Origin of the sequence: Burkholderia sp. RF4-BP95, assembly GCF_001521985.1 — a bacterium.
GTDB classification, from domain to species: Bacteria; Pseudomonadota; Gammaproteobacteria; order Burkholderiales; family Burkholderiaceae; genus Burkholderia; species Burkholderia diffusa.
The window spans coordinates 1-49,341 of the sequence record NZ_LOSX01000096.1 but is presented as its reverse complement, the minus strand read 5'-3'; the positions used below and the strand labels follow the sequence as shown (position 1 = coordinate 49,341).

General features: G+C 66.0%; 49 protein-coding genes and 1 pseudogene. 34 read left to right on the top strand and 16 right to left on the bottom strand.

Annotated elements, in window-relative coordinates; genetic code table 11:
* Nucleotides 1-73 precede the first annotated feature (73 nt).
* The 7 genes from WS46_RS33020 (at nucleotide 74) to WS46_RS32990 (ending at nucleotide 8,270) form a co-directional block, all read left to right on the top strand.
* Complete coding sequence (locus tag WS46_RS33020; RefSeq protein WP_059693689.1) at nucleotides 74-997, top strand: ABC transporter permease subunit; 924 nt, start codon at nucleotides 74-76, stop codon at nucleotides 995-997.
* Nucleotides 994-1,926, top strand: coding sequence for an ABC transporter permease subunit (locus WS46_RS33015; RefSeq protein ID WP_059693686.1), 933 nt, complete (start codon nucleotides 994-996; stop codon nucleotides 1,924-1,926). Before WS46_RS33020 ends, WS46_RS33015 begins: the two co-directional genes overlap by 4 nt.
* Before the next feature lie 21 nt (nucleotides 1,927-1,947).
* Nucleotides 1,948-3,513: a DUF3138 family protein gene (locus WS46_RS33010; RefSeq protein ID WP_059693684.1), complete on the top strand. Its 1,566-nt coding sequence runs from the start codon at nucleotides 1,948-1,950 to the stop codon at nucleotides 3,511-3,513.
* Between the two features lie 26 nt (nucleotides 3,514-3,539).
* The gene (locus WS46_RS33005) at nucleotides 3,540-4,832 is read left to right on the top strand and encodes an FAD-binding oxidoreductase (protein WP_059693682.1); all 1,293 of its coding nucleotides are present in this window, start codon (nucleotides 3,540-3,542) and stop codon (nucleotides 4,830-4,832) included.
* 75 nt (nucleotides 4,833-4,907) lie between these two features.
* A complete protein-coding gene (locus WS46_RS33000) occupies nucleotides 4,908-5,288 on the top strand; it encodes a cupin domain-containing protein (RefSeq protein ID WP_059693698.1) in 381 nt (126 codons plus the stop codon).
* A gap of 46 nt (nucleotides 5,289-5,334) precedes the next feature.
* Nucleotides 5,335-6,750, top strand: a complete 1,416-nt coding sequence (locus WS46_RS32995) for an amidase family protein (protein ID WP_059693680.1) — start codon at nucleotides 5,335-5,337, stop codon at nucleotides 6,748-6,750.
* A gap of 29 nt (nucleotides 6,751-6,779) precedes the next feature.
* A complete protein-coding gene (locus tag WS46_RS32990) occupies nucleotides 6,780-8,270 on the top strand; it encodes an aldehyde dehydrogenase (protein WP_059693678.1) in 1,491 nt (496 codons plus the stop codon).
* A gap of 62 nt (nucleotides 8,271-8,332) precedes the next feature.
* Here the strand turns inward: WS46_RS32990 and WS46_RS32985 are convergent, their stop codons facing one another.
* Complete coding sequence (locus tag WS46_RS32985) at nucleotides 8,333-10,186, bottom strand: ABC transporter ATP-binding protein (protein ID WP_059693676.1); 1,854 nt, start codon at nucleotides 10,184-10,186, stop codon at nucleotides 8,333-8,335.
* 307 nt (nucleotides 10,187-10,493) lie between these two features.
* Between WS46_RS32985 and WS46_RS32980 the strand changes: the two genes are divergently transcribed.
* The 3 genes from WS46_RS32980 (at nucleotide 10,494) to WS46_RS32970 (ending at nucleotide 12,154) form a co-directional block, all read left to right on the top strand.
* On the top strand, nucleotides 10,494-10,865 hold the full coding sequence (locus WS46_RS32980) for a CidA/LrgA family protein (protein ID WP_059693696.1): 372 nt from the start codon (nucleotides 10,494-10,496) through the stop codon (nucleotides 10,863-10,865).
* Complete coding sequence (locus WS46_RS32975) at nucleotides 10,862-11,596, top strand: LrgB family protein (protein ID WP_059693674.1); 735 nt, start codon at nucleotides 10,862-10,864, stop codon at nucleotides 11,594-11,596. Before WS46_RS32980 ends, WS46_RS32975 begins: the two co-directional genes overlap by 4 nt.
* Nucleotides 11,597-11,839: 243 nt before the next feature.
* Nucleotides 11,840-12,154, top strand: a complete 315-nt coding sequence (locus WS46_RS32970) for a hypothetical protein (RefSeq protein WP_059693672.1) — start codon at nucleotides 11,840-11,842, stop codon at nucleotides 12,152-12,154.
* A gap of 120 nt (nucleotides 12,155-12,274) precedes the next feature.
* Here the strand turns inward: WS46_RS32970 and wrbA are convergent, their stop codons facing one another.
* Together wrbA and WS46_RS32960 are read right to left on the bottom strand one after the other, a co-directional pair.
* A complete protein-coding gene (wrbA, locus tag WS46_RS32965; protein WP_059526008.1) occupies nucleotides 12,275-12,877 on the bottom strand; it encodes an NAD(P)H:quinone oxidoreductase in 603 nt (200 codons plus the stop codon).
* Between the two features lie 61 nt (nucleotides 12,878-12,938).
* Nucleotides 12,939-13,664 (bottom strand): pirin family protein, encoded by a 726-nt coding sequence (locus tag WS46_RS32960; RefSeq protein WP_059526006.1) that lies wholly within the window; start codon nucleotides 13,662-13,664, stop codon nucleotides 12,939-12,941.
* A gap of 127 nt (nucleotides 13,665-13,791) precedes the next feature.
* On the opposite strand from WS46_RS32960, the gene WS46_RS32955 reads away from it, so the two are divergent.
* The 8 genes from WS46_RS32955 to WS46_RS32930 all read left to right on the top strand — a co-directional run bounded on the left by WS46_RS32955 (nucleotide 13,792) and on the right by WS46_RS32930 (nucleotide 21,110).
* Nucleotides 13,792-14,676, top strand: a complete 885-nt coding sequence (locus tag WS46_RS32955; protein ID WP_059693670.1) for a LysR family transcriptional regulator — start codon at nucleotides 13,792-13,794, stop codon at nucleotides 14,674-14,676.
* Between the two features lie 624 nt (nucleotides 14,677-15,300).
* The gene (locus tag WS46_RS32950) at nucleotides 15,301-16,086 is read left to right on the top strand and encodes a hypothetical protein (protein WP_059693668.1); all 786 of its coding nucleotides are present in this window, start codon (nucleotides 15,301-15,303) and stop codon (nucleotides 16,084-16,086) included.
* Between the two features lie 345 nt (nucleotides 16,087-16,431).
* Complete coding sequence (locus tag WS46_RS32945; protein WP_155836489.1) at nucleotides 16,432-16,773, top strand: hypothetical protein; 342 nt, start codon at nucleotides 16,432-16,434, stop codon at nucleotides 16,771-16,773.
* 93 nt (nucleotides 16,774-16,866) lie between these two features.
* On the top strand, nucleotides 16,867-17,229 hold the full coding sequence (locus WS46_RS35875) for a hypothetical protein (RefSeq protein ID WP_156443230.1): 363 nt from the start codon (nucleotides 16,867-16,869) through the stop codon (nucleotides 17,227-17,229).
* 136 nt (nucleotides 17,230-17,365) lie between these two features.
* Nucleotides 17,366-17,758 (top strand): DUF4304 domain-containing protein, encoded by a 393-nt coding sequence (locus WS46_RS34925; RefSeq protein ID WP_082725446.1) that lies wholly within the window; start codon nucleotides 17,366-17,368, stop codon nucleotides 17,756-17,758.
* Nucleotides 17,759-18,289: 531 nt separating this feature from the next.
* Entirely contained in the window at nucleotides 18,290-19,270 is a 981-nt protein-coding gene (locus tag WS46_RS32940; RefSeq protein WP_373558374.1) for a lysozyme inhibitor LprI family protein, read from the top strand.
* 318 nt (nucleotides 19,271-19,588) lie between these two features.
* A complete protein-coding gene (locus WS46_RS32935; RefSeq protein WP_059693664.1) occupies nucleotides 19,589-20,002 on the top strand; it encodes a DoxX family protein in 414 nt (137 codons plus the stop codon).
* A 163-nt stretch (nucleotides 20,003-20,165) separates the two neighbouring features.
* A complete protein-coding gene (locus tag WS46_RS32930) occupies nucleotides 20,166-21,110 on the top strand; it encodes an SDR family oxidoreductase (RefSeq protein WP_059693693.1) in 945 nt (314 codons plus the stop codon).
* A 151-nt stretch (nucleotides 21,111-21,261) separates the two neighbouring features.
* Here the strand turns inward: WS46_RS32930 and WS46_RS35870 are convergent, their stop codons facing one another.
* Nucleotides 21,262-21,498 carry a hypothetical protein gene (locus WS46_RS35870; protein WP_156443229.1) on the bottom strand — a complete coding sequence of 79 codons (237 nt, stop codon included), beginning with the start codon at nucleotides 21,496-21,498 and terminating at the stop codon, nucleotides 21,262-21,264.
* Nucleotides 21,499-21,858: 360 nt separating this feature from the next.
* Between WS46_RS35870 and WS46_RS32925 the strand changes: the two genes are divergently transcribed.
* From WS46_RS32925 to WS46_RS32915, 3 genes are all read left to right on the top strand, one after another.
* The gene (locus WS46_RS32925; protein WP_059525998.1) at nucleotides 21,859-22,188 is read left to right on the top strand and encodes an H-NS family nucleoid-associated regulatory protein; all 330 of its coding nucleotides are present in this window, start codon (nucleotides 21,859-21,861) and stop codon (nucleotides 22,186-22,188) included.
* Between the two features lie 267 nt (nucleotides 22,189-22,455).
* Nucleotides 22,456-23,703 carry an MFS transporter gene (locus tag WS46_RS32920; RefSeq protein ID WP_059693662.1) on the top strand — a complete coding sequence of 416 codons (1,248 nt, stop codon included), beginning with the start codon at nucleotides 22,456-22,458 and terminating at the stop codon, nucleotides 23,701-23,703.
* Nucleotides 23,704-23,779: 76 nt separating this feature from the next.
* Nucleotides 23,780-24,346, top strand: a complete 567-nt coding sequence (locus WS46_RS32915; RefSeq protein WP_059693660.1) for a hypothetical protein — start codon at nucleotides 23,780-23,782, stop codon at nucleotides 24,344-24,346.
* Nucleotides 24,347-24,375: 29 nt separating this feature from the next.
* Here WS46_RS32915 and WS46_RS32910 read toward each other — a convergent pair whose 3' ends face one another.
* From WS46_RS32910 to WS46_RS32895, 4 genes are all read right to left on the bottom strand, one after another.
* Nucleotides 24,376-25,494, bottom strand: a complete 1,119-nt coding sequence (locus tag WS46_RS32910) for a polyamine ABC transporter substrate-binding protein (protein ID WP_059693658.1) — start codon at nucleotides 25,492-25,494, stop codon at nucleotides 24,376-24,378.
* A gap of 193 nt (nucleotides 25,495-25,687) precedes the next feature.
* Nucleotides 25,688-25,975, bottom strand: coding sequence for a hypothetical protein (locus WS46_RS34920; protein WP_218921330.1), 288 nt, complete (start codon nucleotides 25,973-25,975; stop codon nucleotides 25,688-25,690).
* A gap of 331 nt (nucleotides 25,976-26,306) precedes the next feature.
* Entirely contained in the window at nucleotides 26,307-26,999 is a 693-nt protein-coding gene (locus WS46_RS32900; RefSeq protein WP_059525988.1) for a pentapeptide repeat-containing protein, read from the bottom strand.
* Between the two features lie 84 nt (nucleotides 27,000-27,083).
* Complete coding sequence (locus WS46_RS32895) at nucleotides 27,084-27,722, bottom strand: TetR/AcrR family transcriptional regulator (protein WP_059525986.1); 639 nt, start codon at nucleotides 27,720-27,722, stop codon at nucleotides 27,084-27,086.
* Between the two features lie 273 nt (nucleotides 27,723-27,995).
* On the opposite strand from WS46_RS32895, the gene WS46_RS32890 reads away from it, so the two are divergent.
* The gene (locus WS46_RS32890; RefSeq protein ID WP_059693654.1) at nucleotides 27,996-29,183 is read left to right on the top strand and encodes a beta-propeller fold lactonase family protein; all 1,188 of its coding nucleotides are present in this window, start codon (nucleotides 27,996-27,998) and stop codon (nucleotides 29,181-29,183) included.
* A 50-nt stretch (nucleotides 29,184-29,233) separates the two neighbouring features.
* On the opposite strand, the gene WS46_RS36695 is transcribed toward WS46_RS32890, so the two are convergent.
* Nucleotides 29,234-29,368, bottom strand: a complete 135-nt coding sequence (locus WS46_RS36695; RefSeq protein ID WP_006750603.1) for a hypothetical protein — start codon at nucleotides 29,366-29,368, stop codon at nucleotides 29,234-29,236.
* A 399-nt stretch (nucleotides 29,369-29,767) separates the two neighbouring features.
* Between WS46_RS36695 and WS46_RS32885 the strand changes: the two genes are divergently transcribed.
* From WS46_RS32885 to ampC, 3 genes are all read left to right on the top strand, one after another.
* Nucleotides 29,768-30,184 (top strand): hypothetical protein, encoded by a 417-nt coding sequence (locus tag WS46_RS32885; RefSeq protein ID WP_059693652.1) that lies wholly within the window; start codon nucleotides 29,768-29,770, stop codon nucleotides 30,182-30,184.
* 102 nt (nucleotides 30,185-30,286) lie between these two features.
* Complete coding sequence (locus WS46_RS32880) at nucleotides 30,287-31,099, top strand: alpha/beta fold hydrolase (RefSeq protein WP_059693650.1); 813 nt, start codon at nucleotides 30,287-30,289, stop codon at nucleotides 31,097-31,099.
* A 185-nt stretch (nucleotides 31,100-31,284) separates the two neighbouring features.
* A complete protein-coding gene (gene ampC, locus WS46_RS32875) occupies nucleotides 31,285-32,454 on the top strand; it encodes a class C beta-lactamase (protein ID WP_059693648.1) in 1,170 nt (389 codons plus the stop codon).
* 174 nt (nucleotides 32,455-32,628) lie between these two features.
* Here the strand turns inward: ampC and shc are convergent, their stop codons facing one another.
* A complete protein-coding gene (shc, locus tag WS46_RS32870; protein WP_059693647.1) occupies nucleotides 32,629-34,674 on the bottom strand; it encodes a squalene--hopene cyclase in 2,046 nt (681 codons plus the stop codon).
* A gap of 52 nt (nucleotides 34,675-34,726) precedes the next feature.
* On the opposite strand from shc, the gene WS46_RS32865 reads away from it, so the two are divergent.
* Nucleotides 34,727-35,431 carry a TetR/AcrR family transcriptional regulator gene (locus WS46_RS32865; RefSeq protein ID WP_059693645.1) on the top strand — a complete coding sequence of 235 codons (705 nt, stop codon included), beginning with the start codon at nucleotides 34,727-34,729 and terminating at the stop codon, nucleotides 35,429-35,431.
* A 15-nt stretch (nucleotides 35,432-35,446) separates the two neighbouring features.
* Here the strand turns inward: WS46_RS32865 and WS46_RS35860 are convergent, their stop codons facing one another.
* Together WS46_RS35860 and WS46_RS32855 are read right to left on the bottom strand one after the other, a co-directional pair.
* Entirely contained in the window at nucleotides 35,447-36,049 is a 603-nt protein-coding gene (locus WS46_RS35860) for a hypothetical protein (RefSeq protein WP_156443228.1), read from the bottom strand.
* A gap of 77 nt (nucleotides 36,050-36,126) precedes the next feature.
* Nucleotides 36,127-37,068 carry a dihydrodipicolinate synthase family protein gene (locus WS46_RS32855; RefSeq protein WP_059693641.1) on the bottom strand — a complete coding sequence of 314 codons (942 nt, stop codon included), beginning with the start codon at nucleotides 37,066-37,068 and terminating at the stop codon, nucleotides 36,127-36,129.
* A 591-nt stretch (nucleotides 37,069-37,659) separates the two neighbouring features.
* On the opposite strand from WS46_RS32855, the gene abaF reads away from it, so the two are divergent.
* Nucleotides 37,660-39,039, top strand: coding sequence for a fosfomycin efflux MFS transporter AbaF (gene abaF / locus WS46_RS32850; protein ID WP_059693639.1), 1,380 nt, complete (start codon nucleotides 37,660-37,662; stop codon nucleotides 39,037-39,039).
* A 289-nt stretch (nucleotides 39,040-39,328) separates the two neighbouring features.
* Here the strand turns inward: abaF and WS46_RS32845 are convergent, their stop codons facing one another.
* A complete protein-coding gene (locus tag WS46_RS32845) occupies nucleotides 39,329-40,252 on the bottom strand; it encodes a recombination-associated protein RdgC (RefSeq protein WP_059693637.1) in 924 nt (307 codons plus the stop codon).
* 270 nt (nucleotides 40,253-40,522) lie between these two features.
* Here WS46_RS32845 and WS46_RS32840 point away from each other — a divergent pair, with 270 nt between their 5' ends.
* The 3 genes from WS46_RS32840 to WS46_RS32830 all read left to right on the top strand — a co-directional run bounded on the left by WS46_RS32840 (nucleotide 40,523) and on the right by WS46_RS32830 (nucleotide 42,698).
* Nucleotides 40,523-41,125 (top strand): J domain-containing protein, encoded by a 603-nt coding sequence (locus WS46_RS32840; protein ID WP_059693635.1) that lies wholly within the window; start codon nucleotides 40,523-40,525, stop codon nucleotides 41,123-41,125.
* Nucleotides 41,126-41,428: 303 nt separating this feature from the next.
* Nucleotides 41,429-41,812, top strand: coding sequence for a hypothetical protein (locus WS46_RS32835; protein ID WP_059693633.1), 384 nt, complete (start codon nucleotides 41,429-41,431; stop codon nucleotides 41,810-41,812).
* A 205-nt stretch (nucleotides 41,813-42,017) separates the two neighbouring features.
* Nucleotides 42,018-42,698, top strand: a complete 681-nt coding sequence (locus WS46_RS32830; RefSeq protein WP_059693632.1) for a GntR family transcriptional regulator — start codon at nucleotides 42,018-42,020, stop codon at nucleotides 42,696-42,698.
* 84 nt (nucleotides 42,699-42,782) lie between these two features.
* Here WS46_RS32830 and WS46_RS32825 read toward each other — a convergent pair whose 3' ends face one another.
* Entirely contained in the window at nucleotides 42,783-42,977 is a 195-nt protein-coding gene (locus WS46_RS32825) for a hypothetical protein (RefSeq protein ID WP_059693630.1), read from the bottom strand.
* 555 nt (nucleotides 42,978-43,532) lie between these two features.
* On the opposite strand from WS46_RS32825, the gene WS46_RS32820 reads away from it, so the two are divergent.
* The 4 genes from WS46_RS32820 to WS46_RS32805 all read left to right on the top strand — a co-directional run bounded on the left by WS46_RS32820 (nucleotide 43,533) and on the right by WS46_RS32805 (nucleotide 47,636).
* Nucleotides 43,533-44,519: a TRAP transporter substrate-binding protein gene (locus WS46_RS32820; RefSeq protein WP_059693628.1), complete on the top strand. Its 987-nt coding sequence runs from the start codon at nucleotides 43,533-43,535 to the stop codon at nucleotides 44,517-44,519.
* Nucleotides 44,516-45,094, top strand: a complete 579-nt coding sequence (locus WS46_RS32815) for a TRAP transporter small permease (RefSeq protein ID WP_059693626.1) — start codon at nucleotides 44,516-44,518, stop codon at nucleotides 45,092-45,094. Before WS46_RS32820 ends, WS46_RS32815 begins: the two co-directional genes overlap by 4 nt.
* Before the next feature lie 4 nt (nucleotides 45,095-45,098).
* Nucleotides 45,099-46,451, top strand: coding sequence for a TRAP transporter large permease (locus tag WS46_RS32810; protein WP_059449222.1), 1,353 nt, complete (start codon nucleotides 45,099-45,101; stop codon nucleotides 46,449-46,451).
* A 360-nt stretch (nucleotides 46,452-46,811) separates the two neighbouring features.
* On the top strand, nucleotides 46,812-47,636 hold the full coding sequence (locus WS46_RS32805; protein ID WP_059693691.1) for an alpha/beta fold hydrolase: 825 nt from the start codon (nucleotides 46,812-46,814) through the stop codon (nucleotides 47,634-47,636).
* Between the two features lie 44 nt (nucleotides 47,637-47,680).
* Here the strand turns inward: WS46_RS32805 and WS46_RS32800 are convergent.
* Nucleotides 47,681-47,857 (bottom strand): annotated as a pseudogene (locus WS46_RS32800) (MFS transporter); the annotation flags it as partial.
* Nucleotides 47,858-47,901: 44 nt separating this feature from the next.
* Entirely contained in the window at nucleotides 47,902-48,969 is a 1,068-nt protein-coding gene (locus tag WS46_RS32795) for a porin (protein WP_059525934.1), read from the bottom strand.
* Nucleotides 48,970-49,341 lie beyond the last annotated feature (372 nt).

The following is a 49,341-nucleotide window of genomic DNA, read 5'->3' as shown; positions in this document are numbered from 1 at the left end:
CCGGCGTGGAACGACGACGTGTTCGTGTCGTGGTCGCCGGCCAGCGGCGTCGTGCTGACGCAGTGAGGGCGACATGACGAAACCCACCGTTGATGCTGCGTCCGCGCTGTCGCGCTTCGTGCCGTCGGGTCGCAACCTGGCGATCGGCGTGCCGTTCCTGTGGCTCGCGATCTTCTTCGCGTTGCCGTTCGCGCTGGTGCTGAAGATCAGCTTCGCGGATCAGATGCTCGGCATTCCGCCGTACACCGCGCTCGCGCGACTGGAAGCGGGCACGGTACAGGTCGCGTTGTCGCTGAAGCATTACGCGCTGCTGCTGCAGGACGACCTGTACCTGAACACCTACGTCAGTTCGCTGAAGATGGCCGCCGCGTCGACGCTGATGTGTCTGCTCGCCGGTTATCCGATCGCGTACTGCATTGCCCGCGCGGCGCCGGCACGCCGCAACCTGCTGATGATGGCCGTGATGCTGCCGTTCTGGACGTCGTTCCTGATTCGCGTCTATGCGTGGGTTGGGATCATGAAGGACGACGGCTTGCTGAATCGTGCGCTGACGGCGCTCGGCGTGATCGCGGCGCCGCTGCGGCTCTATCACACCGACGCGGGCGTCTACATCGGGATGGTCTATTCGTACCTGCCGTTCATGGTGATGCCGCTGTATGCGCATCTCGTGAAGCTGGACCTCACGTTGCTCGAGGCCGCGCACGATCTCGGCGCGACGCCGTGGTCCGCGTTCTGGCGCATCACGCTGCCGCTGTCGAGAAACGGGATCGTCGCGGGCAGTCTGCTGGTGTTCATTCCTGCCGTCGGCGAATACGTGATTCCCGAACTGCTCGGCGGCGCGAACACGCTGATGCTCGGCCGCGTGATGTGGGACGAGTTCTTCAACAACATGGACTGGCCGATGGCGTCCGCGGTGACGGTGACGATGGTGGCGCTGCTGCTCGTGCCGATGGCGTTGCTCCATTACAGCCAGACCGAAGCGGAGGGGCGCTCATGACCCGCGCGAATCGCCTGTTCTCTGCCTGTGTGCTGGGCGCGGGCTTCCTGTTCCTGTACGTGCCGATCGCGAGCGTCGTCGTCTATTCGTTCAACGCGTCGAAGCTGGTGACGGTGTGGTCCGGTTTCTCGTTGCGCTGGTACGGTGCGCTGCTGCACGACGACGAATTGCTGACGGCCGCGTGGCTGTCGCTGAAGATCGCGTTGCTGACGGCGACCGCGTCGGTCGCGATCGGCACCTGGGCCGGCTTCGTGCTGGCCCGCGTGGGGCGCTTTCGCGGCTTCACGCTCTATGCGGCGATGATCAACGCGCCGCTGGTGATTCCCGAGGTGATCCAGGGCATCTCGCTCCTGCTGCTGTTCGTCGCGATGCAGCAGACCTTCGGCTGGCCCGCCGGACGCGGCTGGCTGACGATCTGGATCGGCCACGTGATGCTGTGTCTGTCGTTCGTCGCGGTGATCGTGCAGTCGCGCGTGAAGGAACTCGACCGCTCGATCGAGGAAGCCGCGCTCGATCTCGGCGCCCGGCCGCTGAAAGTGTTCTTCGTGATCACGCTGCCGCTGATCGCGCAGGCGCTGGTATCGGGATGGCTGCTCGCGTTCACCGTGTCGATCGACGACGTCATTCTTTCCGCCTTCCTGTCGGGCCCCGGTTCGACGACGCTGCCGCTCGTCGTGTTCTCGCGCGTGCGGCTCGGACTCAATCCGGAGATGAATGCGCTCGCAACGGTGTTCATCACGATGGTGACGATCGGCGTCGTCGTCGTGAACCGCTCGATGCTGGCCCGCGAGCGACGACAGGCTCGCGAGGCCCGTGCATGGCACGCGGCCGCCGCGCCGGACGCGCTCGCCCCACCGCCCGCGTTGCCGCCCGATCGCCCGTCGGCCGCGCACGCGCGGCACGACCCCGCACCGCATCCCGTGAAGTGAAGAACGACAAGGAGACGTCGAATGAAAAAGAAGGTGCTTTGCGCGTTGATCGCCGGTGCGTTGCCGGGGTTGGCCGCCGCGAGTTCGAGTGCCGACCAGATCAGGGCGCTGCAACAGCAGATCGCCGTGCTGCAGCGGCAGATGAGCGCGCTGCAATCGCGACTGGCTGCGAAACCGGCGGCTGCCCCGGTGTCGTCGACAGCGGTGGCGAGCGTGCCCGCCGTCGATCCGTCGGTGCCCGGCTACGGGCAGGCGCCGGCGGTGCTGACCAACGACGACGTGACCGAAATCCGGCAGCAGGTCGCGAACCAGCAACTGAAGGTCGACTCGCTGACCGACGCCGCGCGCACCGGCCCGATCGCCGGGCTGTCGGTGACCGGATATCTCGATCCGACTTACGTGTACAACCGCGGCGCCGGCACCTCGTCGTTCCAGTTCGCGAACCATGAGAACGCGTACACGTATTACAACAGCACGTTCGGCGACGTGTTCCTCGACATCAAGAAGACGTTCGGCGTCGGGCCGACCGCACCGTCCGCCGAGATCACGCTGATGCCGAACCGCGGCGCCGGCCTGTCGATGATGACGGGCAGCGGCGCGAGCGGTCTCGACATCGTGAACACGGCCGTCGTCACGGTGCCGCTGTCGGGCACGACCGCGTTCGTCGGCGGGCTGGTGCTCGGCTTCGGCGGCTACGAGTACCAGCAGTCGAACCAGATGCTCACGCTCACGCACAACCTGCTGTACGACTTCTCCGATCCGGGCTCGTCGATCGGCGCGGGCATCAACTACCTGAGCCCGAGCGGCCAGTGGGCGTGGAAGTTCTTCGTCGGCAACGAGCAGTTCCGCAGCGCCGGCGCCGTCACGCAGACCGGCGTGAATGCGCTCGGCGACCCGATCACGACGAGCAACAAGGTACCGACCTTCACCGCGCGCGTGGACTACATGCGCGGCAGCGCGCTCGACATCGGCGGCTCGATCAACATCGGTCGCCAGACGCTGCCGAGTGCGATCGACCCGGCCACCGGCACGGTGCACTACGGCGTGGGCGGCAATGCGCCGAGCGCATACGGCGCGTTCTTCTTTGCGGAAGCCGATGCGACCTACACGCTCGCCGATGCGCAGTACAACGCCGAGCTCGATTACGGCCAGCAACAACACGGCGCGTTCAACGGCGGGCTCGCGCAGTGGTTCGGGTTGTCGCTGCTCGCGCACCGCAAGTTCAACGTGCCGGTGGTCGGCCGCATGGGTGCGACGTTGCGCTATGACCTGCTCGTCAACCGCAGGAACGGCGGCGGCGGATCGTCGATCGGCCTGAACGGCAACGGGATGGATCCGTACAACGGCTTCGGCATCGACGCGGACTGCCTCGCGATGTCGAAGGCGAACGGCGGCGTCGGCTTCGAATGCAAGGGCGCGACGCGGCAGGCGGCCGCATTCGACCTGCTGTTCTATCCGACTCAGCAAGTGACGGTCAAGGTCGAGTATCGGCACGACTGGGCGAGCAACAAGGTATTCCTGCGTCACGACGGGTCGTACGCGAAGTCGAACGACCTGCTCGCGACTCAACTCATCTACGCGTTCTGACGCGACGCTGTTCGCGAATGTCACTCATGCTCAAGTTCGAAAATCAGCAACATATTCAGTCGTACTACGCAGACACGGCCAACGACCGGACCCGCCATCCGTCGCTCGACGGTGCCGTATCCGCCGACGTATGCGTGATCGGCGGCGGACTCACCGGCCTGTCCGCGGCGCTCGATCTCGCCGAGCGCGGTCATTCGGTCGTGCTCGTCGAGGCGTCGCGAATCGGCTGGGGCGCCAGCGGCCGCAACGGCGGCCAGCTGATCGCCGGCTACTCGTGCGACATCGATACGTTCTCGGCCCATCTGCCGGAAGACGACGTGCGGAAGATCTGGGCGATGGGGCTCGAATCGGTCGATATCGTCCGGCGGCGTGTCGAGCGGCACGGCATCGATTGCGACCTGACCTTCGGCTATCTGACGGCCGCGAACAAGCAGCGCCACGTCGACGCGCTGCGCAAATGGCGCGACGCCGCGGCGAGCCGCTTCGGCTACCGCGGCTACGACATCGTCGAGCGCGCCGACATGCCGCGCTTCGTCGCATCAGATCGTTACGCCGGCGGCCTGCGTCACGAAGGCAGCGGCCACCTGCATCCGCTGAACTACACGCTCGGCCTCGCGCGCGCGGCGCGCGCGGCCGGCGTGACGATCCACGAGGACACGCCCGCGCTCGCGCTCGAGCGCGCCGCGCCGCACCACCGTGTCAGGTGCGCGCGCGGCCATGTGGATGCCCGCTACGTCGTGCTGGCCGGCAATGCGTACCTGGGGCGGCTCGCGCCGAGCCTGGCGCGCAAGATCATCCCGGTGGCGACCTACCTGATCGCGACGGAGCCGCTCGGCGAAGCGCGCGCGGCCGAGACGATGCCGGCCGACGCGGCGATCAGCGACTGCAATTCGGCACTCGACTATTTCCGGCTGACGCGCGATCGGCGTCTGCTGTGGGGCGGCAAGGCGAGCAGCTCGACGCGCGCGCCGCGCGATCTCGCGACGGCGATGCGGCGCGACATGCTGAAGACGTTCCCGCAGCTCGCCGACGTGCGGATCGACTACGCATGGGGCGGCCTGATCGACGCGACGATGAACCGCGCGCCGCATTTCGGGCGGCTCGAGCCCACCGTGTATTTCGCGCAGGGCTTCTCCGGGCACGGCGTGAACGTGACCGGCCTCGCCGGGCGGCTGATCGCCGAAGCGATCGACGCGCAGGCTGCGCGCTTCGACCTGTTCGGCCGAATTCGCCATCGCGACTTTCCGGGCGGCCGCGTGCTGCGCACGCCGATGCTGGCGCTCGCGATGGCGTGGCATCGGACGATGGACCTGCTTTGATCCGTGGAGCGCGGCTCGCGCGGCCGCGCGGCCACGAATCGTTTCGAACCATTCACTCATGCGATGGAGGCATTCATGACCCACGTTACCCGTCTCGTCGACCTGATGCAGGCGTCGGCCCGGCTCACGCAAAGCCGCGTGCCGGCCGGGCTGCTGCTCGACGGCAATCCGATGCAGACGCTGTCGCATCACTACATCAGCCCGTGCGGGCAGTTCAGTTGCGGGATCTGGGAATGCACGCCCGGACGCTGGACGATCGACTACGACGAGTCGGAGTACTGCGAGATGCTGAGCGGCGTCGCGATCGTGCGCGATGCCGACGGCGGCGAACGCGTGCTGCGTGCCGGCGACCGCTTCGTGATCCCACCGGGCTTTCGCGGCACCTGGGAGGTCGTCGAGACGTGCCGGAAGATCTACGCGTCGCATGCGCCGCAGGCGGAGCCCTCGTGTGCGTAACGCGAGGCCGAATCCATTCGATCCAGTCATCAACGAGGAGCATCCCATGACCCAGGAATTGTGGCGTCTGAGCGCGGCCGAGATGGCCGCGCACGTCGCGCGGCGCGACGTGTCGTCGACGGAACTCGTGCACAGCTGCCTGCGACGGCTCGAGCAGGTGAACCCCGTCATCAACGCGATCGTCGACGTGCTGGCCGACAGCGCGTTGCAGGCGGCGTCCGATGCCGATGCCGCGATCGCGCGCGGTACGCCCGTCGGTCCGCTGCACGGCGTGCCGGTGACGGTAAAGATCAACGTCGACACGGCCGGCCGCGCGACGACGAACGGCGTGCGCGCGTTTGCCGGCCTGGTCGCGCACGACGACAGCCCGGTGACCGCGAACCTGCGCAACGCAGGCGCGATCGTGATCGGGCGCAGCAACGCGCCGGCGTTTTCGTACCGGTGGTTCACGGACAACGACCTGCACGGCCGCACGTCGAATCCGTGGAATCCGGCACTGACGCCCGGCGGCTCCAGCGGCGGCGCGGCCGCGGCGGTCGCTGCCGGCATCGGCGCGATCGCACACGGCAACGATCTTGGCGGTTCGATCCGCTACCCCGCCTATGCGTGCGGCGTCGCGGGGCTGCGGCCGAGCACCGGCCGCGTGCCCGCCTACAACCCGACGCAATCGAAGGACCGCACGCTCGCCGTGCAACTCGCGTCCGTGCAGGGGCCGCTGGCGCGCACGGTCGGCGACCTGCGCCTCGCGCTCGATGCGATGGCGGCGGGCGACGCGCGAGACGCATGGTGGATGCCGGTCGCGCCGGCCGGCCACGACGCGGTGTTTCCCGCACGCGTCGCCGTGTGTCCCACGCTGCCGGGCGTACCGTCCGACCCGATCGTCGTCGATGCGGTTCGGCAAGCCGCGCGGTGGCTGGAGGAGGCCGGCTGCATCGTCGAGGAAGCGGAGCCGCCGCGGTTCGCCGAGGCGTGCGCGCTGTGGCTGGACCTCGTGACCAACGAAGCACGCAGCGGGCTCGGCGACGTGATCATGCAGCACGGCGACGCGGCGATCCGGACCGCGTTCGCGAGCCAGCGCAACCTCGCATCGCCGCTCGACCTCGCCGGCTACATGAATGGTCTGGCGCGGCGGACCGCGCTGCTGCGCGACTGGCAGCAGTTCTTCGCACGTTACCCGCTGCTGCTGATGCCGGTGTCGTGCGCGCAGCCGTTCGCGATCGATGCGGACCAGCACGGTGACGAGGCGATGCGCCACATCGTCGACATGCAGGGGCCACTGCTGGCAACCGCGCTGCTCGGGCTGCCCGGGCTGTCGGTGCCGACCGGCGTGCGTGGCGGCGTGCCGACGGGCGTGCAACTCGTCGCGGGCCGCTTCCAGGAGGCACTGTGCCTCGCCGCCGGCGAAGCGATCGAGGCGCGCGCCGGTACGTTCACGCCGATCGATCCGGTGACCGGATCGTGATGGTCGACTTCTGACGGTAAGGAATACCCATGAATCCATCCACATTCGAAGACTGGCGGGCACGCGCGGCCGTTCTGCGCATCGAAGCGCGCGCGTTCATCGACGGCGAGGCGCGCCACGCGCGCACCGGGGCAACGTTCGCGTGCGTGAGCCCGATCGACGGCCGTGTGCTCGCGCACGTGGCCGACTGCGGCGCCGAGGAAGTCGATGCGGCCGTGGCAGCTGCGCGCCGCGCGTTCGACGCGCAGGCGTGGGCCGGCATGAATCCGCGTGCACGCAAGGCTGTGCTGCAGCGCTGGGCGGCGCTGATGCGCGAGCATTGCGACGAACTCGCGCTGCTCGAGACGCTCGATACAGGCAAGCCGATCGCCGACACCACGGCCATCGACGTGCCGGCCGCCGCGCACAGCGTCGACTGGTATGCCGAGGCCATCGACAAGGTCGGCGGCGAGGTCGTCCCCGCCGATCGCCATCTCGTCGGACTCGTCACGCGCGAACCGATCGGCGTCGTCGCAGCGGTCGTGCCGTGGAATTTCCCGCTGCTGATGGCCGCGTGGAAATTCGCGCCGGCGCTCGCGGCAGGCAATAGCGTGGTGCTCAAGCCGTCGGAAAAATCGCCGCTGACCGCGATCCGCGTCGCGCAGCTCGCGTGCGAGGCCGGCGTGCCGCCCGGCGTGTTCAGCGTCGTGCCCGGCGGTGCCGAGCCGGGACGGCTGCTGGCGCTGCATCGTGACGTCGATTGCATCGCGTTCACCGGTTCGGCGCGCACCGGGCGGCAGATCATGGCGTGTGCCGCGCAATCGAACCTGAAGCGCGTGTGGCTCGAACTGGGCGGCAAGTCGCCGAACATCGTGCTGCCCGATTGCCCCGATCTCGATCGCGCCGCGCAGGCGGCCGCCGATGCGATCTTCTTCAACATGGGGGAAGTGTGCACGGCGGGCTCGCGCCTGCTCGTGCATCGCGATATCAAGGACGCGTTCGTCGACAAGGTGGTCGCCGCATCGCGGCGCTTCGCGCCCGGGCATCCGCTCGATCCCGCGGTGGCGATGGGCGCGATCGTCGATCACGCGCAGCTCGAACGCGTGATGCGCTACATCGGCATCGGACGGGAGGAAGGGCGCCTGGTGACGGGCGGTGCGCGCGTGCGCGAGGAGACGGGCGGGTTCTATGTCGAGCCGACCGTGTTCGACGTCGACGCGCATGCGACGATCGCGCGCGAGGAAATCTTCGGGCCGGTGCTGTCGGTGATCGCGTTCGACGACGTCGATGCGGCCGTGCGCATCGCCAACGACACCGAGTACGGGCTCGCGGCAGCCGTGTGGTCGGCGGACCACGCGACGGCGCATACGGTCGCGCGGCGCTTGCGTGCCGGCACCGTGTGGGTCAACTGCTACGGCGACGGCAGCGACGACATGAACTTCCCGTTCGGCGGATACAAGCAGTCGGGCAACGGTCGCGACAAGTCATTGCACGCGCTCGACAAATACACCGAGCTGAAATCGACCATCGTGCGGTTGTGACGCATCACGCATCACGCACGCGCGGCAGGCCGGCATGCGTCTGCCGCGCGCGTGCATGAACGTCACTGCTCGGCCCCCTCCGCATCCGCCGTCTCGCCGAGGAACCCGCCGCTCTGGTGCGCCCAGAGCGCCGCATAGATGCCGCCCGCCTGAAGCAGCTGCAGGTGCGTGCCTTCCTCGACGATGCGCCCTTCGTCGAGCACGATCAACCGGTCCATCGCCGCGATCGTCGACAGCCGGTGCGCGATCGCGATCACCGTCTTGCCGCGCATCAGGCCGTCGAGGCTGCGCTGGATCGCGACTTCGACTTCGGAGTCGAGTGCGCTCGTCGCTTCGTCGAGTACGAGGATCGGCGCGTCCTTGAGCATCACGCGCGCGATCGCGACACGCTGCCGCTGGCCGCCCGACAGCTTCACGCCGCGCTCGCCGACTTCGACGTCGTAGCCGCTGCGCCCGTGCCGGTCGCGCAGCCGGTCGATGAAGTCGGACGCTTCCGCGCGCACGGCCGCGTCGTGCATCTCGCGCTCGGTCGCGTCGGGGCGGCCGTACAGGATGTTCTCGCGCATCGTCCGGTGCAGCAGCGACGTATCTTGCGTGACCATCCCGATCGCTGCGCGCAGGCTGTCCTGCGTCACGTGCGCGATGTTCTGCCCGTCGATCCGGATCGCGCCGCCATCCACGTCGTAGAAGCGCAGCAGCAGGTTCACGAGCGTCGACTTGCCGGCGCCCGAGCGGCCGATCAGGCCGATCCGCTCGCCCGGCAGGATCGTCAGGTTCAGCCCGTCGAACACCGCGCGCTCGTTGTCCTCGTGCGCGAAGCTCACGTTGTCGAACACGATGCCGCCGCGTTGCACGGCGAGCGCCTTCGCGTCCGGTGCGTCGACCACGCTGCGCACCTTCGTCAGCGTGTTGATGCCGTCCTGGACCGTGCCGACGTTCTCGAACAGTTCGGTCATCTCCCACATGATCCAGTGCGAATAGCTCGACAGGCGCAGCGCCATCGCGATCACGGCCGCGACAACGCCCGCGCTCGCCTCGCCGTGCAGCCACAGATAGAGCGCGAGGCCGGTCGAGCCGACCAGCAGCAGCGTCGACAGCAGGTGGTTGACGACCTCGAACGCGCTGACGAGCCGCATCTGCGCATCGCCGGTGACCTTGAACGCCTCCATCGCGCGCCGCGCGTGGTCGGCTTCCCGGCGCGTGTGCGAGAACAGCTTCACGGTCGTGATGTTCGAATAGGCGTCGGTGATGCGGCCCGTCATCAGCGCGCGCGCGTCGGCCTGCCGGCTGCCGACCGCACCCAGGCGCGGCACGAAATACGCGCACGCCACGCCGTAGCCGAGCGCCCACAGCGCGAGCGGAATCATCAGGCGCCAGTCGAAGCTCGCCGCGAGCGCGAGGATGCCGATCAGGTACGCGCCGACGCCGATCACGACGTCGACCGACATGAACAGCGCGTCGCGCACGGCGAGCGCGGTCTGCATGATCTTGGTCGTCACGCGGCCCGCGAACTCGTTCGCGTAGAACGACAGGCTCTGGTCGAGCATCAGCCGGTGAAACAGCCAGCGCAGCCGCATCGGGAAGTTGATCGCGAGCACCTGGTGCTTGATCATCGTATGCAGCGCGATCAGCAATGCGCTGCCGGCAAGGATCGCCGCGAAACCGGCAAGCGTGCCGAAATGCCGGCCGCCGAATTCGGCCGGCGTCGTCGACGACAGCCAGTCGACCACGCGCCCCATCATCGCGAACAGCACGGCTTCGTACGCGGCGGTTGCGGCCGACGTCAGCGCGATCAGCAGGATCCAGCCGCGCGCGCCTTTCGTGCACGCCCAGACGAACGAGAAGAACCCCTTCGGCGGCGTGACGGGATCCTCGAGCGGGAACGTCGGCAGGCGCCGTTCAAACCACGAAAACATTGAACCTTCTCCTTGATGCGGCGCGGGCAGGTGGCCGGCCGCTCATGCGTGTCTCATGTGCGCCGAGCGTAAGCGACGCATCCGCGTGCGCGCGGATTGCGTCGTTTTCGCATCGTCCGGCGGCAAGTGTCGCATCGATTCGATCCGGCTGCAGGGCGGTTGCCCGCAGTCGCGCACCGCGCCGGCAGCCCGCCCGGCGGCCTTTGTTGATACGATCGCGCGTATCGTCCACGCCGGCGCGACACGCCGCCGGCCCATCGGTCGCGCGTCTGCACGATCGCGCGGCCACGTTCGGGAGAAGCGCTTCATGCTGCAGGCGTTCGCGGTCTTGCTGACCTTCCAGTGTCTTGGGGAAGGGGTGTCCCATTTGTTCGGCCTGCCGGTGCCGGGCCCCGTGATCGGCATGCTGCTGCTGTTCGGCTTCGTGATGCTGCGCCCACAGATGGCCGACGCGATCGAGCCGACCGCGCTCGAACTGCTGCGTCACTTGTCGCTGCTGTTCGTGCCGGCCGGCGTCGGCATCATGGTGTCGGCCGACCGCGTGCGCGGCGATGCGCTCGCGGTCGTCGTCGCGCTTGCCGTGAGCACGTCGCTCGCGATTGCCGTGACCGCGCTCGTCACGCGTGCATTGCTGCGCCGCCAGCGGCGCGCGGACGGCACGGCGGAGGGCACGCAATGACGGCCTTTCCGAAACTCGGCGCGATCTGGGTCTACCTCGCCGCGACCCCGCTGCTCGGCCTGACGATCACATTGATCGCGTACCTGATTGCACAGGCCGTCTATGCACGCGCGCGCTTCAACCCGCTCGCGAACCCGGTGCTGATCGCGGTCGCGCTGATCGTCGTGCTGCTGACGATCACGCACACGCCGTATCCGACGTATTTCGAGGGCGCGCAGTTCGTCCACTTCCTGCTCGGCCCGGCGACGGTCGCGCTGGCGCTGCCGCTGTACCGCCAGTGGTCGAAGCTGCGGCGCGCCGCGGTGCCGCTGCTCGTCGGGCTGCTGGCCGGTTCGCTGACCGCGATCGTGTCGGCGGTCGGCATCGCCGCGCTGTTCGGCGCGTCGCACCAGACGATCGCGTCGCTCGCGCCGAAATCCGCGACCACGCCGATCGCGATGGCCGTCGCGCAGGAAATCGGCGGGATTCCGTCGCTGACCGCCGTGCTGGTGATCTCGACCGGGATCTTCGGCGCCGTGTGCGCCCGCGTGATCCTGAACGCGCTGCGCATCGAGGAGCCGGCGGTGCGCGGTTTCGCGCTCGGCGTCGCGTCGCACGGGATCGGCACCGCGCGTGCGTTCCAGGTCAGCGAGGAGGCCGGCGCGTTCGCCGGCCTCGGGATGGGGCTGAACGGCGTGCTGACTGCATTCGTCGTGCCGATCCTGCTGCCGGTGCTGTCGCGCTGGATCTGAGCGGCGCCGGGTGCCGGCGGCGCGCGATGCTATCGGTTTCCCTGATGGCACGTGCGTCACGCCGTCTGGCCGGGCACCTGCCGCGCATGTATCGTTGCCGTTATCAGGAGAATTCAGGAACGGGCACGGACAATTGCGCAGCGATCGGCTAACGTTGCATCGGCGCCGTGGTCGCACGCCGACGTCCGTCGCGTGCGTGCCGGCGTTCGACCCACAACCAACAATCGACAAGGAGATCCGGCCATGACGAAGTCTCGCGTGGTTTCGGTGGCAGTGGCAGTAACGGCGTCGTTCGGTCTGCTGTTGACCGCCGCGCCGGCGGCATACGCGCAGGATCCGGCGTCCGCGCCGACGCAGAAGCAACTCGACAAGGCGCAAAAGAAGGCCGCCCGCAAGGCGGCCCGCGCGCGCCACGCGACGGACCTGAAGGCGATCGGCACGGGCACCGGCTACCGGCTGACCAACGATCAGAGCAATTATCCGCAGAACGCGGTCGAGAAGGCGCCCGCGACGAAGGCGGCGCCCGCTGCTCCGGCCGCGCCGGCATCGGGCCAGTAACGGCCGGCGTTCGCGCGACGGAAAACGGCGCCGGGTCGACCGGCGCCGTGCTTGCTCGTGCGTGTCGCGCAGGCGGCACGCGCCGCGGTCCCGGGCTTTCCGGGATGGACGGCGCCCGCGTTACGACGCGAGCTTCGCGGCGAGTTCCGCGACGTGCTTGCCCTGGTAGCGCGCGATGTCGAGTTCGTTCGCGCTCGGCTGACGGCTGCCGTCCGCGCCCGCGAGCGTGGTCGCACCGTACGGCGTGCCGCCCGTGATTTCGTTCATGTTGACGAGCCCGCTGCACGCGTAGGGCACGCCCACGATCACCATTCCGTGGTGCAGCAGCGTCGAGTGGAACGACGTGATGGTCGTTTCCTGGCCGCCGTGCTGCGTGCCGGTCGACGCGAACACGCTGCCGATCTTGCCGACGAGCGCACCCTTCATCCACAGGCCGCCGGTCTGGTCGAGGAACGTGCGCATCTGGCCGGCCATGTTGCCGAAGCGGGTCGGCGTGCCGAAGATGATCGCGTCGTAGCCCGCGAGTTCGTCCACGGTGGCGACGGGTGCGGCCTGGTCGACCTTGATGCCGATCGCCTTCGCCTGGTCGACGGGAATGGTTTCAGGCACGCGCTTGAGCGTGACCTCGACGCCGGGCACCGATTTCGCGCCTTCCGCGACGTGCTGCGCCATCGTTTCGATGTGCCCGTAGGACGAGTAGTAGAGAACGAGTACCTTGGCCATGTTGCGAATCTCCGAATAAGAAGGCCCCGCGTTCAGCGGGGCACGATGTTCCGAACGGGCGTCACGCCCACTCGGCCGTCACTTCGACCGGACGCAAATCGAATACCAGCACTTCGGCATCCTTGCCATCCGTGAACGTCAGCGCCTGCTCGTCGCGGATACGTGCGCCGTCGCCTTCGCCGAGCGTCACGCCGTTGACCGTCACGCTGCCGCGTGCGACATGCACGTAGGCGAAGCGGTCCGGTGCGAGTTCGAGCGTGGCGCGCTCGTCGCCGTCGAACAGGCCCGCGTAGATCCGCGTGTCCTGGCGGATCTTCAGCGAACCGCCGCTACCGTCGGGCGACACGATCGGCGTGAGCTTGCCGCGCTTGTCGTCCGCCGCGATGTTCGTCTGCTGATAGCGCGGCTCGGCACCCTTCTCGGAAGGCCCGACCCAGATCTGCAGGAAGTGGACGGGCGTCTCGTGCGAGTGGTTGAACTCGCTGTGACGCACGCCGGTACCCGCGCTCATCAACTGGACGTCGCCCGGCACGATCACCGACCCGGTGCCCATCGAATCCTTGTGCTCCAGCGCACCGTCGAGCACGTACGACAGGATTTCCATGTCGCGGTGCGGGTGCGTGCCGAAGCCGCGGCCCGGGGCGACGCGGTCGTCGTTGATGACCAGCAGGTCGGAGAAGCCGACTTGCTTCGGATCGTAGTAATTCGCGAAAGAAAACGTGTGACGGGAGCTGAGCCAGCCATGCTCGGCACGGCCACGTTGGTTTGCTGCACGAGTCTCGATCATGATTTTTTCCTGGATCTCGCCGGACCTCGGAAGTGGGTCCGGCTGTTCGTTGAGATGAATCTTAGGTCAATCGATTTGACAAATAAATGGCTGTAGAGATAATGACTGTCACTCTGAGGTGGACAATATGGAACTCAACGACCTGAGGATCTTCGTCGCGACCGTCGATGCGGGCAGCTTCACGGCGGCGGCCGACCAACTGATGCTGTCCAAGCAGTTCGTGAGCCGGCGCACCATGGCGCTCGAGGCAGCGCTCGGCGTGCGTTTGCTGCATCGCAATACGCGCAATCTCGCGGTCACGGAATCGGGGCACGAGTTCTATGCGCGTGCGCAGCGGATCCTGGCCGAGGTCGCCGACGCCGAGCAGGCGATGTCGGTGCGCAGCACCGAGCTGCACGGCTCGCTGAAGATCAGCGCGCCGCTGTCGTTCGGCATCACGCACGTGTCGCCGCTGATCGCCGAATTCCTGTCCGCGCATCCGGCCGTGCGGCTCAACGTCGACCTGACCGACCGGCGTGTCGACCTGATCGGCGAGGGCTTCGATCTCGTGCTGCGGATCGGCACGCTCGAGGATTCAACGCTGATCGCGCGGCAGCTCGGCGCGTGGGAGATGATCGCGTGCGCGAGCCCCGCTTACCTGAAGCGCCACGGCACGCCGGCGACGCCGGCCGACCTCGCCGGCCACACGTGCCTGATGTATGGGCGCGAGCGGCGCGTCGGCTGGGAGTTCCGGGTCGACGGCGCGGCGCGCACGTTCGACGTGCAGGGGCCGCTCGTCGCGAACAACGGCGAAGTCGTGCGCGACGCGGCGATCGCGGGGCTCGGCATCGCGCTGCTGCCGCATTTCATCGTCGGCGCGGCGCTCGACAGCGGCGCGCTCGTGCCGGTGCTCGACGCGTATGCGCCGTCGCCGATCACGCTGAATGCGGTGTTTCCGCAGCACCGGGAAGGGTTCGTCACGCTGCGCACGTTCATCGGGTTTCTGGCGGAGCGGTTGGGCGCGCGGGGGTAGCGGGCGCGGTGAGCGTGGGGTGCTTTTTTTGGTTCTTCGTGGATTTCTGGGGGAACGCCGGCGACGAACGTCGGCGTTCGGCCAGAAGCGGACCCTCGGCCGATGCGTTGCGCGGTCATCCAAAGGGCAGTTGCACTCAGCAAGCGGGCGTTCAATCGACACGCGTAGGCGTCGCGTGATATTGAGCTTTGTTCGAAGCCTGCGCCTGTCCGCCTAGGTGATCGTAATCGCTCTTCTTTTCAGATGCGTTCGTCATGGCTGGTTTATTGCATGTTCGGGGCATATGCATACAGCCGCAAACATGAGACTCGGCCGGGGGTGGCAGCCCACACGGCGCATCAGACTCTTCGGCTAGGCGTGTTGGTTCCCTCATAGTTCAGGCACCAGCCGTGTGGCCGGATATCATCAAATCAAGTTGAAGCACACCGTACAGTAGATCCTGAAAGGCGTACTCGTCCGTTATCTCAAGCGTTTACCTCGATCCACAAAATCGAGAGTTTTATAGGCCGTTGATTTTCTATCAACTTTTAGCGAAACTTCTATATGAAAATCGCCTACCCGTAGTTGAAATGGGATAGATCGATATATATTGGCCCAATATTATACCCTCCGGTCGGAGCATCTATGTCGCATCATGCGCAGGTGAAGGTTCGAGCAGTTGCCATCTTCACGGTTGCTGTTGTTGCGCTGTCGGGCTGCGCTGCCACGCCGCCAGCCCCACCTGATCCGCAGCAGCAGCTCGTCATCACCACGCGGGACGACAACGTGCGCTACACCAAGGCGTTAAATGCGTATCAAGCCATGGTTCGCGAATCCAAGGCCCACAGCCGTGCCCAGATACTGGAAGCCTATCAAGACCTGCTGTTTCAATACTCCGTCGCTACGACAGGTTGGGTCCGGGTCGTCTACCCGACAGGGCCGCAAACCTTGCCGCCAGCGTTACGACCATTTCCCACACCTACTGGAACTCCCACGCTGGCGGATGTGAATCGGAACTATGAGCACGCGCTCGAAATCAACGTCGCCGTGTGGGAAATCGGTAAGGCGGCAAATTGGGGCAAACCATCGAAACAAGGCATACCGAAATACACCGGCCCGCTGGTGTTCATGCCCGTTGCGCCGCCGCTGCCGCCCCTGCAGGAAGCGAGCGATCCGAAGTTTGCGCGGCTGGTTGCCATGACCAAAAAGGTTGAGGATGCCCAGAAAAAGGATCTCATCACGCAGCAAGTCGAGGTCGGCCAGGCACTAAGTGCGTCTCGAGCAATGGGGTCCGCACGTTCCTCAGAGGGTGACGCCTTTAACCCGATGACTGGCCGACCGTATGCGACGCAGCAGCAGCCACAGCCACAAGAGGTTCAGCGCTGGTGCACGTGGTCCACCCCAGGAGTGAACGCCCGCGTGCCCTGCTGAACGCAAACGCATGATCGGACTGTGTCGGCTCCCCAGGCCGGAGGTTTGCATCAGCGGGGGTATTTGCTGATTTCCGATCCCACCTGCGGATGCCGAGTGAACGATGCCGATGCGCGGCAGAAAGCGGCCCTCGGCAACCGGCACCGCAAATGACGACTCAGGGGCGATCTGCGCCGGTCGCGCGTTGCAGGGCGACGGCCGGCCGCGATCGGCCACGAACGGACACTCGACAGGCGGAGCTAGATTGCTGACAATTCCGTCCATCGCCGCACATCTAGGGCGACACCTTTCATACCCAGTGCAAACAACGCCTTGCTGAAAGGCATCTATAGTGCCGACCCGCCTATGAAACTCGATATGGAAACGTGGTTGATTGACGAAGGCGACCGAGTCATTCAGAAAAGATCACTCGAGGGTTTCGACAGCCTGACGTTGATCGAACGCGTCGTCTACAGCATGTGGGTCATTGACTACGCCGTTCGGAACTCCGGCACTCTCGAACCAATGAGGGAGTTGTACCCTGATGCCCCGCATGAACTCGAAGCCTTTGCTGCCTCGAACAATGCGGCGAATCTCCTCGCGTTATTGAACTTATCGTCGAACGAGAAACGATTCTGTGCCGAATACCACGAGCGATTTGATCGCGCCTGCGGCGACATAAGACACAACTTTGACCAATGCGCCTGAGTCGGTCGTTTATTGGGCTCAGATCGGCCACGAACGGACGCTCGACATACGAGGCTAGATTGCCGACAATCCGGCGATGTCCGAACTGAAAGAGTGACTCAACTGATGCAGTTGCTATGTTTGCCGCCCGAGATCGCGCGGCAATCGATTTCACCAAGGGAAATCGTCCTCCCGCTAAATGCGGCTATCGCAGCGATCGACTACTGTGCGAGCAACAAGATTCGCATCCTGGGGTGGGAAGGATGGATTCAGTCGCCAGATGGACGGGGCGGACACGGTAACGCGCCGCAGGGAACGACGAGTCTTGAGCATCTTTCGATACCGGAAGCCGCGGATTTCTGTCGTCGGACAATCGCGGCGGCGGCATGGGAGTGGACGAAAAATAATCTCGGAACGAGGGACCGACTGCACTTCTGTATTACCGTTGAAATCAATGATGCGGCGACAAGTCCATAGGCATCTGACGGCCAGAAGCGATCGGTTGACGTTAGTGCCGGAGTCGCCGACGACCCATGCTTCTAGCGTCGTGCAGATACGACCCGCATATACGTTACCATCGCAAATCTCATCGATCTTCTGAGGTGCTGGAGCAATGAGCCGCGAAGAAATGAACAGCGCTCTAAATGCGCACTTCGTTCCTGCGCTTCGTCAGCAAGGTTTCAAAGGTTCCTTGCCTCACTTTAGAAGACAGCGGGAAAACAGGGTTGATCTCGTCACGATCCAGTTTGACCGTCACGGCGGAGGCTTCGTCGTTGAAATATCCAGATGTGCTATCGAGGGTGTTACGACCCACTGGGGTAAGCACATTCCAGCGAGCAAGGTTACCGCGCATGATCTCCACCCGAATCTGCGTCACCGGCTTGGAACATCCGGAAAAAACACAGACCACTGGTTTAGGTTCGACCAAGGCGTATCGCCGACGGTCGTCGCAGAGTCACTGCGCGCCTGCCTCGACGAGGCGGAACGTTGGTGGGCGGCCAGCTAAGCCTTCGACTGTCCGTTAACGGAGGCGCCAATTGTCCGCTTAGGGTCGGCAAGCGACGACCACAGAAATCCACGAAGAACCTCTTTTTCCACCCGAGGAAGGAAACGTTGCGCGCGCGGTGGAAGTCGCGATGACTTTCGTCGAGCGGCATGGCGAGTGACGTGAGCGCGTTGGCGTCCCGAATGCGGGCCAGTGCGTCGCGCGCGGCGATGGTTCGTTTCGGCGCTCGCGCGCCGGTATCGGATGGCTTTCCATTCGCACGCACGCGATGCCGCGCGCCGATTGATCGGCGGCGCGCATTCGCGTTAGGCTTCGCCGGGGCGCGGGCCGACAGCGCATGCCGGGCCGGGTATTTTTTACCTCGAACCGAATCGGGCGCGTACATCGGGCACGTAGCTTCTACTCACCGCCATCCACGACGAGTCCAGTCCAATGACAATGAAGAATCGATCGAATGCTCGCGCGGGCGAGCGAGGGCAGGCCGCACTTCACGGCCGGCATGCGTGGAGCGCGAACCTGCGATCCGTCATGATGTTGGCAATGCTTACGATCTCGCCGATTGCCGCGCACGCGGCCGGCTTCGATTGCGCGAAAGCCGTTTCGCCGACCGAAAAGGCGATCTGCGCGGACGCCGGGCTGTCGTCGCTCGATGGCGAACTGGCCGCGGCATGGAAGAAGGCGCTCGCGAAAGGCGGCGATACGGCCGCGCTGAAGGCCGCGCAGTTGAAATGGCTCAAGCAGCGGGATCGCTGCGGCACCGAAGCGTCGTGCCTCGGCGACCGCTATCGCGAGCGGCTCGCGATCCTGAGCGGCACGTCGCTTGCGGCCGACCGCTGGCAGCAGACGTGGTATCGCGACAGCGCGAACCCGTCGGTCGGCGGCGTGCTGACGTTCACCGGCACGGCACCGCGTCTTCACTTCGAATTGAGCGGCAACAACGGCGCGAATACCGGCGGACTCAGCGGCGATATCGAATTGCACGGCGACAGCGCCACGTTTCGCCAGGACCGATGCCGGCTCGATTTCAGCCGCAAGGGCGGACGCGTGCGGGTCGCGCAGCAGGGCGGCGATGCCGATTGCGGCGCCGGTGCGGGCGTCGTGTATTCGGGCGACTACGTGACGGCGTCGAAGGCGCAGGCGGGTCAGGCGGCGGATCTCGTGACCCTAAAGGTGCTGGCGGACGCGCGGCAGAACGCGATCGCACACAAGCTGCTGGGCGCCGATTATCAAACGCTCGTCGACACGGTCAACTCCAGCGCGGACGAACAGGATCTCGACGGGCTGAATGCCGGCGTGAAGTCGTACTGGGTACGCGGCATCGCGACGACGAACGCCGCGATCGTGATGCGCCGGGGCACCGATTTGTGGATCGGTCTGTTGGTGTTCGATGCGCAAGACAAGGTGCGGATGCGCTATTACACGAGCGCGCCGGCGTGGAAAAAGACCGTGCCGAAGACCATTCGCGCATGGCACGACAATCTCGACAAGACGCTGCCGGTCGATTTGATGTGATCCGGCGGGCGGGCGCGCCGGCCGATGTACCCGGCCGCGTATGACACGTTTGTTACGTGACAATTGTCCACTCAATCGCGACAGCCAATCTTGTTTCGACGGATTGATGATTTCCGGTGAGACAGTAGACTGCAGCCGTGCTTCGCCAGAACCGCTCCGCAGCGCGCCACGACGGCGCGACGGGACGGATTCCTCGGCAGCGGGCCGGCCGGCCCGCCGTTCGATCGTGCGAGGAGGGTTCGTTGCCGATCCGTGGGTTCGCCATTGCGGCGGCCATCGGCACCGAATGCGTCAAACCGTCAATTCAAGGTGATTGCTATGCGTTACGTTTCGCTGGAGTCGAAGAAGGACGAGCTGCTGCTGGCGGCTCGCGTGCTGATGATGATCCTGTTCGTGCTGTTCGGCTGGCAGAAGCTGAACGGCTTCTCGGGCACGGTCGCGTACATGGCGTCGACGGGCGCACCGTCGCCCGAGCTGTCGGCGGTGATCGCGGTGGCGGTCGAACTGGTCGGCGGCGCGCTGATCGCGGTCGGGTTCTACACGCGTCCGCTTGCGCTGGTGTTCGCGGTCTACACGCTCGCGACCGCGTTGATCGGGCATCGCTACTGGGCGTTGCAAGGCATGGACCAGTACCTCGCGATGATCAACTTCTACAAGAACATCAGCATCATCGGCGGGCTGCTGTTGCTCGCGGTGAGCGGGCCGGGGCACTATTCGTTCGACCGGAAGTAAGCGGACGCGAGGCTTCGTGCCGCACGACAGGCCCGGTGCGCGCAATCGCGCATCGGGCCTTGTTTTCATCACGCGCACGTCGTCGACGTGCGATCGAAATCGACATCGGTTGCGTGTTCTCGTATAGATTGGGGGCCCTCATTCCCTTTCATCGTTGGCCACCGTGTCGCATCCGACCATCCTTCTCATCGGCGCGTCCGGCCTGCTCGGCCGTGCGGTTGCCGCATCGCTGTCCCGCGAATCGTCGCTGACGCCGATCGGAACGATCCGTAACCCGGACACCGCGGGCGCCCGGCGCCTCGCGTTGCTGCCGGAAAACGTCGCCCGACTCGACGCGCTCGATCAGCCGGCGCTCGAACACCTCTTCGCAACTCGCCGACCGGCCGCCGTGATCATCTGCGCCGCCGAACGCCGCCCGGACGTTTGCGAACGCGACCCCGCCGCCGCGCGCGCGATCAACGTCGACGCGCCGGCCCGCATCGGCGCGCTCGCGGCGCGCTACGGCGCATGGACGCTCGGCATCTCCACCGACTACGTGTTCGACGGCAAGGCCGCGCCGTACCGCGAAGATGCCGCGCCGAACCCGCTGAACATCTACGGCCGCACCAAGCTGGAAGGCGAGGCCGCGTTGCTCGCCGCATCGCCGCTTGCCTGCGTGCTGCGGCTGCCGTTGCTCTACGGGCCGATCGTCGACTGGCGCGAGTCGGCCGTCACGAGCCTCGTGCCGGCGATCGTCGCGTCCGCGCGACCGGGTGCGGATGCGGTCGGGATGGACGCATGGGCGATCCGCTATCCGACCTACACGCCCGACGTCGCGGCGGTCATTCGCGACCTGACGCTGCGCCATCTCGCGGGCTCGACCGTCACGGGCATCCGTCACTGGTCAGGCGAGGAGCCGATGACGAAGTACGACATCGCGCAACGGATCGCGGTCGCGCTCGGCGTCGATGCGGCGCTTGCACGGATCGACACGCCGGCCGACGCGACGCCGCGTCCGTACGATTGCCACCTGGATGCGTCGCGCGTGCGCGCACTCGGGATCGATCATGCGACGCCGTTCGCGACCGGGCTGCAAGCCGTGCTGGGCGACGCGCCGCCGCTGCCGTAAGCGCGTCGAACCGTGATGCCGCGACGCGTGGCAGCGGTCATCGCAGGTGCACGGCAAGACGCCACGCCGCGCAACCTTCCCGTTCGGCGGGAACGTCGAGGCTGAGGGGGCGGTGCGTCGGGTTCGCCGATGGCTTGACGCATTCGAACAATCACGAGAGCAGAGAGCGCCCATCGCGCTGCGTCTGCGTATCGAATTCAATCGCGTGCACGACCTCGCGCGTGCCCGTTCCCGGCCAGGCTGCCTTCTGGCCGCGTTGCCGGGAGACGTGAAACGTTACGTCATCCATATCGATGCTGGAACGTTGCACGCGCCACGCATCGGCATGCGCGTCGCGCGCGGCCAGCGCGGTCGTCAGATCGGGGCCGCGCGCGGCACGAAGCTGCATGCGCTGTTCGCGCGAGTTGCGTGGGCCGGGTGCCGCTTCGGCACGTAAACCGCCGCACCGGCGCCGACGCGCGCCGGCTGGCGAAGGCAAGTGTGCGCCGGACCGCAAAAGTCCTCGAACATGACGGATGCGCACTGCTATCATTCGCGCCATGCCGCGCCTGTGCATGGGTGCGGCGCCATGTGTTGCGTGCCGATGCCGTGCGGTTTTCGACGATGGCGTGGCGTTCGGTACACTTCGAAAGCGTTACAGGTCCAGGCAAACGATTCACATATCGCAACACCGATTGGCGGAACTTCGTGATAGGTTCGGCCATCGGAGGTTTTTTTGAATAAAAACATGCCCAAAGAGGATGAATACATGACCCAGGCCCTGCAGGATCTCGAAGCACAACTTCGGGACCTGAATATCAAGCTGTCTGAAGCCAAGCAGAAGGAGAAGCAAGCCGCACTCGCGGCATTCAAGGAGCAGGTCGAGTTGTTGGGCATCTCGCAGCAGGAAGTGCTGAGCGCCCTCGGCTACATCGTCCAGCGCAAACGCAAGGCGCCTGCCAAGTATTACGATCCAACGACCGGCCGCTCGTGGTCGGGCCGTGGCCCGCGTCCCAAGTGGCTCGAAGGCAAGGATCTCGATACGCTGCTCGTCGACCGCGAAGCCAAAACCTGGTGGCCCGGCGACGATCGGGGCTGAGGCTGCACCGCACCGGCACCGCTCCGGTGTCGTTCGACCCGCGCCGGCGGCGACGCCGGCCTCGCAACACCCGCTTCATCGCGTTCATTCGGTGTCCCGCCTGACTGCGGACCGCCGGCTTCAATGTCTTTCAAATTCATTACCGACGCTGCCTGCTTCCGTTCCCGGAAGCGGGCGGCGCGGCGCTTTCCGCGTGCGCGCGTCCGGCGCCCGTCATGCGCGGGAACAGGCTTTAGAATGTCGCCCGGACATTTCCGGCAGGACACCATGGCAGCAAACATGAAATCTTCGGCGCTCGGCGATCCGGCGGCGCCGCGCGGCGAGCAGGTCGGCGCGTACGCGTGGAAGGCGCTGGCCGGCTCGGCGATCGGCTACGCGATGGACGGCTTCGACCTGCTGATCCTCGGCTTCATGCTGCCGGCGATCACGGCGGCGTTGCAGCTGACGCCCGGGCAGGGCGGCGCGCTCGTCACGTGGACGCTGATCGGCGCCGTCGCGGGCGGCATTCTGTTCGGTGCCCTGAGCGATCGTTACGGCCGCGTGCGCGTCCTGACCTGGACGATCATGCTGTTCGCGGTCTTCACCGGCCTGTGCGCGTTCGCCCAGGGTTTCCGCGATCTGCTCGTGTATCGGACCATCGCGGGCATCGGCCTCGGCGGCGAGTTCGGAATCGGCATGGCGCTCGCGGCGGAAGCGTGGCCGGCGAGCAAGCGGGCACGCGTGTCGTGCTACGTCGCGCTCGGCTGGCAGGCCGGCGTACTGCTGGCCGCGCTGCTGACGCCGCTGTTGCTGCTCCATATCGGCTGGCGCGGGATGTTCGTGGTCGGCGTCCTGCCCGCGCTGCTCGCGTGGCTGCTGCGCAACCGGCTGCACGAGCCGGAAGTCTTCGTGCAACGCGCGGCGCGGCCGCGGGCCAACGCGTTCCGGATGCTCGTCGCCGACGCCCGCACCGCGCGCACGAGTCTCGGCATCGTGATCCTGTGCTCGGTCCAGAACTTCGGCTATTACGGGATCATGATCTGGCTGCCGACCTTCCTGTCGAAGCAGATGGGTTTCTCGCTGACGAAGTCGGGGCTGTGGACGGCGGCGACTGTCGTCGGGATGATGATCGGCGTCTGGACGTTCGGGCAGCTCGCCGATCGCATCGGCCGCAAGCCGACCTTCCTGCTGTACCAGCTCGGTTCGATCGTGACGGTCCTCGCATATGCGCGCCTGACGGACCCGACGGCGATGCTGTGGGCCGGCGCGCTGATGGGGATGTTCGTCAACGGGATGGTCGGCGGCTACGGCACGCTGATGTCCGAAGGCTATCCGACCGCCGCGCGCGCGACCGCGCAGAACGTGCTGTGGAACATCGGCCGCGCGGTCGGCGGCTTCGGACCGGTGGCGGTCGGCGCGCTCGCCGCACACTACTCGTTCCAGACGGCGATCGCGCTGCTCGCCGGCCTCTACGTGCTCGACATGGTCGCGACGCTGTTCCTGATTCCCGAGCTCAAGGGCGTCGAACTCGAATGACGACGCGCGGCGTGCGCCGGGATTCGCGACCCGGCGCACGCCGCGGTTCAATTCAACTTCATCACCGGAATTCACGATGCAACGCAACAACCGAACGATCGGCGTGATGGGCTCGGGCAAGGAACCGTGGCTCGCGTTTTCCGAGCCGCTCGGCGCATGGCTCGCGCAGGCCGGCTTCAACCTGCTGACGGGCGGCGGCCAGGGCGTGATGCTGGCGGTCGCGCGTGCGTTCGCCGGCGTGCCGGGACGGGCCGGCCGGTCGATCGGCATCGTGCCGACGCAGGCCGATCCGCACGCGGGCTTCGTGCCGCTCGAAGGCTATCCGCATCCGTTCGTCGAGATCCCGATTCTCACGCCGCTGCCGCGCCGCGAACCGGGCGCCGAACCGCATACCATCAACCGGAACTACGTGAACGTGCTGAGCAGCGACCTGATCGTCGCGCTGCCCGGTGGGCACGGGACGGCCGAGGAGATCGCGCTCGCGCGGCGCTGGCGCAAGCCGCTCATCTGCCTCGGGCCGGACGGCGCGTTCCGGGAGCTTGCCGCGGGCGCGACGTGCACGTCGTCGCTCGACGATGTGATCCGGTTCATCGACGCCACGTTCGCGGCCGCGTTGCCGCATGCGGCGCGGGCGCAGCGATAGGGCGGCCGTGGCCGTCGCGAGCTGCCCCGTCAGCGCCCGGTCTTCAGTTGCGCCCACAACCGGTTCTGGAGCCGACGAATTTCGGGCGGCATCGGTTTGAGCAACGTCATCTTGCTCAGTACCTCGTCGGCCGGATAGACCGACGGATCGCGCGCGACCGCGGGCTTCACGAACTGGCGCGCGGCCTTGTTCGCGGTCGGGTAGAACACCGCGTTGGTGATCCCCGCGTTGACCTTCGGGTCCTGCAGGTAGTTGATCCACTTCAGCGCGGCGTCGCGGTTCGGCGCGTCCTTCGGGATCACCATCATGTCGAACCACAGCAGCCCGCCTTCCTTCGGATTCGCGAAGCGGATCTCGTACGGACGCTTCGCTTCCGCTGCCCGGCGATGCGCGATGCCGACGTCGCCGGAATAGCCGAACGACACGCACAGGTCGTTGTTCGCGAGATCGTTGATGTAACCCGACGAGTTGAACTGCGTGATGTACGGGCGCACCTTCTTGAGCACCTCGTACGCGGCGCGGTAATCGGCCGGATTCGTGCTGTTCGGATCCTTGCCCATGTACTGCAGCGTCGCGGCGAACACGTCGACGGCCTGGTCGAGGAACGATACGCCGCAGCTCTTCAGCTTCGCCATGTTGGCCGGGTCGAACACCAGCGCCCAGCTGTCGACCGGCGCCTTGTCGCCGAGCGCTTTCTTCACCGCCTGCACGTTGTAGCCGATGCCGTCGGTGCCATACGCCCACGGCACGCCGTACTGGTTGCCCGGATCGGCGTCGGCGACCATCTTCATCAGCAGCGGATCGAGGTGCGACAGATTCGGCAGCTTCGTCTTGTCCAGCGGCTGGTAGACGTTCGCCTGGATCTGCTTGGCCATGTAGTTCGATGTCGGCACGACGATGTCGTAGCCGGAGTTCCCCGACAGCAGCTTCGCCTGCAGCGTGTCGTCGCTGTCGTAGTTGTCGTAGCGCACGTGCAGGCCGGTCTGCTTCTGGAAATTCGGGATCGTGTCCGGTGCGATGTAGTCGGACCAGTTGTAGATATTCAGCTCGCCGGCCGCCTGGGCGTTCGTGTTGCCGAAGGCGGCGATGCCCGCGACGGACATCATGGCGGCGGTAGCAGTGGCGCGGCGAAGGGTGCGGAGTTGCATGGCATGTCTTCCGTTTTGGAGCGCGCGGTGCTCGGCGGTTGGCGAGTCGCCGCGCCGCGGTTCAAGGGTGGACGTGTGTAACCGGCCGGCATTCGAAACGAGCGCCGGCGATGCATGATGATCGGGAGTCCATTCGGTCTACGAAGCGAATCGCACGGACACGATGCGCAGGTCGAACGGAAGGCAGGGGGCGCTAAGGCAGGAGCGATGCCACGTCGTCGGTGTGGATCGCAACGAACGCGCGTGCGGCGACGGCGTTGTGACGGCGGACGGAACGGCGGGACAGGATGGTATAGATCGACAGATGCAGGCGAGGACTCTGCCGGCGGTCACTGTCGTCGGCGGACGAGATCGCGACGCGCACGTTGCGCGCATCGCCTCGTCTCCACCGCACCAGCGGGCCACGGATTCTCACGTTACTCTCGACCGGGTTGTTGAAAGTATTGAACACCTGGCGACTCGCGGACGCTTGCCGTTTCATGCTTCGATCGTCGCGCTTGCCGCGCGGCGATATCGAAGCGTTGAAGCAAAACGAAAGCATGTTGCAAAGTGGAATCGCCGAAACATGACGTTCCTGTGAATCATCAGGTAAATCGCTGTAAGGATGTCTCCGGATTTTCCCTAGTGATTTGAATGCCGTTGGGTTCGGTCGGCGAATGTGAGCGCGCGGGACATGCGTGGTGCGCGCCGCTTGGAATGCCGCCGAAGTGACGAAAATATTCGACAGATCGCCGGTGGCATTTGCACCATGCGCGGTTCGCGCGCGAAGTCGCGGATATCGGCCGCGATGCGAAGCAATGCGCGTGCAGTCGTCAGGCGACCCGGATCCCCAGATTCTCGATCAGCATCGCGGCCTGGTCATACGAGATGGTCGCGCCGCGCAGCACGCCCGACGCGAGCAACTTCGGCGTGCCGCCGAGTTCCACGTCGCGCAGATCGGCTCCATCGAACCGGACGTCGTTCAGATGCGCGTTGCGCAGGCTGCCGCCTTCGAACACGGCGTCGCGAAAGTCGGTGCCGGCGAGATCGGCATCCGAGAAGTCGAGCGCCACGAGCCGCGTCTTTCGGAACGAGAAACGGCGCAGACTCGCGCCGACCAGCAGCGTGTTCGAGAACTCGATGCCGAGTGACTTGCATTCCTCGAAGTCCGCGCCGGTGAGCCTGCATTCGTCGAAGCGTGCGGAGCTCAGCTTGCTGCGGCGCCAGCTCGTGTTGTTGAGATCGCAGGACTGAAACTGCGCGTCCTCCAGGTCGGCCGACGCGAAGCTCGTCTGGCGCGCGCGGCAGCGAATCCACGTGGTCTGCGCGAGGGTCGCGCCGACGAACGATGCTTCCGCGAGCGCGCAGCGCTCGAATCGCACGCCGCGCAAATCGAGCCGCGACAGGTCCGCGCCTTCGAGGTCGCAGTCTTCGAGACGAATCGGCGCGGGCGAGCCTTCGACGAGAAGCAGCAGGTCGGCGCGATCGAGCGTTCGGCCGGAGACGGAAACTCCGCAGGTCGTCATGAGGGAATCCAGTGTGAGTTGAAAGGTTCGTGGCCGGTATCGGATGGCATCGGCCGGGTTGCGCGACATCGCGCGCGTTGTCGTTCAGCGCGCCGCCTTCATCCTGGCGGCGACCGGCTTGCCGGCCGGCTCGGGCCGGAACGTCCACAGGATGCGCATCTGCGCGCGCATCGCCTGCTCGTCCACCGGAATCAGGCAGTACGCGAGCCCGATGCGGCTGATCAGCGCGATGATGTCGTCAAGTGCGGGCACCTGCGCGCCATGCAGGGCGACGTATTCGCGGTACGGCCGTTCCAGCACGCGTTGCCACATCGGCGCGACGTTTTCGACGATGTAGCCGAACACCTCCGTGGAGACGCTCGTCGCGAGATAGTTATGGTGAAAACCGCCGTGATGACGATCGCGGTAGCGCACCGCGAAGCACATGCTTTCCTCGCAATAGGCCTCGAAGTCGTGCTCGAAGCCGGTGAGCGCACGCTGCATCTCGTCGAAGAACGCGGCATTCTCGACGCCGATCACACCCTGGATCAGCTCCTTCTTCGTGCCGAAATAGCGGTACAGCGTGCGTCGAGAAATGTTCGCGCGACGCGCGACGTCGTCGATCGACAGACGGTCGATCCCGTGCTCGATCATCGTATCGAGCGTCGCACGCAGGATGGCATTTCGCCCGTCGTTGACGCTGTCCCTCCTGCTGGCGTCGCCCCAGCGCAGTTGCCGATCCATGCTTTTCCTCGATGCCGTGAGTGTCGTGAGTCGCGCGGCGTGTGCCGGTGTGCCGACCGAATACGCCGGTTCGGAATTCTCGCACACGTTGTCACAAATTGATTGATCTGTGACATAGCGTGGGACGCATCAACCCGCCCTGCATGTTCTCGAGCCGCGGGCACGAGACGCCGGATTCGCGGGCTTTCATGCATCATGCGGTTGCATCGACCCGTCGAGCAGCGGGGTCGTGCGAGTCATTGCGTCCGCAACCAATCCGGAGAACCGACCGCCATGCATTCGAATCCCTTTCGCCTTCATCGCGCCCGCCTGCTCGCCGCGCTGACGCTCGTCACCACTGCCGTCGCCGCGCACGCAGCCGACTGGATCGTGTCCGGCAACGACGGCAAGTACCAGCGCGTCGAAGGGCGCGATACTTATCTCGCGTCGCCGCCCGCCGACACGCTGACGCTGCTCGACGCGAGCGTGGTTCCGCCGAAGGTCGTGCTGCAGGTCGATGTCGAGAATGGCATCCAGGGGCCACCGCAGGCCGTCGCGATCGCGCCCGGCGCGAAGCTCGCGCTGGTCGGCGCGCCGACGCGCTATGACCAGAACGCGAAGCAGCTCGTGTACGACACGTTCCTGCAGGTCGTGAATCTCGATGCGTCGCCGCCGGCGATCACGCGTATCGAACTCGGCACGCACCCGCAGGGGATCGCGATCGACCGGTCGGGCCGGCTTGCGCTGGTGGCGAACGTCGACGGCAGCGTGTCGATCCTGCGAATCGACGGGACGCAGGTGACGCTCGACGGCAACCTGAGGATCGGCAAGAAGCGGCTCGCGGGGATCAGCTTCACGCACGACGGCAAGCATGCGCTCGTGTCGCTGCGCGACGAGCAGGGCGTCGCGGTGCTGAACGTCGACGACGGCAAGGTGACCGACAGCGGCACGCGGCTGAGCACGGGCGTCGCGCCTTATACGATCGACGTGTCGAGCGACAATCGCTGGGCCGTCGTCAGCAACGTCGGGCTCGCGGGGCTGCCGGGTTACACGGGCACGCTCGCGGGCGATGCCGATTCGGTCGCGCTGATCGACGTGTCGCGCGCGCCGTTCCGTACGGTCCAGTACCTGACGGTGCCGTCGCTGCCGGAAGGCGTCGCGATCTCGCCGAACGGGAAGTGGATCGCCGTGCAGGCGATGGACGGCTCGAACCTGACCGCCGACAACCCGGGTCGCCACAAGCTCGGCAGGGTGGTGCTGTTCGAGATCCGCGACGGCCGTGCGGTGCAGACGAGCGACGTGCCGGGCGGCGAAGCCGCGCAGGGTATCGTGTTTACCGCCGATAGCCGGCACGTGATCGTGCAGTTCAACGTCGAGCGCCAGCTCGCGCTGTATGCGGTCGAAGGCGGCAAGCTGCGCGATACGGGCAAGCGCATTGCGCTGTCGGGCGGGCCGTCGTCGTTGAGGACGTTGCCGCGGTGATGTGTTGAAGCGTTGACGGGCTGGTCGTGTTCGCGCTGCGCCGACCGCCGTTACGGGCGCAGCAGGTCGAATCCGCCGAACACGACCACGCCGCTGAGCGCAATCATCGCGACCGAATGCTGGCCGAAATAGAGAATCGCGGCGGCGAGCCACGTGGTCAGGCAGAAGGCGCCGATGCGGGCCATCGTGAGTTCCTCGAAATGCGTGATGAAGGGTGTGCGTGCCGGAGTCGGCGCGTCGTGATGTCGATGCGGGCGCGGGGCTCGCGCACCGACGCGCCGGACGGCATCGCGTATCGGGCCCGATCGGGCGGGCGCCGACGCGGGGTAGCCCGCGCGGCCTTGCCGGAAGCAGCCGGTGTGCTGCGGCAGCGGCCAGCGGGCGATTTTACCAGCGTCGACGGTTGGCTAATCTGGCCCCTTCGCGACAATCGACGGTGCGCGTACGGCAGCCACGGCGCAGGTGCCGTTTCAAAGCACTTCGGAGGGTGGAGCTAAAGTTTTGTCCGACGAATGCCGTAAACGAGTTGCAAGGTATCCCTTGTTCAACCGACCCGAGTCGCACACTCATTACGGACCGACACGATGCAGATCGATCTTTCTTCCGCCGCGCAGACTTCGCTCACCGCCGGTCAGACGGCCACCGGCGCCGCGTCGACGGCGACGTCCACCGCGTCGTCGCCGACGGGCAGTGCGGCGCCGGCCGACAGCGCGGGGCAGACGCCGGGCGCGTCGGGATCCTCGTTCGAGGATCCCGCGGTCAAACAGCTGAAGCAACTCATCGAGCGCTTGCAGAAACAGCTCGCGCAAGTGCAGCAGCAAATGGCGGCCGCCGCGCAGCGCGCGAAGAACGATCCGGCCGCGGCGATCGAGCAGCAGACGCTGAGCGCGGAAGCCAGCACGATCTCCGCCGCGCTGTCGACGGCGATCGCGCAGCTAGCGCAGGCGATCCAGAAGTCTGGCGGTTCGACCTCAGGCGGGCTGGTGTCGACGCAGGCCTGACGGCACGGCGCCGCACCGTCGCGCAGAGCGCGGACGCATCGCGGCACGCCACCCCGCGCATTACAATCGCAAGCTCGTCTCCCTCGTAAGGATGGCAGAACGATGAATGCGGAATTCACCGACGATGATCTCATCCGTTTCGACGCGCAAGGCGGCACGCCGCTGCCGTCGGCCGACGCCGAAGGATGGCTGGACCACGACGGCGCGCGCATCTGGCACGCGTCGTTCGGTGATGGGCCGCCGGTCGTGCTGCTGCACGGCGGTCTCGGCCACGCCGGCAACTGGGGCGACCAGGTGCCGGCGCTGCTCGCTGCCGGCTACCGCGCGATCGTGATCGACAGCCGCGGCCACGGCCGCAGCACGCGCGACGATCGCCCGTATTCCTACGAACGCATGGCCTCCGACGTGCTCGCGGTGCTCGATGCGCTGCACATCGGGCGCGCGCGCTTCGTCGGCTGGAGCGACGGTGCGTGCGTGTCGCTCGTGCTGGCTGCCCGCGCGCCGGAGCGAGTGGTGGGCGTGTTCTTCTTCGCGTGCAACATGGATCCGGGCGGCACGAAGGAGATGGTGCCGAGCCTGCTGATCGACCGCTGCTTCGCGCGGCACCGCAAGGACTACGCGCGGTTGTCCGCGACGCCGGGCGAGTTCGATGCGTTCGTCGCGGCCGTCAGCGAAATGATGCGCACGCAACCGGATTACAGCGCGGCCGACCTCGCGGCGATCGCCGTGCCGGTCGCGATCGTGCAGGGCGAGCACGACGAATTCATCCGCCCCGACCATGCAGCGTATCTCGCACACACGATTCCGGGCGCGACGCTCACGATCCTGCCAGGCGTGAGCCACTTTGCGCCGCTGCAACGGCCGGCGCGCTTCAACGCCGCGATGCTGGCGTTTCTCGACCGGTTGGCGGACTGACGTCCGCATGGCCGGTTCGCGCGCCGCATAAGTTTTTCTTTAGGCTCGCGCAAAATTTCATCGATTGTTGGCAAGCGGCCGGCGGTGGATAGTCCTGCTCGACAGGCCGGCTGCCGCAGTCCTCGCGCGGCGCGGCCGGACCTGTTGTTCACGCAACCATCACAAAAATAGAAGGAACCGCAATCATGCGATTCAACGCGATCCGCATCGCCGCGACCCTGTTCGTCGCCGCGTGCGCCGCCGCCATGGCCGGCCGCTCGGCCGCCGCCACGCAGGACGAAATTCACGACACCGTGACGCGCCACGTCGCGCCGCTGATGAAGCAGTTCGCCATTCCCGGCATGGCGATCGGCGTCGTCGCCGACGGCAAGCCTTATGTGTTCGACTACGGCGTGATGTCGACGCAAACCGGCAAGCCGGTGACCGGCGATACGCTGTTCGAGATCGGTTCCGTCAGCAAGGCGCTGACCGCGACGCTCGCGGCCGACGCACAGGAAGGCGGCGAACTGTCGCTCACGGACCCGGCCGGCAAGTACCTTCCCGCGCTGCAGGGCAAGCCGTTCGGTGTCGTCACGCTGCTCAATCTCGGCACGCATACACCCGGCGGAATGCCGCTGCAGGTGCCGGACAGCATCCGCGACGATGCGGACCTGATGCGCTATCTCGACGCATGGCGGCCTGCGTATGCGCCGGGCACGCGTCGTACGTATTCGAACGTCGCGATCGGGATGCTCGGTTTTCTCACCGCGAAGGCGATGCACGAAGACTTCGCGGTGCTGATGGAACAGCGGCTGTTCCCCGCGCTCGGGATGACGCATACCTACATCGACGTGCCCGCCGCGCGCCAGGCGGACTATGCGCAGGGTTATACGCAGGACGGCAAGCCGATCCGGATGACGGGCGGCATGCTGTGGCAGCCGGCGTACGGCGTCAGGACGACGGCGGCCGACCTGCTGCGCTTCGTGCAGGCGAACATGGGGCTCGTCGAAACGTCGCCGCGGCTGCAGCGCGCGCTCGAACGCACGCATACCGGCTATTTCCGTGCGGGCCCGTTCACGCAGGACCTGATCTGGGAACAGTATCCGTATCCGGTCGCGTTGCCGACGCTGCTCGCGGGGAATGCGCCGCCGATGCTCTACAACGCGACACCCGTGACCAAAATCGAGCCGCCGCTCAAGCCGCGCCCGGACACGTGGATCAACAAGACGGGGTCGACCAACGGCTTCAGCACGTATGTCGCGTTCGTTCCCGCGAAGCGGATCGCGATCGTGATGCTCGCGAACCGCAGCTTCCCGATCGAGGATCGCGTGAAGACCGCGTACCGGATCGTCGAGTCGCTGCAGGGCAAGCCGTAACCTGCGTCGTGCCGGCCCGCGTGGAATTGCCGACGATCGGCGTGCAGTGTCCGAGAGCGATCCGCGCGACGAGCGAGCGGGAAGGGTGGCGGATCAAAGCGTGATCGCGCCGGACGCCGTGACGCACACCGGCGCGTTGCCGCCCGAGCCTGGGCTCGGGCATGACGCACATGCTCAGGCGAGCGCGGTATCGGTGGTGTGCGAGGTCGCCACGCCGGACCCGCTGGAAGAAGACGCACCGGCCAGACGCCGATAGCGCGCGAGCGCCCACAGCGGGAAGTACGCGGTGTAACCGTGATACTTCAGGTAAAAGATGCGCGGAAAGCCCGGCGCATTGTGCGATCGGTGCCACCAGAAGCCGTCGTCCTGCTGCACCGATTGCAGATACGCGATGCCGCGTTTCACCGAGTCGGATTCGCAATCGCCGAACGCCATCTGCGCGAGCAGCGCCCACGCGGTGAAGTTCGACGCGCTTTCGCCCGCGTTGGTGCCGGCGAGCGCCGGGTCGATGTAGCTGTCGTTCGTTTCGCCCCAGCCGCCGTCCGCGTGCTGTCGCGCGCGCAGCCATGCGAGCGCACGGGCGATGTACGGTTGCGACGGGTCCTCGCCCGCGAGCGCCAGCCCGGCCAGCACGCTCCACGTGCCGTAGATGTAGTTCGTGCCCCAGCGGCCCCACCAGCTGCCGTCGGGTTGCTGCGTGCGCTTCACGTAGTCGATCGCGCGCGCGAGCGACGCGCGGTCGTCCGCGCGCTTCGTGACGCCGAAGCACAGCAGCACGCGGCCCGACACGTCCTCGGTCGGCGGATCGAGCAGCGCGCCGTGATCGGCGAACGGGATCGCATTCAGGTACATGCGGTCGCAATCGGCGTCGAAGGCCGCGAAGCCGCCGTTGCGCGATTGCAGGCCACGCATCCAGTCGAGCGCGCGTGCGACGCGCGCCGCATACGGGTGCGACCCGTCCGCGTTGCGATGCGTGCGGCCGCGACGGTCGAGCATCGCGGTGACGACCGCGGTGTCGTCGATGTCAGGGTAGTACGGGTTCGCGTACTGGAACGCCCAACCGCCCGGTTGCGTGTCGGCGGGCGCGTTCTCGACCCAGTCGCCGCGCAGGTCGTTCACCTGGCGCTCGGCGAGCCAGTCGTACGCGCGCGTGATGCGCGCGTCGAGTTCATCCAGTTCACTCGCGGGTGCGCCGGCTTCCGGCGCGGCCACGCCGCGTGCCTGTTCGAGCGCCATCGTGCTCCACGCGGTGTCCCATACCGGCGACAGGCACGGCTGGCAGTAGACGCTGCCGTCGGGCCGCGTGACCAGCAGCTTCTCGAGTGCGTTCTCGCAGTCGCGGCGCAACGGATGATCGTCAGGATAGCCAAGTACGTCCATCATCTGATAGCTGTACACGATCGGCGGAAAGATTCCGCCGAGGCCGTCCTCGCCGTTCATGCGCTCCGCGCACCATGCTTCCGCATGCCGGATCGCGCGCTGCCGCAGGCGTTTCGGCAGCAGCGGCTCGACGTGGCGCACCACGCGGTCGAGCGCGAGGAACGCGCGGCGCATCCCGCGCGCGGGCGGGAAGTACTGGCGTTCCTGGTCGGGCGGCGTGACGAACAGCTCGGGAATCGCGATGTTGCGCGGGTTGCGCGCACGCGCCTTCAGCGAGCACAGCACGAGCAACGGCACCATCGTCGTGCGCGCCCAGTACGCGACCTTGTACATCGAGATCGGCACCCACTTCGGAAACAGCACGAATTCGATCGGCATGAACGGCGCCGCACGCCACGGCACCTGGCCGAACGTCGCGAGCAGGATGCGCGTGAACACGTTCGAGCGTGCGGCGCCGCCGAGCTTCAGGATCGCGTCGCGCGCGCGGACCATGTGCGACGCATGCTCGCTGTCGCCGGCGGCCTTCAGCGCGAAGTACGCTTTCACGCTGCACGACACATCCGGATCGCCGTCGACGTACAGGTCCCACCCGCCGTGCGTGTCGAGCCGCTGGATCGCGCGCAGGTAGCGCGCCATCTGCGCCTGGCGCGCGTCGTCGATCTTGTCCATGAAATGCATCATCAGGATGTATTCCGCGGTGATCGTCGCGTCGGACTCGAGTTCGAAACACCAGCTGCCGTCAGGCTGCTGAAGACGCATCAGCGCGTCGCGTCCGCGGGCGATCGCGGCGTCGAGCGCGGACCAGTGGGAGGGGGCGGGTTTGTTCATGCGGCGGATCATACCATCCAGACGGAATGTTTATATCGAGACCGCGAGTGCTAACATCGCCCCCATGAAAAAACGCCCAGAATCCGCTTCGCGCGACATTTCCACGCCTATCGACACGGCAGGGCCGGCAGGCGCACCGGAAGCACATGAAGCCGCGCCCGCCGCCGGCGTGCGGCGAAAAAAAGCGCCGGAGCAGGTGCGCGCGCAACTGCTGGAAGCCGCGTCCGAGATCGCGACACATCAGGGCGTGGCCGCGTTGACGCTCGACGCGGTCGCCGAACGCGCGGGCGTGACGAAAGGCGCGCTGCAGTATCACTTCGCGAACAAGCAAGGCTTGCTCGATGCGCTGTTCGGGCAGGCGACCGAGCGCTTCGCATCGCAGATGGCCGCGCACCGGGCGGCCGATGCACATGACAATGGCGCGGCGGCGCGCGCGTATCTGCATGCGGTGCTCGACACCGCGCAGCCGGCCGCGAGCACCGACGTGCTGCGCGTGCTGGTCGCATCGATGATCACCGAGCAGGAGACACGCGCACGCTGGTCGGTGCCGATGCGCGAATGGACGCGCCCGGACCCGGTTCCGCTCGAGCAGGCGGCGACGCTGATGATCTGCCGGCTCGCGGCCGACGGGCTGTGGATTTCCGAGCTGCTCGACAGCGTGGAGATTTCGGCCGAGTTGCGCGCGGAGATCGTTCGGCAACTGGACCGGATGAGTGCGGGCGAACCGCCGGCGGGCAAGAGCAAGGGCTTGCGCGGCCGGCGCGGCTGAGCGGGTTCGGTCGCCTTACAGCGCGCCGGGACCGGCGCGCCTTCTCACACGCGTTCTTGCGAGGGTCGCCTTGATCTCGCTGCGCACGGTGCTGATCCGCACGCCGTGCATGCCGCTGTCGATGTCGGTCGTGACGGCCATTTCCGCACGCGTGAGCGTGCCTCGGACATCCCCATTTCCTGATTGCCGCGGGCGTCGCATCGCACGGATGCGGTGCGATCGATTCCAGCAGATATCCTCAATATTGGGGATGCCGCCGCGAAGCGGAGCATCTACGATCGTCGACGGAGGATCGAGTTGCGGATGCAACCGACGCGGCACGGCGGCGACGTTTCGACGGCTGCGCGGCAATGATCCGATGATATGAACCAAATCGTTGCACCGATCGGCGGTGTTCTGGCACAGAGCGTGCGCGCGACGGGCGTGGCCTGGATGCTCGGCATCGGACGGATCGGCGGCGTGGCCGGTGCGTTGCATGCGATCGGCCGTTGCCACGCGGAAATCACGGAACAGGAGCGCGCGAGTGGCGCCGCCGTGCAGCAACACTGATGCGGCGGGGGGACGCCGAGCACGCGCGGGCGCGTTGCTTCGGGGCGGGGCATGAACAAGAAAAGCCACGGAGGGCTCCGTGGCTTTTCTTCTCGATCACGCAGCCGTGTCACGGCCGCGTACCGCACTGCATCGTGCGAGCGCGCTTACGCGATGCTCTTCGACCAGTTCGCGTACCAGTTGCGGAACAGCGTGTACTGCGCTTCCGCGTAGTTGCGTTGCGCGTCGCTCAGTGCGTCGGTTTCGTTGAAGTGCAGCGTGTATTCCTTGTCGCCGTTCAGCACCATCAGGTGCTTGTAGAACAGAACCAGGTCGCAGCCTTCGTCGAACGACGACAGCACGGCCAGCGCCGCTTCCAGTTCCTTCGCACGTACGCGTGCCACCGCATCGCCTTGCGCGGCCTTCTTGCACAGGTCGACGAGTTGCAGCACTTCGCGCGGCAGCGCGTTGCCGATGCCGGTGATCGCGCCCGCGGCGCCGCAGTTCACGAAGCCGTGGAAGACTTGCGTGTCGACGCCGGCCATCAGCGTCACGCTGTCGTCCTGCGACGTGATGTTCTCGGCTGCGTAACGCATGTCGGCGGCACCGCCGAATTCCTTGAAGCCGATCAGGTTCGGGTGCTGGCGACGCAGTTCGAAGAACAGGTCGGCACGGGTCGCGAAGCCGTAGTACGGGCTGTTGTAGATCACGGCCGGCAGGTTCGGCGCGGCGTTCAGGATCGCGGCGAAGTGTGCCTTCTGCGCGGCCGGCGATGCGCCGCGCGACAGCACGCGCGGGATCACCATCAGGCCGTGCGCGCCGACCTTCGCGGCATGCGCGGCGTGCGACACGGCTTCCTTCGAGTTCACCGCGCCGGTGCCGACGATCGTCGGGACGCCGGCTTCGACCAGGCGCGCGACGCCTTCCTGGCGCTGCGTTTCGGTCAGCAGCGGCCAGTCGCCCATCGAGCCGCAGTACACCACAGCGCGCATGCCGAGTGCCACCAGTTCCTTGCCCTTCTTCACCAGCGCGTCGAAGTCCGGCTGACGGTCAGCGGTGCACGGCGTCATCAGGGCCGGAATGGTGCCGGTAAAAATGTTGTCGCTCATCTCGTTTCCTCACATTCAGATAGGGTCAACTGCCATTGCTGGCAACGTGGGCGGTACGCGCGCTCGCCGTCTCGTCGATGCTTCACGTGATCCGGACGGCGGCTGGCCACCTCTTGTTTGCCTCGGTGCCGAAACGTTGCCTCCGGTTTCGCCCGAGAGTCAGTCATCGACGAGTGCATTCTAGTCAGTTCGCATATTTTATACAATATAAAATAAAAAGGGCATGACGAAGACCATCGTTCCGGGGCAGCGGGGCGGGCGGCGAACCCCGGCGCGCCGGCCTCCGGCGAGGATGGCGGGCGATTCCGGCGAAGTAGGCGCGATGCTGGTCCTGGCGCCGCACGATGGTCCACAAAGCCGGACCAGCGTTGCGTTAGCCTGTTCTCGTCGCGCTTTTATCTGACCGAAATCCGCTCCCTCCGATGACTTTCGAAGCGATCGACGGTGGCACGCCGACGTGTCGCATTTCCGCCGAATGCATTTTTGAGATTGCTTGGATTGTGTATTGAATATTGTATAAAATCTTTCGGCGCGCTTACCCGCGAACCGGCCCGTCAAGGGAAATGGAAGACAACGAGAGGAGATACGGAGATGACAAGTCAGGTCGGCGAGGCAGTCTCGCCTGGTGGTGTGGCGGCCGTGCAGGACACGGCATCGAAACGGGAATTGAAGCGGGTCGTCGCGGCGTCGATGGTCGGGTCGGTGGCGGAGTGGTACGAGTTCTTCCTGTATGGAACGGCGTCGGCGCTGGTGTTCGGCACGCATTTCTTCAAGAAGACGGGCAACCCGATCGACGGCCTGCTCGCGGCGTTCGCGCTGTACGCGGTGGGATTCGCCGCGCGCCCGATCGGCGGGCTGGTGTTCGGCTATTACGGCGACAAGTTCGGCCGCAAATACCTGCTGCAGGTCAGCCTGATCGTGGTCGGCATCACGACGTTCCTGATGGGCTGCCTGCCGACCTTCGATGCAATCGGCTACTGGGCGCCGGTGTTGCTGGTGTCGCTGCGCCTGATTCAGGGCTTTGCGTTCGGCGGCGAGTGGGGCGGTGCGATCCTGCTGGTCAGCGAGCACAGCCCGGACAACCGCCGCGGCTACTGGGCCAGCTGGCCGCAGGCCGGCGTGCCGGCCGGCAACCTGGTCGCGACGATCATCCTGCTGGTGCTGTCGAGCTCGCTGTCCGAGGCCGACTTCCTGGCGTGGGGCTGGCGCGCGGCGTTCTGGTTCTCGGCGGTGGTCGTGCTGATCGGTTTCTGGATTCGCCGCAAGGTCGACGATGCGCCGATTTTCAAGGAAGCGCAGGCGCGCCGCGCGCAGAAGCAGGAAAAGCAGCTCGGCGTGGGGCACGTGCTGAAGTACCACTGGCGGCAGGTGCTGATCGGTATCGGCGCGCGTTTCGCCGAAAACATCCTGTACTACATGGTCGTCACGTTTTCGCTGACGTATCTGAAGCTGGTCGTCGGCTTCGATACCACGCGGATCCTGAAGCTGATGTTCGCCGCCAACGCGATCCATTTCTTCTTCATTCCGCTGATGGGGCTGATGTCGGACCTCGTCGGCCGCAAGCCCGTGTACCTGACCGGCGCGGTGCTGACCGCGGGCTGGGGCTTCGTCGCGTTCCCGATGATGGACACCGGCAACGACTGGATCATCATGGCCGCGATCGTGCTCGGCCTGTTCATCGAATCGATGACCTACTCGCCGTATTCGGCGCTGATGACCGAGATGTTCCCGACCAACGTGCGCTATACCGCGCTGTCGCTGTGCTATCAGGTCGCGCCGCTGATGGCGGGCTCGCTCGCGCCGTTGATCGGGCTGTCGTTGCTCGAGCGTTATCGTTCGTCGACGCCGATCGCGTTGTATCTGGTCGCGGCGGCGGCGATCTCGATCGTATGCGTGGGCCTCGCGAAGGAAACGCGCGGCAAGTCGCTGCGCGACGTCGACGCCGAGGCAAGCCGACGGACCCACGCGTGACGTATGCGGCCGAAGCCTGCTTGAACGCACCGAAGCCACCCGCGAGGGTGGCTTTTTTTCGGTTCATCGCGGATTCCCGGGGGAGGGCGGGGAAGACGGTCGGTGGCCTTCTACGAATTGCCTGGAGCCCTTGACGATCGCGGCCGCTTTCAGGAATTGCTCTGGTTTCCTATGGATCGCGAGCGTGCAGCCGCGACCCGCGCCGGCGCGGCGACGGTCCTGCTCGACATGTCGCGTCAGGGCAAAACATCGCCGCCGCGGGGCGATGATTATCGACAGCCGACGGGATTCAGGCTGCTGCCGCCTGATGAATCGCGTCGTCTCGATCGCCGCCCAGGATATCGACAAGATCGGTCAACATCCGCCCCAATTCGCCCGTCATCAGCGTGACGTCCGAGTCGAAGCGTTCGTCGTCGTTTTGCGCGGTGGGATCCGTCGCTTCCTTGATCACGTCGAGCGGCGTGACACGCTTGATCGTCAGCGACGGTGTCAGCACGAAGGAGATCCGGTCATCCCAGGTCATCGCGAGGCGCATGCATTGTTTGCCGGCCTCGATGTGCCGGCGCATGTCGTTCGCTTCCAGCGCGTGGCCGACGTATCGCACCGTGGCGCCGCCTTCGCCGCTCGAGCGCAACTCGGCATCCTGGTCCACGGTGAATCCGCCCGGCGCGTCGCCGGACAGCAGCCAATCCGTCATCGCGGCGACCGGCGAAAGCGCCACCTGAACGCTGGCGAGCGGCAATTGATCGATCGATTTGACGAGCAGGCCGCGGACGTCGTCGGCAAGCGCCTGTGCAGCCGCATCGATGACGAGCCAGCCGTTCACCGTATCGATCCACACGCGGGTATCGCGGCGAATGGTGAACGCGCGCGGCAGCAGTTCGTCGGTGACCTGCTCCTTGAGTTCGCGCAGTTGTTTTCGTCCGACCTTGAAGCCCTGCTGCTCCTCGACTTCAAGCGCGCGTGCCTTGGTCACCTGATTGACGACCGAGGCCGGAAGCAGCTTCTTTTCGGCACGAAACGTCAGCAGCATCTGCCGGTTGATCGAATACACGAGCGCGCCGTCGTCACGCGGCGACGCCCATCCGACGCGCTGCATTTCGACGCTGGTGCCCGGCTGAAACGCGTGAGGCGCCAACCATGCTTCCATCTGATCGGGGGTAACGGCCCACGGTGCCGGAAGACGATGAAGCTGAAGATTCTTGAACCACATAGGCGTGCGGGCAAAGCGCATCATTCTATATGACGGTGACGTTTGCGGGCCAGGAAGCGCCGTCGGCCTGCATGCACATTCGGATACTCGATCGACCGCTCCGGTTGGCAAACGGACGTTCCGATGTGAGTGATTCGGATTTCGTCATCCGCCAAAGTGCTCCCGACCGGCACTCAGGATGTTCAGCATCTGGTGAATTCTCAACCCGACAAATTGGCGTTGCGGCGACATGCTACGATCAACGCGATCCGACTTTCATCCCGACGCACGATGACGACAATGTATGAATTGCTCGGTGTGCGCGAGAACGCCACCGACGAGGAAATCAAGCGCGGCTACCGAAAGGCAGCGATGAAAGCGCATCCCGACCGCAACGTCGGGTGCGAAGCGGACGCGCATGCGCGATTTCAGGAGATCAAGGAGGCATACGCGATTCTCTCGAATCCGGAGCTGCGCCGCGTCTACGACACCGTTTACGCAGAGGAAATGCTCCGTCACGCACGGCTTCGCGAAGAAGAGGAGCGCTTGAAGGCGGAGCGCGAAGCGGAATATGCGCGATTCGTGGCATGGGCGATGCGCTTCGCCGAGCAAGGGCACAACCGCGACGTCGTGTTCGGTGTTCTGCTCGGCCGCGATTGCGATGTTCAACTCGCCGAGCGCATTGCCGACAGCGTGGTCGAGCTGCATGCGTCGCGCCAGCCGGGCGCATCGCGGGACGGACAGCATGATGAGCAGATGCCGCAATGCGACGAGAGGGCGACGCAGGCGGCATCGGCGCAAGCGTCAGAGAGCGACGCGCGAAGGCGTGACGAACACGCGCATACGGACTTTTTCCGCGCTCTGTGGCACGGCATGTTCGGGCTGCGCCAGTGAGTCCTGGTGGGCGACCGGTTTTGCGAACGCGGAACTCGAGCGCGATCGGTGCCGTCTTCGGGGGAGGTTCTTCGATCGACTGCTTCATGAATCGATGGCTAATTGGGTTGAATGCGCACCACTAAAATTCCCGTCGACGACGATGAGTTGAGAGGCCCGAGACGGCAATACGGCCGTTGAACAGGTGCGAAGGCGCACGGGCCAAACATCGGCGTCAGGCGGCGCGTTGCATCGTCCGAATTCGCGGCACCTGTCCGGGTGCGACTCATGCGATCATGTGCCGTGACCAACATGAGAGATGGAATGACGACCACGTTCGACGAGGCGACAACGGCGGCGATCGCCGCGTTTGCCCAATTGGATTTCTACACGGCGGTGCAAGCGATGCGCGCCGAGGCCGATTACGACCGCGAGCGAGACCAGTGGATCTCGCGCTATATCGACGAGCACGGCGGCGGGGCGGACGATGCAGCATACGATGCGCTGCACGCGCAGGCCCAGGCCACCCCGGAATACGCGGAGTTCGTCGATGCGGTTCGCCGGGAAATCCTGGAATACTTCGGCGTGACCGACGATCAACTGGACTGCATGGTCCTGCTGCGCGATGACGACAGCGATGAGCTGTGGGCGGAAGTCAATCGGCAGCGGAGCGCGCTGGGAACCGGTGAAGTGCGCGGAGATCTCTGATCGTCGCTTGCCATTGTGGTCTCGAGTCGTGCCGGGCGCAGTGGGGCGGCATACGACATCCGCAGGCGGCCGAACGAAGGGCGCGACAGCGTGAAGCCCATGCGGGGGCGGTTCGACGACACGGGCGCTCTGCTAATATTGTAGAAAATATGCAATATCCGCCGCCGCGCCGGCACCCTGCCTGACCGCCTTCCCCAGCCCGAACATGAACGAGAAACGCCCTGCTCTTGTCTACGCCACGCGCGCCGAAGCCGCAGCGAACGAATTGCGCCGCCGTATCCTGACAGGGGAGTATGTCGACGGCTATCAGCTTCGCCAGGATGCGCTGGCGACCGAGCTCGGCATCAGCCGGATCCCGTTGCGCGAAGCGCTCGTGCAGCTCGAGAGCGAGGGGCTCGTCAAGATCCTGCCCCACAAGGGGGCGATCGTCTCGGAACTGTCCCCGGAAGACATCACCGAACTGTTCGAACTGCGCGCGCTGCTGGAACCCGTGCTGCTGAAGAAGTCGATTCCGAAGCTGACCACCGACGATTTCGCGCGGCTGGATGCGATCCTCGAGGAATACAGCGAGGTGCTGCATGCGAGCCAGTCCGGGCGCTGGGGCGAACTGAACACCGAACTGCATCATCTGCTGCTGTCGCGCGCCGACCAGCCGAAGACGGCGGCGATCGTCGCGTCGCTGCTGCAGCAGACCGACCGCTACACGCGCGTGCAGTTGTCGCTGTCCGAGGCCGCGCGCGACGTGGCCGAATCCGAACACGCCGAACTGGTCGCGTTGTGCCGCAAGGGCGATGCGCGCGCGGCGGCATCGCTTCTCAAGCGGCATATCGAGCATGCGGGCGGCGAGCTGAACGCGTTTCTGCGTGATCGACGCCTCGGTCGTTGAGCGCGCGTCCGGCCGGGACGCTGCGAACACCGCGTTGCAGCGGATTCCGGCATCGAGGCGCGATCGCGTGCGCGTGACGTTCGCCTACCCGCCGCCGATACCCTGCAGCACCTTGCCCGTTCCGCCGCACACCGTGCACGGCTGTCCTTCGACCATGCCCGTGCCGCGGCACACGCCGCACAAGTCCTCGCCCACGCCCGGCGCATCGGGCGGCCCTTCGTCGCCCGGATTCAGCGGTGTGTCCTGATTCGGCCCTGCCGACATTCTGGTCGTCTGCATCGCATACCTCCTTTCGCATTTTCGATGTCGCCGCGAGGACGCATCGCGCGTGCCCGCGGCGACTGCATGCGTGTGGACGCCGGTCCGTATGCCGGAAGTCGTCATCGTATCGTCATTACAACGACGGCGCCCACATCGAGCCACGTTGCGAAGCGTGAGGTTCGCATCCGGTTGATCGTCGAGGCCTGATATCGCGTGGCAGCGATTGTCGTGTGGTCGGTCATCCTACAACTTGCAAAATAGAAGCGAATACCGGCGTTCGGTCTCGGGAAAGCGATGCAACGTCGTGCCGATCCAGATGCGGACCCATTTCCGGAAAACGTTTCGCTAAAAGTTACCCGAATAGGGACGACTTCTTCCCATATCCCGCCGCAATCCCTTGCCTGTGCCAGTTATAGGGTATGCACCAAGTGAGTAAAACGATTAACCGCCGTACATTCGCTCCGACACATCATACAACGTATGACTGCGATTCCTCGACGGGCCGTACGTCGATGCATGCGGATGCCGCCCGGATCGCCGCCAAATAACGAGCAACCAGCAAGGAGACTGACGATGAAGCACCGATTCACCCGCTCCCGTAACGCACTGGCCGTCGCGCTGATGGCTGGCTTCGCGGTGTCCGCGCAGGCCCGCGTGTTCCGCTCGGCGGACGTGCACGGCGACAGCTTCCCGACCAACATGGCGGTCAAGTACATGGGCGACGAGCTGTCGAAGCTGACGGGCGGCAAGGACTCGATCAAGGTGTTCGGCAACAGCGCGCTCGGCTCCGAGAAGGACACGGTCGACCAGGTGCGGATCGGCGCGATCGACATGGCGCGCGTGAACGGCGCGTCGTTCAACGAGATCGTGCCGGAATCGCTGATTCCGTCGTTCCCGTTCCTGTTCCGCGACGTCGACCATTTCCGCAAGGCGATGTACGGCCCGGCCGGCCAGAAGATTCTCGACGCGTTCGCGGCGAAGGGGATGATCGCGCTGACGTTCTACGAGAGCGGCGCGCGCTCGATCTACGCGAAGCGCCCGGTGCGCACGCCCGCCGACATGAAGGGGCTGAAGGTGCGCGTGCAACCATCGGACCTGATGGTCGACGAGATCCGGGCGATGGGCGGCACGCCGACGCCGATGCCGTTCGCCGAGGTCTACACGGGCCTGAAGACGGGCCTCGTCGACGCGGCGGAAAACAACCTGCCGTCGTACGAGGAAACCAAGCACTTCGAAGTAGCGCCCGACTACTCGGAGACGCAGCACGCGATGACGCCGGAAGTGCTGGTGTTCTCGAAGAAGATCTGGGACACGCTGTCGCCGCAGGAACAGGCCGCGATCAGGAAGGCCGCGGCCGATTCGGTGCCGTATTACCAGAAGCTGTGGACCGCGCGCGAGGCATCGGCGCAGCAGACGGTGACGAAGGGCGGCGCGAAGATCCTGCCGGCCGCGCAGGTCGATCGTGCGGCGTTCGTGAAGGCGATGCAGCCGCTGTGGGCGAAGTACGAGAAGACGCCGCAGATGAAGCAGATCGTGGACGAGATCGAGGCAACCAAGTGACCCGTCGCACTTCCCTGAACGGCGCGGCGGCCGTGGGCGCGCCGGATGCGGCCGCCGCGGACGGTGCGGCACCATGCCGGCCGCGCACGGCCGCGCCGCGCCTGCGTTGCGTGAACGACCTGCTGTTCCGCGCGCTGGCCGTGGTCGCGTCGCTGTGTCTCGCGGCGCTCACGGTGCTGGTGTTCTACGCGGTCGTGATGCGTTACGTATTCGAGAACGCGCCCGATTTCGTCGAGCCGATCGCGCTGCTGCTGGTGATCGTGATCGCGATGTTCGGCGCCGCGATGAAGGTGCGCGACGGCGGCCACATCGGCCTCGACTCGCTCGTGCGGCGCCTGTCGCCGGGCGCGCGCACCGTGGTGATCGCGATCCAGCACCTGAGCCTGATCGCGTTCGCGATCGCGATCATGGTCGGCTGCGGCAGCATGGCCGCCGAGACGATGGGCGACCGCATCCCGATCATCGGGCTGCCCGAGGGCGTGCGCTACCTGATCACGATTCCCGCGGCGATCGCCATCATCCTCTTCTCGCTCGAGCACCTGCTCGCGCTTCGTCGTTCTTCGTCGGGCCAATAACGTCATGGAACTCGCGATCCTGTCCGTCAGTTTTCTGATTTTCCTCGTGCTCGGCGTGCCCGTTTCGTTCGCGCTCGGAATCGCCTGCGTGCTGACCTATATGGTCGAAGGGCTGCCGATCGCGACCGCGATGCAGTCGATGATCTCGGGAATGAACGCATTCTCGTTCCTCGCGGTGCCGTTCTTCATCTTCTCCGGCGAGCTGATGCTGCACGGCGGCATCGCGGACCGGATCCTGCGTTTCGCGCAGGCGACCGTCGGCCACTTCCGCGGCGGCCTCGGGATGGCCAACGTCGTCGCGTGCACGCTGTTCGGCGGCGTGTCGGGCTCGCCGACCGCCGATACGTCCGCGATGGGCGGCGTGGTGATTCCGCTGATGAAGCGCGAAGGCTACAGCGCGGCCTACGCGGTCAACGTGACGACCCACGCATCGCTCGCCGGCGCGTTGATGCCGACGTCGACCAACATGATCATCTACGCGTTTGCCGCGCAGGGGATCACGGGGATGTTGCACGGCCAGCAGGTGAGCGGCGTGTCGATCGGCGACCTGCTGTTCTCCGGCCTCCTGCCGGTGCTGTGGGTGATGGGCTTCGTGCTCGCCGCCGCGTACTGGCAGGCCGTGCGTCACGGCTATCCGCGCCGTGAAGACGGATCGTCCGCGCTGCCGGCGTTCCCGGGCTGGTATGCGGTGCTGCGCAGCTTCGTCGGCGCGGTGCCGGGCCTGATGGTGATCGCGATCATCCTCGTGTGCGTCGCGAAGGGGATCGCCACCGCGACCGAAGCGGCCGCGATCGCCGTCGTGTATTCGCTCGTGCTGACCGCGATCGTATACCGCACGCTGACCGTCGAGAAACTGCGCCGCGCGCTGTCGCATGCGGCGCGCACGACGGGCGTCGTGCTGCTGCTGATCGCCGTGTCCAACATGCTGCGCTTCCAGATGTCGTACCTGGAGATTCCGGATGCGATCGAAGGGCTGCTGAAGCAGTCGACCGCAGCGCCCTGGCTGATGCTGCTGTACATCAACATCATCCAGGTGTTCCTCGGCACGTTCGTCGACATGGCCGCGCACATCCTGATCACGACGCCGCTGTTCCTGCCGATCGCGATGGCGTGCGGCGTCGGGCCGGTGCAGTTCGGCATCATGTTGCTGCTGAATTGCTCGCTCGGCCTCGTTCATCCGCCGATCGGCTCGGTGCAGTTCGTCGGCTGCGCGATCGGCAACGTGTCGATCGGCGAGACGACGAAGATGGCGTGGCCGTATTACCTCGCGATCTTCAGTGCGATCAACATCGTCACGTACATGCCGTTCTTCTCCACCTGGCTGCCGAGCCTCATCAGCGGGCACGCGGTGTTCTGATCGCGCGTTTCGCGCGCCGCGGCGCCGGATGACCGAGGTTGTCCGGCGCCGCGGTCACGTTAACGGTTGCTTCACGCACGGCGAAGTCACAAGAGCATGAAGACATGCATGGCGCGTCTGCGCGGCCGCCGCATTTGCGCGGGCCACATCGCTCGCGCATGCGGCGACGTAAGCGTGTGTCTCGAACGGCGACAGCCGCGGCATTCCGGCATTCCGGCGTTCGGCGTCGTCCCGGTCGCACGGCGGAAGTGCGCGACGGCAGTCATACGCAATGCAGCAACCTGTGCGATGATTCGGCGCTTCGCGTTCGCGGTGCCCGATTCCGGGCCGCCGCCGATCGCATTGACATCCGGAGACGACATGCCCGCACACATCGTTCATGGCAGCACCCTGCATTACCAGGATCACGGCACCGGCTTTCCGGTGCTGCTCGGACACAGCTACCTGTGGGATTCGGCGATGTGGGCGCCGCAGATCGACGCGCTATCGAGCCGCTATCGCGTGATCGTGCCGGACCTGTGGGGGCATGGCGCGTCTGGCCCGCTGCCCGACGGCACCCAGACGCTCGACGACCTCGCCGCACACGCGAGCGCGTTGCTTGATGCGCTGGAGATCGAGCAGTGTGCGGTCGTGGGGCTGAGCGTCGGCGGGATGTGGGGCGCGCGGCTCGCGTTGCGCGAACCGCAGCGCGTGCGCTCGCTCGTGCTGATGGATGCATCGCTGGAGGCCGAACCCGACGCGACGCGGCTGCGTTACTTCGGGATGCTCGATGCGATCGCCGCTGCTGGCTGCATCGCGCCGCCGCTGCTCGATGCGATCGTGCCGCTGTTCTTCCGGCCGGACGTGAACCTCGCCGACCCGGTGCCGACCGCGTTTCGCGCCGCGCTCGCGAACCTGCCGACCGATCGGCTGCGGCAGTCGATCGTCCCGCTCGGTCGGCTGATCTTCGGGCGGCCGGATACGCTGGCCGCACTCGCCGAACTGGATGCCGAGCGCACGCTGCTGATGTGCGGTGCGGGCGATATGGCGCGTCCGCCGTCGGAGACGGTGAAGATGGCGAGCGTGATCGGTTGCCGCCATGCGCTGGTGCCGGACGCAGGTCACATCTCGAACCTGGAGAATCCCGCGTTCGTCACGAGGACGCTGCTCGACTGGTTCGACGAACAGCAGCTCGCGGCGGGCTGAGCGCCGCGCGGCGTCGCAACGACTTGCGTTACTGCATTAGTGGATTACGCGCGTTCGCCGACCGGCGTGAACTTGCGGTCGCGCACGCGCTCCTCGTCAACGCCGCGGCGAATCAGGTCCTGCGCTTCCGCGCGGCTTGCGACACACGGCGCGGAGCCGGGCAGCGGCCGACGTGCGGTTTCGCGCAGCGCGAGCACCGACACGATGCCGATGAACTGCGAATGCACGGCGGCGGCGATTCGACACTTGAACCGCCGCTTGCGCATCAGAACATATGGCGGATCCCGACGTTCGCGCCGACGGTCGTGCCGGTGACCGCGTAAAGCGCGTTGTTGATCCCGAGCCCGGTGTTCATCGCACCGTGGTTGTTGACCATCGCGACCTGCGCGTACAGCGCGGTTGCCTTCGACAGGCTGTAGGTCGTGCCGACGGCTGCGAGCAGCGAGTGATTGGCGGTGTCGTTGCGATCGCTGGTGAACCAGACGCCGCCGTTCAGGTCGACGGCGGGCGTGACCTGGTAATCGAGGCCGCCGCCATACACGTTGTTGCTGAACGATCCGCCGACCTTGTAACTCGTGAACGATGCCTTCGCGGTGACCGGGCCGAAGCGGTACGCGGCGCCGATCGTGCGCCCGACGAACGCGACGGTGCTCGGCGTCGGCGTCGGGTTGGTGCCGTCGTTGCCGTCGTAGAACGCGGCGTCGATCATGAAGCCCTCATGTTCATACTTGAGGCTCGCCGAATACTGGCGGCCGGCCTGGAAGTCGCCTGCCTTGCCGCCGAACGCGAACATCGCGCTGCCGGTGAGGCCGGCGATCGTCGGGCTGGTGTACGACACGGCGTTCGGGTTGAACAGGCCCGTCACCAGCACGTTGTCGACGTAGTTGATCAGCCCGCTGCCGAAGTGCGAGAAGCTGCGCGGATCCGAATCGAAGATCGCGAGCAGGAACGGCGAGTACTGCACGCCGGCCTTGACCGTGCCGAAGCCGCCATCGAGCCCGACCCACGCCTGGCGGCCGAAGAAGTTGCCGTTCGAATGGGCGAACGCGCCATTGGTGACGGCAAAGCCGCTTTCGAGCTGGAATTTCGCCTTGAGGCCGCCGCCGAGATCCTCGGTGCCGGTCATCCCGAACGTCGTCGGCGTCATGCCGGTGTCGGTCATCGCGAACTGATGGCCGGCGTTCGCGCCGGTGGCGGCGTCGAGCGTCTTGCTCGTATACAGCAACGCGGCGTCGAGGTTGCCGTACAGCGTCACGCTGCTCTGCGCGAAGGCGTTGCTGCCGATCATCGCGCCCGCCAGCGCGGCGCAACCGATCACGATTCTGCTTTTCATTGGGTGTCTCCAGTGTTGTTGTACGTCGATGCATCGAACGGGGAATGCGCCGGACATCCGAAGCGGTGTCCGGTGCGCGGGCCGCATACGCAGGATGGGGCGCGGCGGAACGCACGTGCGCGGCCGGGTGTTGGCCGCATGCGACGCGTTCATGGCGGGGATGGGCGCCCGAACGCGCGTGCGTCGAAGAGGTTGGGTAGGGCCGGCCGATGCCGGCCCCGTCGTTCAGAGTGGCTGGCCGAGCTGCTCGAGGATCGCCGGGTTCTCGAGCGTGGACGTGTCCTGCGTGATCGCCTCGCCCTTGGCGAGCGAGCGCAACAGGCGCCGCATGATCTTGCCCGAGCGCGTCTTCGGCAGGTTGTCGCCGAAGCG

What these genes read in the sequence shown, in the direction of transcription:
- WS46_RS33020 (WP_059693689.1), top strand. Translation starts at nt 74, where the DNA reads ATGACGAAACCCACCGTTGATGCTGCGTCCGCGCTGTCGCGCTTCGTG.
- WS46_RS33015 (WP_059693686.1), top strand. Translation starts at nt 994, where the DNA reads ATGACCCGCGCGAATCGCCTGTTCTCTGCCTGTGTGCTGGGCGCGGGC.
- WS46_RS33010 (WP_059693684.1), top strand. Translation starts at nt 1,948, where the DNA reads ATGAAAAAGAAGGTGCTTTGCGCGTTGATCGCCGGTGCGTTGCCGGGG.
- WS46_RS33005 (WP_059693682.1), top strand. Translation starts at nt 3,540, where the DNA reads ATGCTCAAGTTCGAAAATCAGCAACATATTCAGTCGTACTACGCAGAC.
- WS46_RS33000 (WP_059693698.1), top strand. Translation starts at nt 4,908, where the DNA reads ATGACCCACGTTACCCGTCTCGTCGACCTGATGCAGGCGTCGGCCCGG.
- WS46_RS32995 (WP_059693680.1), top strand. Translation starts at nt 5,335, where the DNA reads ATGACCCAGGAATTGTGGCGTCTGAGCGCGGCCGAGATGGCCGCGCAC.
- WS46_RS32990 (WP_059693678.1), top strand. Translation starts at nt 6,780, where the DNA reads ATGAATCCATCCACATTCGAAGACTGGCGGGCACGCGCGGCCGTTCTG.
- WS46_RS32985 (WP_059693676.1), bottom strand. Translation starts at nt 10,186, where the DNA reads ATGTTTTCGTGGTTTGAACGGCGCCTGCCGACGTTCCCGCTCGAGGAT.
- WS46_RS32980 (WP_059693696.1), top strand. Translation starts at nt 10,494, where the DNA reads ATGCTGCAGGCGTTCGCGGTCTTGCTGACCTTCCAGTGTCTTGGGGAA.
- WS46_RS32975 (WP_059693674.1), top strand. Translation starts at nt 10,862, where the DNA reads ATGACGGCCTTTCCGAAACTCGGCGCGATCTGGGTCTACCTCGCCGCG.
- WS46_RS32970 (WP_059693672.1), top strand. Translation starts at nt 11,840, where the DNA reads ATGACGAAGTCTCGCGTGGTTTCGGTGGCAGTGGCAGTAACGGCGTCG.
- wrbA (WP_059526008.1), bottom strand. Translation starts at nt 12,877, where the DNA reads ATGGCCAAGGTACTCGTTCTCTACTACTCGTCCTACGGGCACATCGAA.
- WS46_RS32960 (WP_059526006.1), bottom strand. Translation starts at nt 13,664, where the DNA reads ATGATCGAGACTCGTGCAGCAAACCAACGTGGCCGTGCCGAGCATGGC.
- WS46_RS32955 (WP_059693670.1), top strand. Translation starts at nt 13,792, where the DNA reads ATGGAACTCAACGACCTGAGGATCTTCGTCGCGACCGTCGATGCGGGC.
- WS46_RS32950 (WP_059693668.1), top strand. Translation starts at nt 15,301, where the DNA reads ATGTCGCATCATGCGCAGGTGAAGGTTCGAGCAGTTGCCATCTTCACG.
- WS46_RS32945 (WP_155836489.1), top strand. Translation starts at nt 16,432, where the DNA reads ATGAAACTCGATATGGAAACGTGGTTGATTGACGAAGGCGACCGAGTC.
- WS46_RS34925 (WP_082725446.1), top strand. Translation starts at nt 17,366, where the DNA reads ATGAGCCGCGAAGAAATGAACAGCGCTCTAAATGCGCACTTCGTTCCT.
- WS46_RS32940 (WP_373558374.1), top strand. Translation starts at nt 18,290, where the DNA reads ATGTTGGCAATGCTTACGATCTCGCCGATTGCCGCGCACGCGGCCGGC.
- WS46_RS32935 (WP_059693664.1), top strand. Translation starts at nt 19,589, where the DNA reads ATGCGTTACGTTTCGCTGGAGTCGAAGAAGGACGAGCTGCTGCTGGCG.
- WS46_RS35870 (WP_156443229.1), bottom strand. Translation starts at nt 21,498, where the DNA reads ATGCAGCTTCGTGCCGCGCGCGGCCCCGATCTGACGACCGCGCTGGCC.
- WS46_RS32925 (WP_059525998.1), top strand. Translation starts at nt 21,859, where the DNA reads ATGACCCAGGCCCTGCAGGATCTCGAAGCACAACTTCGGGACCTGAAT.
- WS46_RS32920 (WP_059693662.1), top strand. Translation starts at nt 22,456, where the DNA reads ATGGCAGCAAACATGAAATCTTCGGCGCTCGGCGATCCGGCGGCGCCG.
- WS46_RS32915 (WP_059693660.1), top strand. Translation starts at nt 23,780, where the DNA reads ATGCAACGCAACAACCGAACGATCGGCGTGATGGGCTCGGGCAAGGAA.
- WS46_RS32910 (WP_059693658.1), bottom strand. Translation starts at nt 25,494, where the DNA reads ATGCAACTCCGCACCCTTCGCCGCGCCACTGCTACCGCCGCCATGATG.
- WS46_RS34920 (WP_218921330.1), bottom strand. Translation starts at nt 25,975, where the DNA reads ATGAAACGGCAAGCGTCCGCGAGTCGCCAGGTGTTCAATACTTTCAAC.
- WS46_RS32900 (WP_059525988.1), bottom strand. Translation starts at nt 26,999, where the DNA reads ATGACGACCTGCGGAGTTTCCGTCTCCGGCCGAACGCTCGATCGCGCC.
- WS46_RS32895 (WP_059525986.1), bottom strand. Translation starts at nt 27,722, where the DNA reads ATGGATCGGCAACTGCGCTGGGGCGACGCCAGCAGGAGGGACAGCGTC.
- WS46_RS32890 (WP_059693654.1), top strand. Translation starts at nt 27,996, where the DNA reads ATGCATTCGAATCCCTTTCGCCTTCATCGCGCCCGCCTGCTCGCCGCG.
- WS46_RS36695 (WP_006750603.1), bottom strand. Translation starts at nt 29,368, where the DNA reads ATGGCCCGCATCGGCGCCTTCTGCCTGACCACGTGGCTCGCCGCCGCG.
- WS46_RS32885 (WP_059693652.1), top strand. Translation starts at nt 29,768, where the DNA reads ATGCAGATCGATCTTTCTTCCGCCGCGCAGACTTCGCTCACCGCCGGT.
- WS46_RS32880 (WP_059693650.1), top strand. Translation starts at nt 30,287, where the DNA reads ATGAATGCGGAATTCACCGACGATGATCTCATCCGTTTCGACGCGCAA.
- ampC (WP_059693648.1), top strand. Translation starts at nt 31,285, where the DNA reads ATGCGATTCAACGCGATCCGCATCGCCGCGACCCTGTTCGTCGCCGCG.
- shc (WP_059693647.1), bottom strand. Translation starts at nt 34,674, where the DNA reads ATGATCCGCCGCATGAACAAACCCGCCCCCTCCCACTGGTCCGCGCTC.
- WS46_RS32865 (WP_059693645.1), top strand. Translation starts at nt 34,727, where the DNA reads ATGAAAAAACGCCCAGAATCCGCTTCGCGCGACATTTCCACGCCTATC.
- WS46_RS32855 (WP_059693641.1), bottom strand. Translation starts at nt 37,068, where the DNA reads ATGAGCGACAACATTTTTACCGGCACCATTCCGGCCCTGATGACGCCG.
- abaF (WP_059693639.1), top strand. Translation starts at nt 37,660, where the DNA reads ATGACAAGTCAGGTCGGCGAGGCAGTCTCGCCTGGTGGTGTGGCGGCC.
- WS46_RS32845 (WP_059693637.1), bottom strand. Translation starts at nt 40,252, where the DNA reads ATGTGGTTCAAGAATCTTCAGCTTCATCGTCTTCCGGCACCGTGGGCC.
- WS46_RS32840 (WP_059693635.1), top strand. Translation starts at nt 40,523, where the DNA reads ATGACGACAATGTATGAATTGCTCGGTGTGCGCGAGAACGCCACCGAC.
- WS46_RS32835 (WP_059693633.1), top strand. Translation starts at nt 41,429, where the DNA reads ATGACGACCACGTTCGACGAGGCGACAACGGCGGCGATCGCCGCGTTT.
- WS46_RS32830 (WP_059693632.1), top strand. Translation starts at nt 42,018, where the DNA reads ATGAACGAGAAACGCCCTGCTCTTGTCTACGCCACGCGCGCCGAAGCC.
- WS46_RS32825 (WP_059693630.1), bottom strand. Translation starts at nt 42,977, where the DNA reads ATGCAGACGACCAGAATGTCGGCAGGGCCGAATCAGGACACACCGCTG.
- WS46_RS32820 (WP_059693628.1), top strand. Translation starts at nt 43,533, where the DNA reads ATGAAGCACCGATTCACCCGCTCCCGTAACGCACTGGCCGTCGCGCTG.
- WS46_RS32810 (WP_059449222.1), top strand. Translation starts at nt 45,099, where the DNA reads ATGGAACTCGCGATCCTGTCCGTCAGTTTTCTGATTTTCCTCGTGCTC.
- WS46_RS32805 (WP_059693691.1), top strand. Translation starts at nt 46,812, where the DNA reads ATGCCCGCACACATCGTTCATGGCAGCACCCTGCATTACCAGGATCAC.
- WS46_RS32795 (WP_059525934.1), bottom strand. Translation starts at nt 48,969, where the DNA reads ATGAAAAGCAGAATCGTGATCGGTTGCGCCGCGCTGGCGGGCGCGATG.